The sequence below is a fragment of the Streptomyces sp. NPDC001406 genome, assembly GCF_042895285.1.
Lineage (GTDB): Bacteria > Actinomycetota > Actinomycetes > Streptomycetales > Streptomycetaceae > Streptomyces.
Map to the genome: position 1 here is coordinate 228,531 of NZ_JBIAWG010000009.1, position 55,328 is coordinate 283,858.

At 72.3% G+C, this 55,328-nt stretch carries 51 protein-coding genes and 3 pseudogenes (2 of these 54 cut by a window edge); 27 read left to right on the top strand and 27 right to left on the bottom strand.

What is annotated here, in order from left to right:
- Positions 1-284 carry the beginning of a beta-galactosidase gene (locus tag ACFY1J_RS23125; RefSeq protein ID WP_390710640.1) on the bottom strand. The gene continues 1,738 nt to the left of window position 1, outside the view, so the window shows 284 of its 2,022 coding nt (coding positions 1-284); the start codon lies at positions 282-284; the stop codon falls past the left edge of the window.
- A gap of 237 nt (positions 285-521) precedes the next feature.
- On the opposite strand from ACFY1J_RS23125, the gene ACFY1J_RS23130 reads away from it, so the two are divergent.
- Genes ACFY1J_RS23130 through ACFY1J_RS23145 form a run of 4 tightly spaced genes read left to right on the top strand, consistent with a single transcriptional unit; the run spans position 522 to position 4,694 of the window.
- The gene (locus ACFY1J_RS23130) at positions 522-1,841 is read left to right on the top strand and encodes an ABC transporter substrate-binding protein (protein ID WP_390710639.1); all 1,320 of its coding nucleotides are present in this window, start codon (positions 522-524) and stop codon (positions 1,839-1,841) included.
- Complete coding sequence (locus ACFY1J_RS23135) at positions 1,838-2,764, top strand: carbohydrate ABC transporter permease (RefSeq protein ID WP_390731791.1); 927 nt, start codon at positions 1,838-1,840, stop codon at positions 2,762-2,764. The genes ACFY1J_RS23130 and ACFY1J_RS23135 overlap by 4 nt, the downstream gene beginning before the upstream one ends.
- Positions 2,761-3,666, top strand: coding sequence for a carbohydrate ABC transporter permease (locus ACFY1J_RS23140; RefSeq protein ID WP_390710637.1), 906 nt, complete (start codon positions 2,761-2,763; stop codon positions 3,664-3,666). The genes ACFY1J_RS23135 and ACFY1J_RS23140 overlap by 4 nt, the downstream gene beginning before the upstream one ends.
- Entirely contained in the window at positions 3,663-4,694 is a 1,032-nt protein-coding gene (locus ACFY1J_RS23145) for a LacI family DNA-binding transcriptional regulator (protein ID WP_390710636.1), read from the top strand. Before ACFY1J_RS23140 ends, ACFY1J_RS23145 begins: the two co-directional genes overlap by 4 nt.
- An 18-nt stretch (positions 4,695-4,712) precedes the next feature.
- Here ACFY1J_RS23145 and ACFY1J_RS23150 read toward each other — a convergent pair.
- Positions 4,713-5,431: pseudogene (locus tag ACFY1J_RS23150) on the bottom strand (response regulator).
- 322 nt (positions 5,432-5,753) lie between these two features.
- On the opposite strand from ACFY1J_RS23150, the gene ACFY1J_RS23155 reads away from it, so the two are divergent.
- On the top strand, positions 5,754-6,104 hold the full coding sequence (locus tag ACFY1J_RS23155; RefSeq protein ID WP_316751470.1) for a VOC family protein: 351 nt from the start codon (positions 5,754-5,756) through the stop codon (positions 6,102-6,104).
- A 91-nt stretch (positions 6,105-6,195) separates the two neighbouring features.
- Complete coding sequence (locus ACFY1J_RS23160; protein ID WP_390710635.1) at positions 6,196-6,603, top strand: MarR family winged helix-turn-helix transcriptional regulator; 408 nt, start codon at positions 6,196-6,198, stop codon at positions 6,601-6,603.
- Here ACFY1J_RS23160 and pqqB read toward each other — a convergent pair.
- Both pqqB and ACFY1J_RS23170 read right to left on the bottom strand, forming a co-directional pair.
- Positions 6,600-7,490 (bottom strand): pyrroloquinoline quinone biosynthesis protein PqqB, encoded by an 891-nt coding sequence (gene pqqB / locus ACFY1J_RS23165; RefSeq protein ID WP_390731792.1) that lies wholly within the window; start codon positions 7,488-7,490, stop codon positions 6,600-6,602. The two genes, ACFY1J_RS23160 and pqqB, sit on opposite strands and share 4 nt — an antisense overlap.
- A gap of 64 nt (positions 7,491-7,554) precedes the next feature.
- Positions 7,555-8,667 carry a hypothetical protein gene (locus ACFY1J_RS23170; RefSeq protein ID WP_390710633.1) on the bottom strand — a complete coding sequence of 371 codons (1,113 nt, stop codon included), beginning with the start codon at positions 8,665-8,667 and terminating at the stop codon, positions 7,555-7,557.
- Between the two features lie 529 nt (positions 8,668-9,196).
- Between ACFY1J_RS23170 and ACFY1J_RS23175 the strand changes: the two genes are divergently transcribed.
- Entirely contained in the window at positions 9,197-10,618 is a 1,422-nt protein-coding gene (locus tag ACFY1J_RS23175; protein WP_390710632.1) for a family 2B encapsulin nanocompartment shell protein, read from the top strand.
- A 60-nt stretch (positions 10,619-10,678) separates the two neighbouring features.
- Here ACFY1J_RS23175 and ACFY1J_RS23180 read toward each other — a convergent pair whose 3' ends face one another.
- Positions 10,679-11,314, bottom strand: coding sequence for a MerR family transcriptional regulator (locus ACFY1J_RS23180; protein WP_390710631.1), 636 nt, complete (start codon positions 11,312-11,314; stop codon positions 10,679-10,681).
- Between the two features lie 122 nt (positions 11,315-11,436).
- Here ACFY1J_RS23180 and ACFY1J_RS23185 point away from each other — a divergent pair, with 122 nt between their 5' ends.
- The gene (locus tag ACFY1J_RS23185) at positions 11,437-11,895 is read left to right on the top strand and encodes a DUF3291 domain-containing protein (RefSeq protein WP_390710630.1); all 459 of its coding nucleotides are present in this window, start codon (positions 11,437-11,439) and stop codon (positions 11,893-11,895) included.
- A gap of 3 nt (positions 11,896-11,898) precedes the next feature.
- Here ACFY1J_RS23185 and ACFY1J_RS23190 read toward each other — a convergent pair whose 3' ends face one another.
- Positions 11,899-12,873, bottom strand: coding sequence for a threo-3-hydroxy-L-aspartate ammonia-lyase (locus tag ACFY1J_RS23190; protein WP_390710629.1), 975 nt, complete (start codon positions 12,871-12,873; stop codon positions 11,899-11,901).
- 118 nt (positions 12,874-12,991) lie between these two features.
- On the opposite strand from ACFY1J_RS23190, the gene ACFY1J_RS23195 reads away from it, so the two are divergent.
- Positions 12,992-13,675 (top strand): transcriptional regulator, encoded by a 684-nt coding sequence (locus tag ACFY1J_RS23195; protein ID WP_390710628.1) that lies wholly within the window; start codon positions 12,992-12,994, stop codon positions 13,673-13,675.
- Positions 13,676-13,754: 79 nt separating this feature from the next.
- On the opposite strand, the gene ACFY1J_RS23200 is transcribed toward ACFY1J_RS23195, so the two are convergent.
- The gene (locus tag ACFY1J_RS23200) at positions 13,755-15,392 is read right to left on the bottom strand and encodes a sigma-70 family RNA polymerase sigma factor (protein ID WP_390731793.1); all 1,638 of its coding nucleotides are present in this window, start codon (positions 15,390-15,392) and stop codon (positions 13,755-13,757) included.
- A gap of 236 nt (positions 15,393-15,628) precedes the next feature.
- Positions 15,629-16,309 (bottom strand): hypothetical protein, encoded by a 681-nt coding sequence (locus tag ACFY1J_RS23205; RefSeq protein WP_390710626.1) that lies wholly within the window; start codon positions 16,307-16,309, stop codon positions 15,629-15,631.
- Between the two features lie 895 nt (positions 16,310-17,204).
- Here ACFY1J_RS23205 and ACFY1J_RS23210 point away from each other — a divergent pair.
- Positions 17,205-18,614 carry an MFS transporter gene (locus ACFY1J_RS23210; protein WP_390710625.1) on the top strand — a complete coding sequence of 470 codons (1,410 nt, stop codon included), beginning with the start codon at positions 17,205-17,207 and terminating at the stop codon, positions 18,612-18,614.
- A gap of 45 nt (positions 18,615-18,659) precedes the next feature.
- Here ACFY1J_RS23210 and ACFY1J_RS23215 read toward each other — a convergent pair whose 3' ends face one another.
- The 4 genes from ACFY1J_RS23215 to lnt form a co-directional block, all read right to left on the bottom strand.
- On the bottom strand, positions 18,660-20,627 hold the full coding sequence (locus tag ACFY1J_RS23215) for a helix-turn-helix domain-containing protein (protein ID WP_390731794.1): 1,968 nt from the start codon (positions 20,625-20,627) through the stop codon (positions 18,660-18,662).
- Positions 20,628-20,703: 76 nt separating this feature from the next.
- Positions 20,704-21,504: a 3-hydroxybutyrate dehydrogenase gene (locus ACFY1J_RS23220; RefSeq protein ID WP_390710623.1), complete on the bottom strand. Its 801-nt coding sequence runs from the start codon at positions 21,502-21,504 to the stop codon at positions 20,704-20,706.
- A gap of 54 nt (positions 21,505-21,558) precedes the next feature.
- Complete coding sequence (locus ACFY1J_RS23225) at positions 21,559-22,038, bottom strand: NUDIX domain-containing protein (RefSeq protein WP_390710622.1); 480 nt, start codon at positions 22,036-22,038, stop codon at positions 21,559-21,561.
- An 89-nt stretch (positions 22,039-22,127) separates the two neighbouring features.
- Positions 22,128-23,741: an apolipoprotein N-acyltransferase gene (gene lnt, locus ACFY1J_RS23230; RefSeq protein WP_390731795.1), complete on the bottom strand. Its 1,614-nt coding sequence runs from the start codon at positions 23,739-23,741 to the stop codon at positions 22,128-22,130.
- 231 nt (positions 23,742-23,972) lie between these two features.
- On the opposite strand from lnt, the gene ACFY1J_RS23235 reads away from it, so the two are divergent.
- Positions 23,973-25,004, top strand: a complete 1,032-nt coding sequence (locus tag ACFY1J_RS23235; RefSeq protein ID WP_390710821.1) for an O-antigen ligase family protein — start codon at positions 23,973-23,975, stop codon at positions 25,002-25,004.
- 72 nt (positions 25,005-25,076) lie between these two features.
- Here ACFY1J_RS23235 and ACFY1J_RS23240 read toward each other — a convergent pair whose 3' ends face one another.
- Together ACFY1J_RS23240 and ACFY1J_RS23245 are read right to left on the bottom strand one after the other, a co-directional pair.
- On the bottom strand, positions 25,077-25,622 hold the full coding sequence (locus ACFY1J_RS23240) for a hypothetical protein (protein ID WP_390710620.1): 546 nt from the start codon (positions 25,620-25,622) through the stop codon (positions 25,077-25,079).
- Positions 25,623-25,700: 78 nt separating this feature from the next.
- The gene (locus ACFY1J_RS23245; protein WP_390710619.1) at positions 25,701-26,486 is read right to left on the bottom strand and encodes a glutamate racemase; all 786 of its coding nucleotides are present in this window, start codon (positions 26,484-26,486) and stop codon (positions 25,701-25,703) included.
- A 39-nt stretch (positions 26,487-26,525) separates the two neighbouring features.
- On the opposite strand from ACFY1J_RS23245, the gene ACFY1J_RS23250 reads away from it, so the two are divergent.
- Positions 26,526-27,719, top strand: a complete 1,194-nt coding sequence (locus ACFY1J_RS23250) for a glycosyltransferase (protein ID WP_390710618.1) — start codon at positions 26,526-26,528, stop codon at positions 27,717-27,719.
- Between the two features lie 3 nt (positions 27,720-27,722).
- Here ACFY1J_RS23250 and ACFY1J_RS23255 read toward each other — a convergent pair whose 3' ends face one another.
- Positions 27,723-29,045 carry a TerD family protein gene (locus tag ACFY1J_RS23255; protein ID WP_390710820.1) on the bottom strand — a complete coding sequence of 441 codons (1,323 nt, stop codon included), beginning with the start codon at positions 29,043-29,045 and terminating at the stop codon, positions 27,723-27,725.
- Between the two features lie 301 nt (positions 29,046-29,346).
- Here ACFY1J_RS23255 and ACFY1J_RS23260 point away from each other — a divergent pair, with 301 nt between their 5' ends.
- From ACFY1J_RS23260 to ACFY1J_RS23275, 4 genes are all read left to right on the top strand, one after another.
- Entirely contained in the window at positions 29,347-29,814 is a 468-nt protein-coding gene (locus ACFY1J_RS23260) for a DUF6643 family protein (protein WP_390710617.1), read from the top strand.
- A 42-nt stretch (positions 29,815-29,856) separates the two neighbouring features.
- Entirely contained in the window at positions 29,857-30,681 is an 825-nt protein-coding gene (locus ACFY1J_RS23265) for an MOSC domain-containing protein (RefSeq protein WP_390731796.1), read from the top strand.
- Between the two features lie 232 nt (positions 30,682-30,913).
- Positions 30,914-31,519, top strand: coding sequence for a hypothetical protein (locus tag ACFY1J_RS23270; protein ID WP_390710615.1), 606 nt, complete (start codon positions 30,914-30,916; stop codon positions 31,517-31,519).
- A 156-nt stretch (positions 31,520-31,675) separates the two neighbouring features.
- On the top strand, positions 31,676-34,114 hold the full coding sequence (locus tag ACFY1J_RS23275; protein WP_390710614.1) for a right-handed parallel beta-helix repeat-containing protein: 2,439 nt from the start codon (positions 31,676-31,678) through the stop codon (positions 34,112-34,114).
- Here ACFY1J_RS23275 and ACFY1J_RS23280 read toward each other — a convergent pair.
- Positions 34,084-36,480 carry a hypothetical protein gene (locus ACFY1J_RS23280; protein WP_390731797.1) on the bottom strand — a complete coding sequence of 799 codons (2,397 nt, stop codon included), beginning with the start codon at positions 36,478-36,480 and terminating at the stop codon, positions 34,084-34,086. The genes ACFY1J_RS23275 and ACFY1J_RS23280 overlap by 31 nt on opposite strands.
- A gap of 295 nt (positions 36,481-36,775) precedes the next feature.
- On the opposite strand from ACFY1J_RS23280, the gene ACFY1J_RS23285 reads away from it, so the two are divergent.
- On the top strand, positions 36,776-37,609 hold the full coding sequence (locus ACFY1J_RS23285) for a DeoR/GlpR family DNA-binding transcription regulator (RefSeq protein ID WP_363301534.1): 834 nt from the start codon (positions 36,776-36,778) through the stop codon (positions 37,607-37,609).
- 71 nt (positions 37,610-37,680) lie between these two features.
- Entirely contained in the window at positions 37,681-38,151 is a 471-nt protein-coding gene (locus ACFY1J_RS23290; RefSeq protein WP_390710612.1) for an SRPBCC family protein, read from the top strand.
- Here the strand turns inward: ACFY1J_RS23290 and ACFY1J_RS23295 are convergent.
- The gene (locus tag ACFY1J_RS23295) at positions 38,148-38,543 is read right to left on the bottom strand and encodes an Imm7 family immunity protein (RefSeq protein ID WP_390710611.1); all 396 of its coding nucleotides are present in this window, start codon (positions 38,541-38,543) and stop codon (positions 38,148-38,150) included. The genes ACFY1J_RS23290 and ACFY1J_RS23295 overlap by 4 nt on opposite strands.
- 39 nt (positions 38,544-38,582) lie before the next feature.
- Complete coding sequence (locus ACFY1J_RS23300; RefSeq protein WP_390710610.1) at positions 38,583-39,707, bottom strand: PLP-dependent cysteine synthase family protein; 1,125 nt, start codon at positions 39,705-39,707, stop codon at positions 38,583-38,585.
- 356 nt (positions 39,708-40,063) lie between these two features.
- Between ACFY1J_RS23300 and ACFY1J_RS23305 the strand changes: the two genes are divergently transcribed.
- Positions 40,064-40,387 carry a hypothetical protein gene (locus ACFY1J_RS23305; protein WP_390710609.1) on the top strand — a complete coding sequence of 108 codons (324 nt, stop codon included), beginning with the start codon at positions 40,064-40,066 and terminating at the stop codon, positions 40,385-40,387.
- A gap of 192 nt (positions 40,388-40,579) precedes the next feature.
- Complete coding sequence (locus tag ACFY1J_RS23310; protein ID WP_390710608.1) at positions 40,580-41,122, top strand: ATP-binding protein; 543 nt, start codon at positions 40,580-40,582, stop codon at positions 41,120-41,122.
- An 83-nt stretch (positions 41,123-41,205) separates the two neighbouring features.
- On the opposite strand, the gene ACFY1J_RS23315 is transcribed toward ACFY1J_RS23310, so the two are convergent.
- Genes ACFY1J_RS23315 through ACFY1J_RS23325 form a run of 3 tightly spaced genes read right to left on the bottom strand, consistent with a single transcriptional unit; the run spans position 41,206 to position 44,812 of the window.
- The gene (locus ACFY1J_RS23315) at positions 41,206-43,767 is read right to left on the bottom strand and encodes an ABC transporter permease (protein ID WP_390710607.1); all 2,562 of its coding nucleotides are present in this window, start codon (positions 43,765-43,767) and stop codon (positions 41,206-41,208) included.
- On the bottom strand, positions 43,764-44,525 hold the full coding sequence (locus ACFY1J_RS23320; protein WP_390710606.1) for an ABC transporter ATP-binding protein: 762 nt from the start codon (positions 44,523-44,525) through the stop codon (positions 43,764-43,766). Before ACFY1J_RS23320 ends, ACFY1J_RS23315 begins: the two co-directional genes overlap by 4 nt.
- Entirely contained in the window at positions 44,522-44,812 is a 291-nt protein-coding gene (locus ACFY1J_RS23325) for an SHOCT domain-containing protein (protein WP_390710605.1), read from the bottom strand. The genes ACFY1J_RS23320 and ACFY1J_RS23325 overlap by 4 nt, the downstream gene beginning before the upstream one ends.
- Before the next feature lie 90 nt (positions 44,813-44,902).
- Between ACFY1J_RS23325 and ACFY1J_RS23330 the strand changes: the two are divergent.
- Positions 44,903-45,390: pseudogene (locus ACFY1J_RS23330) on the top strand (TetR/AcrR family transcriptional regulator); the annotation flags it as partial.
- Positions 45,391-45,449: 59 nt separating this feature from the next.
- A pseudogene (locus tag ACFY1J_RS23335) lies at positions 45,450-45,602 on the top strand (DUF4865 family protein); the annotation flags it as partial.
- A gap of 81 nt (positions 45,603-45,683) precedes the next feature.
- Here the strand turns inward: ACFY1J_RS23335 and ACFY1J_RS23340 are convergent.
- Both ACFY1J_RS23340 and ACFY1J_RS23345 read right to left on the bottom strand, forming a co-directional pair.
- Positions 45,684-46,922 carry an ROK family protein gene (locus tag ACFY1J_RS23340; RefSeq protein WP_390710604.1) on the bottom strand — a complete coding sequence of 413 codons (1,239 nt, stop codon included), beginning with the start codon at positions 46,920-46,922 and terminating at the stop codon, positions 45,684-45,686.
- Between the two features lie 48 nt (positions 46,923-46,970).
- Positions 46,971-47,621 (bottom strand): alpha-ketoglutarate-dependent dioxygenase AlkB family protein, encoded by a 651-nt coding sequence (locus tag ACFY1J_RS23345; protein ID WP_390710603.1) that lies wholly within the window; start codon positions 47,619-47,621, stop codon positions 46,971-46,973.
- An 81-nt stretch (positions 47,622-47,702) separates the two neighbouring features.
- On the opposite strand from ACFY1J_RS23345, the gene ACFY1J_RS23350 reads away from it, so the two are divergent.
- Positions 47,703-48,836: a methyltransferase gene (locus ACFY1J_RS23350; RefSeq protein WP_390731798.1), complete on the top strand. Its 1,134-nt coding sequence runs from the start codon at positions 47,703-47,705 to the stop codon at positions 48,834-48,836.
- Positions 48,837-48,885: 49 nt separating this feature from the next.
- On the opposite strand, the gene ACFY1J_RS23355 is transcribed toward ACFY1J_RS23350, so the two are convergent.
- Positions 48,886-49,731, bottom strand: a complete 846-nt coding sequence (locus ACFY1J_RS23355) for a ketose-bisphosphate aldolase (RefSeq protein WP_390731799.1) — start codon at positions 49,729-49,731, stop codon at positions 48,886-48,888.
- 23 nt (positions 49,732-49,754) lie between these two features.
- On the bottom strand, positions 49,755-50,636 hold the full coding sequence (locus tag ACFY1J_RS23360) for an SIS domain-containing protein (RefSeq protein WP_390710600.1): 882 nt from the start codon (positions 50,634-50,636) through the stop codon (positions 49,755-49,757).
- Between the two features lie 122 nt (positions 50,637-50,758).
- Here ACFY1J_RS23360 and ACFY1J_RS23365 point away from each other — a divergent pair, with 122 nt between their 5' ends.
- Positions 50,759-51,538, top strand: a complete 780-nt coding sequence (locus ACFY1J_RS23365) for a DeoR/GlpR family DNA-binding transcription regulator (protein ID WP_390731800.1) — start codon at positions 50,759-50,761, stop codon at positions 51,536-51,538.
- A gap of 17 nt (positions 51,539-51,555) precedes the next feature.
- Here ACFY1J_RS23365 and ACFY1J_RS23370 read toward each other — a convergent pair whose 3' ends face one another.
- Positions 51,556-51,951 (bottom strand): luciferase family protein, encoded by a 396-nt coding sequence (locus ACFY1J_RS23370; protein ID WP_390710598.1) that lies wholly within the window; start codon positions 51,949-51,951, stop codon positions 51,556-51,558.
- Positions 51,952-52,558: 607 nt separating this feature from the next.
- Between ACFY1J_RS23370 and ACFY1J_RS23375 the strand changes: the two genes are divergently transcribed.
- Both ACFY1J_RS23375 and ACFY1J_RS23380 read left to right on the top strand, forming a co-directional pair.
- On the top strand, positions 52,559-52,960 hold the full coding sequence (locus ACFY1J_RS23375) for a hypothetical protein (RefSeq protein WP_390731801.1): 402 nt from the start codon (positions 52,559-52,561) through the stop codon (positions 52,958-52,960).
- Complete coding sequence (locus ACFY1J_RS23380; RefSeq protein ID WP_390731802.1) at positions 52,953-53,429, top strand: hypothetical protein; 477 nt, start codon at positions 52,953-52,955, stop codon at positions 53,427-53,429. Before ACFY1J_RS23375 ends, ACFY1J_RS23380 begins: the two co-directional genes overlap by 8 nt.
- A gap of 177 nt (positions 53,430-53,606) precedes the next feature.
- Here the strand turns inward: ACFY1J_RS23380 and ACFY1J_RS23385 are convergent, their stop codons facing one another.
- Complete coding sequence (locus ACFY1J_RS23385; protein ID WP_390731803.1) at positions 53,607-54,578, bottom strand: hypothetical protein; 972 nt, start codon at positions 54,576-54,578, stop codon at positions 53,607-53,609.
- A gap of 242 nt (positions 54,579-54,820) precedes the next feature.
- Here ACFY1J_RS23385 and ACFY1J_RS23390 point away from each other — a divergent pair, with 242 nt between their 5' ends.
- A protein-coding gene (locus tag ACFY1J_RS23390) for an MFS transporter (protein ID WP_390731804.1) crosses the window boundary here: on the top strand, positions 54,821-55,328 show its 5' portion. The gene runs 692 nt beyond the window's last position; only the first 508 of its 1,200 coding nucleotides appear in the window; the start codon lies at positions 54,821-54,823; the stop codon falls past the right edge of the window.

Genomic DNA, 55,328 nt, shown 5'->3' on the forward strand with positions numbered 1-55,328 from the left:
GCCCGGTAGAACCACGCCGGGGGCACCACGGTGGGTGTGCCGAGGTCGACGCGGATGCCGTTCTCGTGCAGCAGGCCGAGGATCCGGTCCAGCCAGCCGAAGTCGTACGCGCCGGGTGAGGGCTCCAGCAGCGCCCAGGAGAAGATCCCGACGCTGACCATCGTGACGCCGGCCTCCCGCATCAGCCGGACGTCCTCCTGCCAGACGCTCTGAGGCCACTGCTCGGGGTTGTAGTCCCCACCGAAGGCGAGCCTGGTGAGGCCCCTGGGGGTGGTCTCCGGCATGGATCTCTCCCGTTTAATCGATCATTTGGGAACGTGCACACACATCGATAGCGGCGCGAGCCCAACATAACCGCACAGCAACAACCATTGACAAGTGTCTGGGATGTTTCTCTACTGTGAACGCTCACAGAAGCAGGGCAGGGCCTCGCGGCAGGCGAGGACCCGTCTCATGTGAACGCTCACATCTGCATGGCAGGTCTCCGCAGCGGGCGGGGACCCAGGTCAGGGGAGAGATCCATGCCGCACACGAAGCGCCGTCGCCTCGTGACAACCGCCGTCGCCGTCTCGCTCGGCGCCACCGCCCTCGCCGCCTGCGGCTCGTCCGACAGCGACAGCAAGACCGAGTCCGGTCCGGTCTCGCTGACGTACTGGACCTGGACGCCCGGCATGGACAAGGTCGTGGACCTGTGGAACAAGGGGCCGGGCAAGAAGGACCGGATCACGGTCACCGTGAAGAAGCAGGCCTCCGGCGACTCGCTGGTCACCAAGATCCTCACGGCGCACAAGGCGAAGAAGGCGCCCGACCTGGTGCAGGCCGAGTACCAGGCGCTGCCGACCCTGGTGAGCAACGACGCGCTGGCGGACATCTCCAAGGACGTCGGCGACGCGAGGAGCAAGTTCGCCGACGGCGTCTGGCAGCAGACCACGCTGGGCACGGACGCCGTCTACGCGGTGCCGCAGGACATCGGCCCGATGATGTTCTACTACCGCGAGGACCTGTTCAAGAAGTACGGCCTCAAGGTCCCCACCACCTGGGAGCAGTTCGCCGAGACGGCCCGCGCGCTGAAGAAGAAGGCCCCGGACAAGGCGCTGACCACCTTCTCCGCCAACGACTCCGGACTCTTCGCGGGGCTCGCCCAGCAGGCCGGCGCCAAGTGGTGGACCACCTCCGGCGACAAGTGGAAGGTCGCCATCAACGACGCGGCCACCCAGAAGGTCGCCAAGTTCTGGGGCGGGCTGGTCAAGGACGGTGTCATCGACAACCAGCCGATGTACCAGCCGGCCTGGAACAAGGCGCTCAACACGGGCAAGGAGATCGCCTGGGTCAGCGCCGTGTGGGCACCGGGCACGCTCACCACGGCCGCGCCGGACACCAAGGGCAAGTGGGCCATGGCCCCGCTCCCCCAGTGGTCCGGGACCGAGAGCGTCACGGGCAGCTGGGGCGGCTCCTCCACCGCCGTGACCACCGACTCCGAGCACCGGGCCGCCGCCGCCAAGTTCGCCGCCTGGCTGAACACGGACGGCGAGGCGCTCAACGCCCTGGCCAAGGAGGGCGGCATCTACCCGGCCTCCACCTCCGCCCAGCTCAGCGGTGCGTTCTCCAGCCCGCCGGAGTTCTTCTCCAACCAGGCGGACTTCTACGCCAAGGCGGCCGACATCGCGAAGACCACCGCGCCGTCCGCATGGGGCCCGAACGTGAACGTCGCCTACGCGACCTTCAACGACGCGTTCGGCGTCGCCGCCAAGGACAAGTCGGACTTCGTGGCCGCCCTGGACAAGATGCAGGACGCCACGGTCGCCGACATGAAGAAGCAGGGCTTCGGGGTCTCTCAGTGACACGCGCCGCAAGCCGGAAGGCATACGGGGTCAAGGGGGCCCCGTATGCCTTCCTCCTCCCCGCAACGATCCTCTTCGCGCTGTTCTTCGCGCTGCCCATCGGGTACGCGCTCTGGCTCAGCTTCCGCAAGGTGCACGTCTCCGGCCTCGGCCTCGGGGCACATGCCCGAAGCGAGGTCTGGGCCGGCTTCGAGAACTACACCGGGGCGTTCCACGACAGCGAACTGCTGCACGGCGCACTGCGCGTGCTCGGCTACGGCTGCATCGTCGTCCCGGTGATGCTCGGCCTCGCGCTGCTGTTCGCGCTGATGCTGGACTCCGACAGAGTGCGACTCGCCCCGTTCACCCGGCTCGCGATCTTCCTGCCGTACGCCATCCCCGGCGTGGTGGCCGCGCTGATGTGGGGCTTCCTGTACCTGCCGGACGTCAGCCCGTTCTACTACGTGCTCGACAAGCTGAGCCTGCCGCAGCCCGACCTGCTCGACGGCGGTCCGCTCTATCTCGCCCTGTCGAACATCGCGGTCTGGGGCGGCACCGGCTTCAACATGATCGTCATCTACACCTCGCTGCAGGCGATCCCGGCCGAGGTGTACGAGGCGGCGAAGCTGGACGGCGCCACCCCGCTGCAGATCGCGCTGAAGATCAAGATCCCGATGGTGGCGCCCTCGCTGGTGCTGACCTTCTTCTTCTCGATCATCGCGACGCTCCAGGTGTTCAACGAGCCGACCACCCTCAAGCCGCTCACCAACTCCGTCAACACGAGCTGGAGTCCGCTGATGAAGGTGTACCAGGACGCCTTCCACCGCGGCGACATCTACTCCGCCGCGGCCGAGGCGACCCTGATCGCGCTGGCCACGCTGGTGCTGTCCTTCGGGTTCCTGCGGGCCGCGAACCGTCGCCACAAGCAGGAGGCAGCGCGATGAGCTCTCTTGCCGTCCGCAAGGCGGCCCCGGCCGCCGGCACCACCCCCGGCACCGCACAGGGCCCGCCGCTGCGCCGCCGGATCGCACTGGTGCCGACCGTCACCCTGCTGATCGGCGCCGTCTACACGCTGCTGCCGGTCGCCTGGGTGGTGATCGCGTCCACCAAGTCCGGGCGCGAGCTGTTCTCCACCTTCACCTTCCTGCCCGGCACCGGTTTCACCGACAACATCAAGGACCTCGACGCCTACCGCGACGGCATCTACTGGCAGTGGATGGGCAACTCCGCCCTGTACGCCGGGCTCGGCGCCCTGCTGTCCACCGCCGTGTCGGCGTTCAGCGGCTACGCGCTCGCGACCTACCGCTTCCGGGGTGGCGAGACGATGTTCAACGTCCTGCTCGCGGGCGTGCTGATGCCGCCGGTGATCCTCGCCGTTCCGCAGTACCTGCTGCTGGCCAAGGCCGGCCTCACGGACTCCTACCTGTCCGTACTGCTGCCGCAGATCCTCTCGCCGTACGGCGTCTACCTCTCGCGGATCTACACGGCCGCCGCGGTGCCCGCCGATGTGGTCGAGGCGGGGCGGATGGACGGAGCGAGCGAGTGGCGGATCTTCACCCGGGTCGCGCTGCCGATGATGATCCCCGGCATGGTCACGGTGTTCCTGTTCCAGTTCGTGGCCGTGTGGAACAACTTCCTGCTGCCGTACATCATGCTCAGCGACGACGAGCGGTTCCCGCTCACGCTCGGTCTGTACACGCTCCTGGAGCAGGGTTCCAACACCCCGGCCCTGTACACGCTGGTGATCACGGGCGCGTTCCTGGCGGTCCTCCCGCTGATCGCCCTCTTCCTGGTCATTCAGCGGTTCTGGAGTCTGGATCTGCTGTCCGGAGCCGTAAAGTCATGACCATGGGCAATCCGGGGGGCCGGCGGAAACCGCCGACGATCCACGACGTGGCGCGCGAGGCGGGCGTCTCGCGGGGCACCGTCTCGCGTGTGCTCAACGGTGGGCACTACGTCAGCCCCGCCGCGCAGGAGGCGGTGAACGCCGCCATCCGCAGGACGGGGTACGTCGTGAACCGGCACGCCCGCTCCCTGATCACCGGACGCTCGGACTCGGTCGGTTTCCTGCTGACCGAGCCGCAGGAGCGGTTCTTCGAGGACCCCAACTTCAATGTGCTGCTGAGCGGCTGCACCCAGGCGCTGGCCGCGCACGACATCCCGCTGCTGCTGATGCTGGCGGGCACGAAGGACGAACGGCGACGCATCACGCGGTACATCACGGCCGGGCATGTCGACGGTGTGCTGCTGGTCTCCAGCCACTCCGGCGACCCGGTCGCGGAGGAGCTGCGCGAGGCGGGGGTGCCGTTGGTCGCCTGCGGCAAGCCGATCGGGCTGGGCTCCAAGGTGAGTTATGTGGCCGCCGACGACCGGGACGGCGCCCGTGACATGGTGCGCCATCTGCTGTCCCTGGGCCGGCGCAGGATCGGCGTGGTCACCGGCCCGCTGGACACCCCGGGTGGTGTCGAGCGCCTGGCCGGGTACAAGGAGGTGCTCACCGAGGCGGGCATGGAGACCGACGAGCGGCTCATCGTCTCCGGGGACTACAGCCGGGCCAGCGGTGAGGCGGGCGCGGAGCGGCTGCTCGACCGGTCACCGGACATGGACGCCGTGTTCGTCGCGTCCGACCTGATGGCGCAGGGCGTGCTCAGCGTGCTGCAGCGGGCGGGCAGGCGGGTGCCGGACGACATCGCCGTCGGCGGTTTCGACGACTCCCCGGCGGCCACCGCGGTCAGCCCGGCCCTCACCACGATCCGCCAGCCGTGGGACCGGATCAGCAACGAGATGGTCCGGGTGCTGCTCGCCCAGATCGGGGGCGAGGACCCGGCGGCGGTGATCCTGCCGACGCAACTGGTGCGCCGCGAGTCGACCTGACGGCACGGGGCGGTCGGGTCACCGCTCCCCCGGCCTCACGAGCCCCGTCTCGTAGGCGAGGACGACGGCCTGGGCGCGGTCGCGGAGGGCCGGCTTGGCGAAGATCCGCGCCACATGGGACTTCACCGTGGCCTCGCTCAGGGTCAGCTCGCCGGTCGGCTCCGTGTTGGACAGTCCGCGGGGCCCACCAGGGTCAGCACCTCCAGTTCTCTCGGGGTGAGCGCGGCGAGGTCGGTGGGTACGGTGGGCCCGCGGTCGTCCTTCGCGGCACAGCGCTCGACGAGCCGCCGGGTGATCGACGGGGCCAGCAGGGCGTCGCCGGTCGCGACGAGCCGTACGGCCGCCGCCAGACGTTCCGGGGTGACGTCCTTCAGCGGGAAGCCGCTCGCCCCGAGCGACAGTGCCGTGCACACATAGCGGTCCGGGTCGAAGGTCGTGGGCATCAGCACCCGGCGGACCGGGTCCTGTTCGAGGATGCGCCGGGTCGCCTCCGGGCCGTCCATGGCCGGCAAGCGGATGTCCATCAGGACGACGTCCGGCCGCAGCTCGCGCGTCGCGGCCACCGCCTCCGCACCGTCGGCCGCCTCGCCCACCACGTCAATGACCCGGGCCGTCGGAATCAGCCGGAAACCGGTCCTGATCAGCGTCGGGTCGTCGACGATCAGCACACGCGGCACCCGCTCGGGCCCGGCCTCCGGCCGCCTGAGCGGGCCTTCCGTATACGTGGCGGCTGTCATGGGCGGTCCAGAAGTATGTGTGCCCGGACGCGGTGGCCGCCGTCGAGGCGTCGGCGGGCGTCCAGGTCGCCGCCGTACACCGCGCCCCACTCCGGTGGGCCCAACAGGCCGCGCCCCGCGCCCTCGTGGCGTCCGGCGCGGCCGCACGGCGGCGGAGCCGGTCAGCACGCTGGTGCCGGTGTTGAGGACCTCCACGTGCAGCCGGTCAGGGGCGAAGGCGGGAACCGGTCAGGATCGGAGAAGCGGCTCCGTGCTCCCCGGCTCTAGCGTGGGACCACCGACGGATCACGTCGGTCCCGCACCACGAAGGAGTGAGTTCACCATGACCGCCGGCCTCCAGACGATCATCTACCCCGTCAAGGACATCGCCCGGGCCAAGGCCCTGTTCAGCGCCCTTCTCGAAGTCGAGCCCTATGCGGACGAGCCGTACTACGTCGGCTTCAAGGATGCCGGGCAGGACGTCGGCCTCGACCCGAACGGGCACGCCAAGGGCATGACCGGGCCCGTGCCGTACTGGCACGTCTCCGACATCCGGGCGCGGCTCGCGAGCCTGCTGGAGGCGGGCGCCGAGCTGCTGCAGGACGTGCAGGACGTCGGTGGCGGCCGGCTGATCGCCTCGGTGAAGGACGCCGACGGCAACCTCGTGGGGCTCCTGCAGGACGCGGCCGCCTGAGTCCGGACGGCCGCTCGGGCGTCGGACGGCTGCTTGCACCCGCACTAGTTGCACACTCAACGATTGGCCGAATCGGTGTTACCGTGCGGGTATGGCAGTCACAACGGCCGAGTCCCGGCTCGAAGAGCGTTGGCGGGACATCCTGTCGGTGCACGCGCGCACGATGTGCGAGATCGACCGGGCCCTGCACCCGCACGGCCTGGGCGCGAGCGACTTCGAGGTGCTCGACATCCTGGCCTCCGAGGCGCCCCGCGAGGGCGACCAGTGCCGGGTGCAGAACCTCGTCGGACGGGTCCATCTCAGCCAGAGCGCGCTGTCCCGGCTGATAGCCCGCCTGGAGAAGGACGGTCTGGTGGAGCGTTCGGTCTGCGCCGAGGACCGGCGCGGGGTCTGGGTCACGCTCACCCACAAGGGCCGTGACCTGCACACCAAGGTGCTGCCACTGCAACGTGCCGCGCTGGCCCGCACTCTGGAGGGCGCCGAGGAGAGCACCGGCTAGACCACGAACTCGGCCCCGTCCGGCAGCACTTCGACGCCCTTTTCGGCCACCCGCGACCGGGCCCGTGAGGCCGGGTCGAGCAGCGGGTTCGTGTTGTTGAGGTGGGTGTAGATCCGGCGCGGGCGGGGATGGCGGGCCAGGGCGGCGAGGCTGCCGTGCGGACCCGTGACGGAAAGGTGCCCCATGGCCCCCTGCCCGGCACCGGACCGCACCGCCGCACCCATCTCGTCGGCGGCGAAGAACGTGCCGTCGAACAGCACACAGTCCGCCGACGCGCACAGCTCGTCCAGGACGGGCGACCAGGCGGCCACGCAGGGCGCGTAGACCAGGACTCCCCCGGTGGCCAGGTCCTCCACGCGGTACGCCGTCACCCAGCGGTCGTCCGGCTCCCGCACGGGGGCCGGTACATACTTCGGGATCTTGTCCCCCACCGGGTGGGCCGTGACGACCAGGCCGCCGGCCAGCACGAATCCGCCGTCGGCCAGGCTGTCGGCCCATTCCCAGGGGGCATAGCGGTCCAGTGCCGCGCGGGCCGGGGCGAGCACGGCACGCACCGGCGGGGCCGCGTACACCTTCAGGTCCACGGCGCCGCGCAGCACCGTCAGACCGGTGACGTGGTCGGCCTCCGCATCGGTCAGCAGCACGCCCCGCAGTGGGGTGTCGCGGGGGCCGAGGCCCGGCCACAGCGCCGGGGTGGCGGTGAGCTGGGTGCCGATGTCGGGCGAGGCGTTGAGCAGCCACCAGTCGCGCCCGTTGCCCGTGAGGGCCAGGCATTCCTGGGTGCGGGGAGGCAGTTTGCCGTCCCGGGCGGCCGTGCACAGCGCGCAGGCGCAGTTCCACTGCGGGAAGCCACCGCCCGCGGCCGTGCCCAGCAGGACGACCCTCACGACCATCCGCTCCTCTCGCTCTCCCGGTCCCTCCGCTGGGATCTTCCCTCCGGAGGCCGGTGGACTACCCCTCGGCGGGGGGCAGTTCCGGCCGACCTTCGCCAGGACGCCGGTCCACCGGACGCCGGGGCGGGATCGGACCACCGGAGAAGTCGCGCGGGCCGGTCCACAGGGCCGGGACCGCGTCGCAGCGGCGGCACAGCTCGTAGACGATCGCCTCGTAGTTGACCCGCCAGCCCCGGAAGTGCGGCCAGGCGTCCTTGGCCGGCCGCTCGGCCAGGAAACCGGCCGCCTCCACTCTCGCCACCGCCTCCTCGAACTCCCCGAACGTGAGCAGGATCGAGGCGTCCGGTGCCGGGTCGACGTCGAAGGGGATGCGCAGCGCGCGGGCGATGTCGCGCAGGGCCGTGAACCCGGCGCGCAGCACGAGCCGCGCCTCCCGCGGCGCGACTTGCGGGGCCAGGGAGAGCTGCATGGCCGCCGCGTCCATGACGGCGACGAGCCCGACCAGCGCGCTGCGGTGCGGGCGCGGAGAGCGGAAGGTCAGCAGGATCGGGTACGTGGAGTGGCTCTCCCCGATGTCCGAGGCCAGCCGCTCCCAGGCGCGGTACAGCCCGGGCAGCGCGCCCTCGGTGTCGACCAGCCACTGCCGGGCCAGCACCTCGGGGCCCCAGGCGGGCTCGCCGGCCCGGGACTGGAGCAGGGTGACCTCCAGTTCGCGCCGGTTGTAGGCGCTGTAGAGCGTCGGCAGGTAGGCGATCTGCAGGGCGATGACGACGGGTCCGGTGGCCGCGGCGACGAAGTCGAGCGCCGACAGCTTCAGCCGGGCGCCGCTGGCGAAGCCGAGGGTGAACAGGCTGCTGCCCGCCTCCCGGAAGGCCGAGGCCCAGGACAGCGGGGACAGCGCGTACAGCAGGAGCCCGAACGCGAGCAGGGCCCCGCCGAGCCAGGTGGTGAGCATCCCGATCAGCATCAGCGGGGCGAGCCAGGTCTGCGCGCGGTCGACGGCCTCGTATCCGCCCCCTCGCTGGGTGAGCCGCAGCAGTCTGCGCAGCACCCACCACAGGCGGAACACCAGCCCGGAGTACAGCCCGCGGGGCACCACCAGGGTGCGCAGGATGCTGCTGAGGACCAGTGCGAGCACCAGCGCCCCGGCCGCGCCGGAGATCCATGCCATGCGGTCATTCTGAACGGCCCCCGGCTCCGGGGACGCGGGGAGCACCGCAGACGGGTCATGGACGCCGTACGGAGTGCGGACAACGGCCACGCATTGCGGAGTGTCCCCGTCACGCCCGACGCCTACGGTGTGCTCGCGGTGAACGGAGATCGCCGCTGGGATGAGCAGGGTCGGCGCCGCTCATCCTCGTTGGGGTGGAGCGGGAGCGCGGGAGTGCGCGACGGCCGCCCGCACCCTCGGGCCCGGGTCACTCCCCCGTGAAAACGGCGGCCGGGCCCACCATGTGTCCCGTTCCCGGTCCGTGTCCCGTTCCCGGTCCGGCACGTGCCTGTGCCCCGCGGCCGTGGCGGATACCGCCAACCGGGTGCCCGCGGCGGAACCGGGGGTGGTGCGGGGGCAGTTCACGGCGGGCCGTGCCTCGCACGCCCTGCCGGGTCATCACTCGTCGTGGCCGGTACCGGGTAACTGTAGACACGGAGGGTGACGGTAGGCACATGACCGTCACCGGTGCTACATGAGAGAAGGAACCATGTCGGTCGAGACCGGTACGACACCCGCGGCGGGTGCCGAGGAGCGGGAGCGGCAGAGCCTCGGTACCGCCGCGGCACGGAATCTCACGACGACGACCAAGTCCGAGCCCCAGATGCAGGGGATCAGCTCACGGTGGCTGACGCGCATGCTGCCCTGGGTGGACGTGCCGGGCGGCACGTATCGCGTCAACCGGCGGCTGGCGTATGTGCTCGGCGACGGACGGGTGACGTTCGTCAAGACCGGCGCGCAGGTCAGGGTGGTCCCGGCGGAGCTGGGCGAACTGCCCCTGCTGCGCGGGTTCCCGGACGGTGCCGCGCTGCGGGCGCTGGCGGCACGGTTCGAGCAGCGGGAGTACGCGCCCGGCCAGGTGATCGCCACGGCGGGCCGGCCGGCCGACCATGTCTACCTGGTCGCGCACGGCAAGGTGGAGAAGATCGGCGCGGGCCCCTACGGCGACGAGACGGTGGTCGGCCTGCTCGCCGACGGGGACACCTTCGGCGGCCAGGTGCTCGCGAGCCTGGACGGCGCCTGGGAGTTCACCGCCCGCGCGGCGACCGCCACCACCGTGCTGGCGCTGCCGCACTCGGCGTACCAGGAGGTCGCGCAGCGGCACGGTGATCTGCGGGCGCACGTGGATCTGGCCCGGCCGGACGGTCACCGGCCGGTCAACGGCTCCGGAGAGGCCGAGATCGCGCTCAGTTCGGGGCACTCGGGCGAGCCCGACATCCCGGGGACGTTCGTGGACTACGAGGTGGAGCCGCGCGAGTATGGGCTGAGCGTCGCGCAGACCGTGCTGCGGGTGCACACCCGTGTCGCCGATCTCTACAACCAGCCGATGCACCAGACCCAGCAGCAACTCCGGCTGATCGTCGAGGCGTTGCGGGAGCGGCAGGAGCGCGAGCTGGTCAACAACCGGGACTTCGGGCTGCTGCACAACGCCGACTACGACCAGCGGATCTCCACCCGTTCCGGGCCGCCGACGCCAAACGACCTGGACGAACTGCTGAGCATGCGGCGCGAGACGAGTTTCCTGTTCGCGCATCCACGGGCGATCGCCGCCTTCGGCCGCGAGTGCAGCAAGCGGGGCCTGTACTTCGGCGGTGTCGAGGTGAACGGCCACAGACTGCCCGCCTGGCGCGGGGTTCCCCTGCTGCCGTGCGGCAAGATCCCGGTCACCGAGGCCCGTACGTCGTCGATCATCGCGATGCGCACCGGCGAGGACGACCAGGGTGTGATCGGCCTGCACCAGACGGGCCTGCCGGACGAGGTCGAACCGGGCCTGAACATCCGCTTCATGGGCATCAACGAGCAGGCGGTGACCTCCTATCTGGTGAGCACCTACTACGCGGCCGCGGTGCTCGTACCGGACGCGCTCGGCATCCTGGAGAACGTGGAGGTCTCCCGCCGCGACACCGACTGAGGACGCGGCCGGCCGTGCGTCGCGCCGCCGGACACCGGAGTTCCGCGACGGCTGAGCCGGCTAGGCGGGTGAGGGTCCGGGGCCGGCGTGGCGGTGGGCCGACTCGTTCTCCTGGGCCATGCGTCTGAGCGCCATCAGCGCGGGCTCCAGGAGGACGGTCAACAGCAGGGCGCGTTCGGCTGCCTCCAACGGGTCCTCGATTCCGTCGAGTTGGTCGAGGTCGAGGACCGCGGTCCGCTCCGCCAGCCGCGCGTACGGCAGCAACGTACGCCGGTCCAGGGGGACTCCGAGCGAGCGCAGTGAGGTGAGGGTCTCGGCGAGCGTGGCACGGGCGGGTGCCGACCGGTGCACGTCCCAGCCCAGCTCCTCGACCAGCTCGTCGACTTCGGTTGCGCCGGAGGCCTGCTCTCCTGGCTCCCCGGCCGGGCCGATCGAGCCCAGGGCGAGGCCGAGCGTGAGGTGGGTGTCGTCCGCGTTCCGGGACAGGGCGTCCAGCAGCTCCCGGGTGGTGCCCACGGACAGCCCGCGTACCCCGGTCAGCGCGCGGATCAGGCGGAGCCTGCGCAGATGGTGGTCGTCGTACTCGGCCTGGGTCGCCGCGGTCGTCCGGCCGGGCGGGAGCAGGCCCTCGCGGATGTAGTACTTGACGGTCGAGACGGAGACGCCGCCGCGGCGGCTCAGCTCGGACATGCGCATCGAAATCGGCCTCGCTCTGGAAACTGGATACCTCTACTATCTAATCTGGATAGCAGAGGTATCCAATAGGGGTTCCTCTCTCCCGTCCTGCTCCGACCCCTGAACCCGAGAAGGCGGCCGCCATGCCCACTCTGCGTTGGACCACCGTCGACAAGCCCGCACCGGACGCCGAGGCGTTCGTCATGGCGTCACGCCTGGAGGTTCGCAAGCTCTCCGACGTACCGCGCTTCTTCCTGCGCTCGCTCGCCACATGGAAACAGGTGACCGGCGCGCCCGGTGCGTACGGCGCCTCGCTGATAGCCCAGCCCCTCAAGCGCACGTTCTGGACCCTGTCGGCCTGGCAGGACAAGGACGCGCTGTACCGGTACGCGAAGACCGAACCGCATCGGTCGATCATGACCGGACTGCGCTCCTCGATGAAGGCGTCGGTCTTCACCTTCTGGCAGGTACCGGCGTCCGCCCTGCCCATCGACTGGACGGAGGCCCGCCGCCGACTGGCGGAACAGGAACAGGAACAGGAACAGGAGCGGGAGCGGGAGCGCGAGCGGGAACAACAGCAGCAGCGACCGGCCGGTTCGTGATCCTCAGCCGCCGAGGAGTTCCGCGAAGCGCTGGGCGCCGATGTTGCCGCCGGACAGGATGACCCCGATCCTGCGGGGAGCCGGGCCGAGGTCGGTGCGGTGGGCCAGCAGGGCGCCGAGCGCGCTTGCTCCGCTGGGTTCGACGACGATCTTCATGCGCTCGAAGGCGAAGCGCATGGCGTCCCGGATCCGGTCGTCGTCGACCAGGGCGATGCCGTCCAGCAGACGCCGGTTGATGGAGAAGGTGAGCTTTCCGGGGATGTCGGCGGCCTGACCGTCGGCGATGGTGCGCGGCACGGGAATGGAGACGCGGCGCCCGGCTTCGAGAGACCGCTTGGTGTCGTCCCCGGCCTCCGGCTCGACCCCGATGACACGGATGTCCGGAAGGAGCCCCTTGGCGGCGGTGGCGCTGCCGGCGATCAGCCCACCGCCCCCGACCGGCACGACCAGGGCGTCCAAGTCCCCTACTTCCTCGATGAGTTCGAGGGCGGCGGTGCCCTGCCCCGCGATGACGTGCGGATGCTCGTACGGCGGCACGAGCGCCAGGCCCCGCTCGGCCGCGAGGGCTCCCCCGATCGCCTCCCGGTCGCCGGTGTAACGGTCGTAGGTGACGATCTCCGCCCCGTAGCCCGCGGTCGCCTCCAGCTTCGAGCGGGGCGTGTCCTCGGGCATCACGATGACGGCGCGGGCGCCGAGTTCCCGGGCGGCCAGGGCGACGGCCTGCGCGTGGTTGCCGGAGGAGTAGGCGGCGACCCCCTTGGCCAGTTGCTCCGGGGACAGCCTGGACACGGCGTTGTACGCGCCGCGGAACTTGAAGGCGCCGACGCGCTGGAAGTTCTCGCACTTGACGAAGACCTGGGCTCCGACCAGTGCGTCCAGTGTGCGGGAGCGCAGTACGGGCGTGCGGTGGGCCACTCCCTTGATCTGCGCCGCGGCGTCCTGGACGTCCTGCAGCGTGACGGGCTGGGCGTCGGGCATGGTCGTGGTCCCTTCGACGGTCCGGAACATCGGCTCTGGAATTATTGTCCAACACCTATACTGCATGTCCAGACCCGCCACCGGGGCAGGGTGCGTGACGCAGCGCGAGGGGTGTGCCATGCCGGCCGACGAGCAGGACGCGATCATCGCCGCGCTGACTCCGGTGATCGACGGGATCGCCGCGAGCCTCGGATCCTTCTGCGAGGTGGTGATCCATGACTTCCGCCGGCCCGAACACTCCGTCGTCGCTCTCGCGGGATCGGTCACCGGGCGGGGCGTCGGCGGGTCGATGAGCGAGATCGGCATGCAGATCCTGGCCCGCGGTGACGAGGCGCGCGACGAGCTGAACTACATCACCCGCACGCAGGACGGGAAGTTGGTCAAGTCGTCCACCATGGTGCTGCGCGATTCGAGCGGTGCGGTGTTCGGCGCGCTGTGCATCAACCTCGACGTGACCGCCGTGAACCAGGTGCACACCCTGGTCGGCGAGATCGCCGGCGTCACCGCGCCCGCCACCACGCTCCCCACGACGACCTTCGGCGACGACATCGGCACGGTGCTGGACGCGATCGTCGACGCCCGCCAGCTGCGCCAGAACAAGCCGTGGCCGCAACTCGGCCGCGAGGAACGCGTGGAGCTGTTCCGCGACCTCGACCGGCGCGGTGTGTTCGCCGTACGGGGTGCGGTCCAGCAGGTGGCGACCCGGCTCGGCATCTCCCGCGCCTCCGCCTACACCTACCTGGCCGCGGCCCGGAGCACCGACGACGACGGCACTGCCGGCCGCCCGCCGTCGACCGGCTGACGGCAGTGCGCGCAGTCCGTCGGCACGATGTCCGGCAGGCCGAGCGCGGTGGCCAGGTGGTGCCCGGGTGCCGCTCGCCTCAGAGCTTGGCGCCGAAGTCCTGGGTCCACCACGGGCCGCCCGAACCCTTGTGGACGCCCACGCCGATCTCCTTGAACGAGCAGTTGAGGATGTTGGCGCGGTGGCCGGGGCTGTTCATCCACGAGTCCATCACCGACTCGGGGGTCTGCTGGCCCTGAGCGATGTTCTCCCCGTACGTGGACCAGCGGTAGCCCGCGGCGGTGATGCGCTGCCCGGGGTCGACGCCGTCCGGGTTGGTGTGGTCGAAGAAGTTGCGGGCGGCCATGTCGTCGGAGTGGGCCTGCGCGGCCTTCTCCAGTTGCGCGTTCTCCGTGAGGGGACCGCAGCCCGCGTTCGCCCGCTCCTTGTTCACCAGCGCGACCACCTGCGCAACCGTGCCCGTCGGGGCCGACTGGGTCTGCGGGGTACTGGCCGGAGTCGGAGTCGGCCGGGCGGACTGCCGGGTCGGCGGCACGCTCTTCTTGGCGGGCTTCGGGGTCTTGGAGGCGCTCGCCTTCTTCGATTTCGAGGCGGACGGCGACGGGGACGCGGAGGCCGACGGGGAGGTCTCGACGGCGCTCGGTGCCGAGAGGTCCGTCACGGGGGCATCGGCCGTCCGCGCGGTGGTCGAACCGTCGAAACCGGACCCGGAGTCCGTGCCGAAGTACCAGAGGCCGCCGCCCGCCACACAGGCCGCCACCACGGCACCGCCGACGGCCCGGCGCCGTACGCGCCGGCGTCGCCGGGCCTCGCCACGGGTGTTTGACCGGCCGCGCGTGGCACGGTGTCCGGCTCCCGTGCCCGCCGAGGCGTGACTTCCGGAGGCGCCGAGCAGGGATGCCGACCCGACCGGTGCCATGGAGTCGGAGGCGGAGAGCACCTTCTCCAGCAGCGCGGGCGCCGCCGCGACCAGCGCCAGACCGGCCAGCAGCCCCTCGGCCGGCATCAACCCGCTCCACAGACCGGAGCAGCGCGCGCAGCCACGGGCGTGCCGGGCTATTCGTTTGCGCCACAGCGCCGAGGGCCGGCCGTCCCAAGTGCCCAGCATGCCCCGCAGTTCCCCGCACGGCGGCTGCGCGTCGAGTGCCCGGACCACCACGCGGGCGGCCTCCAGTTGCGCCTTCATCCGTTGCACCCGGACCGCCGTGTGCTGCGGCGACAGCTCCAGGGCCGCGGCGACCTCGGTCCGGGTCAGTTCACCGGCGCACTCCAGCCACCACAGCGACAGCAGTCCCCGGTCGTCCGGCTCCAGCCAGCGTGACGCCCGGGCGGTCTCCTGGCGCTGGCCGGACAGTTGCAGCTGCACCATGGTCAGGTCGACGAAGTCGGCGCCCGGGTCGGCGAAGTCCTGGGCGTCCTCCACGGCTCCCGGTTCGACCTGCCGGTCCTGCCAGTGGGCCCGGACCTGATTCATCGCGATCGCCACGAGCCAGGAGCGGAAGCTCTCGGGGTCACGCAGTCCGCCCAGCCCGTCGAGAGCGCGGAGCATCGTCTCCTGCACCACGTCGTCGACGTCGACCGAGCCGTTCAGAGCCCGTCCCACGACGTTGTAGACCAGCGGGAGGTACGCATTGACCAGGGCGTCCTGAGCCTCGGGGTCGCCCCCTCGGGCAGCGGTCACCAGTGCCGCGGTCTCCACCGGGTTCTGTGTGCTCATCAAAAAACTTCCCTGTCCTCGACGCCGAACGATGCTGTCCGATGCATGGGAGATCGTTCGGTGAGCCTCGGATAACAGTTCTTCGGACACATATTCCACGAGAGGTTCACCGCGGGGGCACAGGGAGGAGAGAGGAGTGGAGGACGTCACATCACGGGAGGACGACGCGCGGGTCCTGGGGGAATTCCGCTCAGGGCTGCGGATGGAGCACCTGAACGCCTGGCGGCTGCGGCAATTCACCGCGGGCGGCATCCACAGCGCGGGACTTGACGCCGGTCGCGGCGGGCGTCCGCGACGGGGCGTCTTCTGCGCAGAGCGTCGGCTCGCCCGGCCGGTCGCGCTCGGTGATGCTCCGTCAAAGCGGCGCGCAGTGCCGCGGGAACGGAGGCGGCCAGGGCCGTGTGCAGGGCCTCACCGGCGAACAAGAACATCTCCCCCTCCGCCCGGAGCACATCGGCCCGCAACACCCGTTCCAGGCGACGGGCGACCTCGTGGCGGGGAAGGCCGCTGCTGCGCACCACCGCGTCGAAACCGAACCGCGGGCCGATGAGCGCGGCCTGTCGCAACAGATCGGCGACCGGTTGGCCCAGGCGCTGGACGAGGTCACGGGCCACCCGGGCCAGGCCGTCCGGCAGGCGGTTGGGGAGCGAGGCCCCGCGCACCACGGCGGCGAGCGCTTCGACAAGCAGCGCGGGACGCCCGGCCGTGAGGCGGAGAAGGTCCGGCGCGATGCCGGGAAGGGCGTGGCGGGCGGCCAGTTCCGCGACCGCATGGGCCGGCAGCGGACCCACTGCCAGGTGGTCCGCCTCCCGGATGACCGGGAGCAGGCCGTCGGGTGCGCCCTCCTCCCCCACGGCGACGACGAGCAGGAGCCGGTGGCCGGGGGCAGCGGCGTACAGCTGACGAAGTTCCGCCAAGGTGGCCCGGTCTGCGAGGTGCGCGCTCCTGCCCGGTGTGGGACGGCCCGGAAGCGACCGGCGCCGGTGCCTCCACCTGGGGACGGGCCGTGCCGCGGTACCGGGCCACGGCCCGGGCCGGCGCCGTGTTGCCGGGGAGGTGCGCGGGTTCCGCGCAGTGCACCTGGATCACCGCGGCGCCGTACTGCTCGGCGTGCCGGCCGAACTCCGCGAGCAGAGCAACGTGCTCAGGACGACCAAGACGAACCGGGTGTCACGGTGGGCCTGTGGGCGCCGGGAAACCGTAGCTACGTACGGGCCTTCGGAAGCACGAACCGCGCCTAGCGGCGGGCGCCGGCGGTCGGCCGCCACCGGCCTGCTGCGCGACTGCCCGGCGGCCCCGCCGGCCGACTATGCGCTTGCCCACGATCGCCAGCAGCGCCGGGAGCAGGGTGAGCGCGACGATCACGGGGTGTAGCCGCGGAGGCTCCGAGACCGGCCAGGACGAGGAGTGCGACCCAGGCCACGGCCACGCCGTACCGGTGCCGGAAGGCGAATCTGCCCACTCTGTAGAGAAAAGTAGCCACGCGGCTGTGCTCCGCTCGCAGTCGATGTGCTCCGGAAGGGGGAAATGCCCGCTGGTCAGGGCACTCGTCCAGTCTTGGCCCCCTGGGCACCCCGTCCTTCCGCACTCACGACGAGCTTTGGGCTCAGCCGTGGGAATGAGCTGCGTTCCACGTCATCCACCGGACCGACACGGTCCACGGCGCCACTGGTCAACGGGGCGCCTCCATGGTGGGAACCCGCACTCCCACGCCCAGAACTATGGTGTCCCACCACATACGCCTCTCACCTGCCCGTTCCTACGGTGTGGCGACACGCAAACGTCCCCGTCGAACGCCAGGAAGTGGTGCCGATGTCCTCCCCCGCGACCGCTCCACCAGCTCCGCCCAACCTCCCCCGCATCGTCGCCGCCAGCCTCATCGGCACCACCATCGAGTGGTACGACTTCTTCCTCTACGGCTCGGCCGCCGCTCTGGTGTTCAACAAGTTGTTCTTCCCGGGCTCGGAACCGCTCGTCGGCACGCTGCTGTCGTTTCTGACGTACGCCGTCGGATTCGCGGCGCGGCCGCTCGGCGCGCTGGTCTTCGGGCACTACGGCGACCGGCTGGGGCGCAAGAAGCTGCTGGTGCTGAGCCTGTTGCTGATGGGCGGCGCGACCTTCGCGATCGGGCTGCTGCCCACGCACGCCAGCGTTGGCGCCGCCGCCCCCGTCCTGCTCACCGCGCTGCGTCTCGTCCAGGGCTTCGCGCTCGGCGGTGAGTGGGGCGGGGCCGTGCTGCTGGTGTCCGAGCACGGGGACGCGCGGCGGCGCGGGTTCTGGGCCTCGTGGCCGCAGACCGGGGCCCCGGCGGGACAACTCCTCGCGACCGGTGTGCTGTCGCTGCTCACCGCCGTGCTGTCGGACGACGCCTTCGGCAGCTGGGGCTGGCGGATCCCGTTCCTGCTCTCCGGTGTGCTGGTCGTCGTCGGTTTGTGGATTCGGCTCTCTGTCGATGAATCGCCTGTGTTCCGTGAGGCGTTGGAGCGGGCCGAGGCCCGCAGGGCGGAGCGCGCGGAGGATGCCGAGAAGCTGCCGCTCGTCTCCGTCCTGCGGCACCACTGGCGTGATGTGCTCGTGGCGATGGGCGCTCGCATGGCGGAGAACATCAGCTACTACGTCATCACCGCGTTCATCCTCGTCTACGCCACCACGTCGGCCGGGGTCTCCAAGCAGACGGCGCTGAACGCCGTGCTCATCGGCTCGGCCGTGCACTTCGCGGTCATTCCGGCCTGGGGCGCGCTGTCCGACCGGGTCGGGCGCCGTCCCGTCTATCTGCTGGGCGCGGCCGGTGTGGGCCTGTGGATGTTCCCCTTCTTCTCCCTGGTCGACACGGCCACGTTCGGGAACCTCGTCCTCGCCGTGACCGTGGGGCTCGTGCTGCACGGCGCGATGTACGCGCCGCAGGCCGCCTTCTTCTCCGAGATGTTCGCGACCCGGATGCGCTACTCCGGCGCTTCCATCGGCGCCCAGTTCGCGTCCGTGGCGGCCGGTGCCCCCGCGCCGCTCATCGCCACCGCGCTGCTCGCCGACTACGGCAATTCGACCCCGATCGCCCTGTATGTGATCGCGGCGGCCGTGCTGACGCTGATCGCCGTGGGGGTGGCGCAGGAGACCCGGCACCGGGACCTCGCCGATGTCGGGGCCGGGCACGGAGCCGGGGCCGGGGCCTTGGGCGGTTCCGAGACCGCCGGAGCCTCGGCGTCGGGCGCGTCCACCGGGTGATCGGGTACGCCCGCACCGGCCCCCGTACGGTCGTCCGTACGGGGGTCAGTGCCGTGCCGGTGCCGCCAACCGGTGCAGGTGCAGGGCGAGTTGGATCTCCAGGGCGCGGGCGGGGCCCTGCCAGTCGTCGCCGAGGAGGCGGGAGACGCGCTCCAGCCGCTGGGCGACCGTGTTGACGTGGACGTGGAGTTCGTCCTTGGTGCGGGCCGGACTCATACCGCAGGCGAAGTAGGCGTCGAGGGTGCGCAGCAGGTCCGTACCGCGCCGTTCGTCGTAGGCCACCACCGGGCCGATGGTGCGGTCGACGAAACCGGTGACGTCCCGCTCGCCCGCGAGGAGCAGGCCGAGGAAGCCGAAGTCCTCGGCGGCGGCGCCGTCCCCACAGCGGCCCAGAAGACGCAGCGCGTCGAGGCAGCGGCGGCCCTCGGCGTAGGCGGTGGCCAGGGTGTCGGGGCGTGCGAGGAGGTCGGCGACGGGGGCGGAGGCGCCCGCGGTGACCGGTTCGTGGACGGCGGTGCCGAGGTGGCGCGCGGTGCGCCGGGCCACCTCGGTGGCGGTGTCACCGGGGCCGAGGGGCAGCAGCAGGACGGTGCCTCCGTCACGGGCCGCGGCCAGGCCGTGCCGGGTGGCGGCGAGATGGGAGGCCGCGGCCCACAGCCGGCGTCGGGCGGCGGCCTCCTGTTCGGCGTCGGCCGCCGGGCCGTCGAGGCGGGCGGCCAGGACGACATGGGTGGCGTCGAGGTCGGCGTGCAGCCGGGCCGCGCGGGCGCGCAGCAGACGCGGGTCGCGGTCGCGGGCGTCGAGCAGGTCGTCGAGGAGTTCGCCGCGGACGCGCTGCTCGGCCTCGGCAGCGGAGCGGCGGGCGAGCAGGAGCAGCGAGGTGACCATCGCGGCGCGCTCCAGGGTGAGCTGGTCGACGGGGTCGAGACCCGGGTGGCCGCGCAGCACGAGGGCGCCGAGGAGTTCACCGCCCGCGGCCACCGCGGCGATCCAGTCGCCCCCGTGCCGCACCGCGTGGCCCTCGGCCCGGGACTCCTCCAGCGCCTGCGGCGGTGTGGCGTCCGCCTCGGCGAACTCGACGGTTCCGGGGAGGACCTGGGACACCGCGGCGGCGACGTCGTGGACCCCTCCGCCGCGCAGCACGAGTTCGGCGAGCCGGTCGTGGACGTCCGAGGCGCGTTCGATGACCGCGCTGCGGTCCCGGATGATCTCGTTGGCGCGCTCCAGCCCGGCGAGCGCCGAGCGGGTCTCGGTGAGCAGGTTCGCGGTGTCGATGGCGGCCGCGGCGAGAGCGGCGAAGGAGCCGAGGAGCGCGATCTGCTCCCGCTCGAAGACCCGGGCGCGCCGGTCCGCGGCGAACAGCACGCCGATGACATGGGGCCCGAGCATCAGGGGCACGCCGAGAATGGCGACCAGGCCCTCGTCCCGCACGCCCGCGTCGATGGCGAGGGTGTGCTGGAAGCGGGCGTCCTTGAAGTAGTCGTCGGTGACGTAGGGCCGGGCCGTCTGGGCGACGAGTCCGCCGAGCCCCTCCCCCATGCCCAGGCGCAGCTGCTGGAAGCGGGCCGCGACCGAGCCCTCGGTCACCCGCATATAGGTGTCGCCCCGGTCGGGGTCGTTGAGGCTGAGGTAGGCGACGTCCGTGCCGAGCAGGGAGCGGGCGCGCTGCACGATCGCCTGCAGCACCGCGTCCAGGTCCCTGAGGCCCGCCAGGTCGTGCGCGGTTTCGAAGAGGGCGGACAGCTCCGCCTCGCGGCGGCGGCGACCCTCCAGGTCCGAGCGGACCCGCAGGGCCAGGAGCCTGGCCCGCTCCAGCGCGGCGATCCGGTCGGCCGGGCGGCCCTCGGCGCGGGCGAGCAGCACCGGCTGCTCGTACGCCTCCGCCGGCGCGCCGCGTGCGAGCAGTTCGAGAAACGGCGTCTCGGCGCCGGGGTCGGGTGTGACGGCGGCGCCGGCCGGCGCCCCGGCACCGGTGGCGGGGCGTCCGGCGGAGTGCAGGTGATCGCGGGACATGCTCACAGGATTCCGCATCGTCCGTCGGTCCGTCGGGGCCTGTGGAAAACCTCCGGCCGCGTGGGCGGCGGGCGGCTCAGTGCGCCGTCCAGCCGCCGTCGAGGACCAGCGAGGTGCCGGTGACGAAGGACGCCCGAGGACTGCACAGGTATGCCACGGCCTCGGCAACCTCCTCGGGTTCGATGAGCCGCTTGACGGCGCTGTCCTGCAGGAGCACCTCGGTCAGCACGCGCTCCTCGGGGATGCCGTGCGCCCGTGCCTGGTCCGTGAGCTGCTTCTCGACCAGTGGGGTGCGCACATAGGCGGGGTTCACACAGTTCGAGGTGACTCCATGGGGCGCGCCTTCGAGGGCGGCCGTCTTGGACAGGCCCTCAAGACCGTGTTTGGCGGCCACATAGGCGGACTTGAAGGCCGAGGCGCGTAGACCATGGACGGAGGACACATTGACGATGCGGCCCCAGCCCTGTCCGTACATGTGCGGCAGGGCACCGCGGACGAGCCGGAACGGCGCCTCCAGCATCACGGTCAGCACGGTGTGGAAGACGTCGGGCGGGAACTCCTCGATGGGGCGCACCAGTTGCAGTCCGGCGTTGTTGACCAGGACGTCGGTGCCGGCGGCGGCGAGTTCGGCGGCGTCCAGGTCGGTGAGGTCCAGGACGTGCGGTTCGATGCCGCCCGCGAGGCCGCGGGCCGCCTCGGCCAGCTCTTCCAGGCCCGCTGCGTCCCGGTCGACGGCTCTCACCTTGGCCCCGGCGGCCGCGAGACGCAGCGCGCAGGCGCGGCCGATGCCGCCGGCGGCGCCGGTGACGAGGGCCGTACGGCCACCGAGGTCGAGCGTGGAGGCGTAGGGGCCGGGCAGGGCGCTGGGCGAGGTCATGTGCCGACCCTAGGCAGCCCTCCCACCCGGCCACATATGGTCAGGCCCCATACTTCACTCGAAGCTCATAGGCTCGAACCACGTGGGTTCATCGGACATGGCCTGCTTGATCCGAATGAGGTGGCGTTCGTCCATCTCCGGCAGCGCGTCCACCTCGAACCAGCCGACCTGCAGGGACTCGTCGTCGTTGACCCGCGCCTCGCCGCCGACGGCCCGGCAGCGGAAGGTGATGTCCATGAACTGGCAGATGTCGCCGTTGCCGAAGGTGACCGGCTCTGCCGACTTCACCATCACGATCCGTTCGGCCACGCACCGCACGGCGGTCTCCTCGTACACCTCGCGCACGGCGCAGGCGGCGGGCTGCTCTCCGGGATCCGGGATGCCGGAGAGCACCGCCCACTTGTGGTTGTCCGCACGCTGCCCCAGCAGGACTCTGCCCTGGTCGTCGAAGACCACGGCGCTGACTCCGGGGAGCCACAGCAGCTGGTGTCCGGCGGAGGCGCGGAGCGTACGGATGAAGTCAGGAGTAGCCATGGAACCGACCCTAACCGGCCGGTTCCCTTCCTTCAGTGCGACGCCGCGTCCTTCAGTGCGACGCCGCGGGCGCACGGTGGGGCGTGCGGCTACGCCTCGTCGGCGCGCCGGCCGCGCACACCGGCGCCGATCGCCCAGCCGAGCCCGCCCGCGGCGATCAGCAGCAGGGCGATCTCGGGCAGGATGCCCAGCTCGGTGGCGGGCGTCTTCGAGGAGCGCAGCGGCACCTTCTGGACCAGGTAGTCGGGCACGAACATGCCGGTCTTCTTGGTGATCGTCCCGTCCGGCATGATGACGGCGCTGACACCGCTGGTCACCGGCACGGTCACGGTACGGCTGTGCTCGACGGCACGGACGCGGGACATGGCGAGCTGCTGGTAGGTCATCTCGCTGCGGTCGAAGGTCGCGTTGTTGCTCGGCACGGAGATCAGCTGAGCGCCGTCGGTGACCTCGGACCGCACGGCCCAGTCGAAGGCGGCCTCGTAGCAGGTGACCAGGCCGACCTTGGTGCCGTCGAAGTCGAACACACCCGGCTTCGTGCCCCGGCTGAAGTCCTGGCGGACCATGCTGGTCCAGTTCTTGTTGATCGCCCCGACCAGCGAGCGCAGCGGAAGGTACTCGCCGAACGGCTGGATCTGCCGCTTGTCGTAGGTCTGTGTGGGCCCCTTGACCGGGTCCCACAGGATCTGCTCGTTGAGCAGCTTCCCGTCCTTCTCGACGACACCGCCCACCGAGATGGGCGCGCCGACGGCCTCGGCCGCGTCGTCGAGGATCTGGGCCGCGTCGGCGTTGGTGAAGGGGTCGATGTCCGAGGAGTTCTCCGGCCACAGGACGAAGTCGGGCTTGGCGACCTTGCCCGCCTTGATGTCCGCGGCGAGCTTGCGGGTCTCACGCGCGTGGTAGTCGAGCACCGCGCGTCGCTGGGCGCTGAACTCCAGACCGGCGCGCGGCACATTGCCCTGGATGACCGCGACGGTCGCGGTGCCGTTCTCCGCCTTGTCGCTGACCAGCCCCCGGGCGGCCACCGCTCCCACCACCGGGACGGCCACGCTCAGCAGGGCCGTGGCCGCGGCCGCCTTGCGCAGGGTCCGGGTGCGGCGCCCCTCGACGACCAGCCGCCCGGCCTCGTACAGACCGAAGCCGCACAGGACGACCGCGAAGCCGAGCACCGGCGTCCCGCCCACCGCGGCGAGCGGCAGGAAGACGCCGTCCGCCTGACCGAACGCGATCTTGCCCCAGGGGAAGCCGCGGAAGGGCACGCGCGCGCGTAGCGCCTCGCCCGCGATCCATACGGCCGCCGCCCACAGCGGCCAGGCGGGCAGCTTGGACACCGCGGCGACGCCCACGCCGACGAGGGCGACGAAGACCGCCTCGATGGCCACCAGCGCCAGCCACGGCCCGGGGCCGACCTCCACACCCGTCCACACCAGCAGCGGCAGCAGGAAGCCGAGGCCGAAGAGGTAGCCGAGGCCGAGGGCCGCCTTCCAGCCGCGGCCGCGCAGCACCCACGCGAAGCCGGCGAAGGCCGGCACGGCGAGCCACCACAGGGTGCGTGGCGGGAAGCTGACGTACAGGAGCACGCCGCAGAGCGCGGCGGCTGCGGCCGGGGCCAGACGCCGGAGCAGCCGGAGGCCGCGCGCGGTGCGCGCGGGCTGCGGCTGGAGCTGGTCCGACTGGTCCACGGAGGTTGCGGTGACGGTCACTCGGGGAGTGTACGGCGGGTGACCTTGCTGCGGACAGGACGGTCCGGATGGCGGGGAGCACGGCGGCCGCCGTCGGGGAGCCACATCCTTCCTGCGTAACTCGTCCACAAAACGGTGATCAGCCGTTACGGTGTGCCGGAGCCTGTGTCGTGCGGTCGTCCCGGTCGCGCGGACGGGTCGGCCACACGTCGGGGGACGGGTACGAGGGGCGACTGGGTGGGTTCCACGGGGATGGCGTCCGCGGCGGGGGCGGACGCGGAGAGCGACAGACGAAACGTTTCTGACGCCACGGGTGTCGTGGTGCTCGGGGCCTGCGCCGCGTGGGCGCTGATCACCGCGGCGGCGCACGGCGGCCGGCCCGAGGGCGTCCTGCTCGCGGTGCTGGCCGTGGCCGCCGGCTATGCCTCGGGCCGGATCTCCGGAGCCCTGCTGCCGGTCGCCGCGCCCTGCGCCGGGGCGCTGGCCGGGCTCGGGCTGGCGGTCGCCATGCCCCACCTCGCCCCCGGCCCCCAGTTCACCACCCCGCTCGGGCCCACCGGCGCCACGGCGGCGCTGCTGACCCTGGCCACCGGAGCCGCCTGCTGTGCCGCGTGGGCCACGCCCGTGCCGGCCCTGCGGCTCGCCCTGCACCTACTGGCCCTCGGGATCACGCTGACCGCGGCCGCCCTGGGCTCGGCCGTCGGATGTGCCCTGGCCGCCGGCGTCCTGCTGTGCTCGCTCGCCGCGGGCCGGATGAGCCGGCGCGGCCCGGGCCTCGTGGGCCTGGCCCTGGGGGCGGCCCTGGCGGCCGGAGTGACCTGGGCACTGGCCGAGCGCACCCTGCCGGAGGGGCTCACCGCCACCCTGGAGGGCCGGCTCACCCAGCACCGCGTGGGGCTGTGGCAGGACGCGCTGCGGCTGGCCCGCCAGAACGCCGCCCTGGGCATCGGCCCCGGCCGCTTCGGCGAACTGAGCACCACCGCACATCAGGCGCTGCTGCCCGACGGCAAGCCGCACTCCGCGCCGCTGCAACAGGCGGCCGAACAGGGGCTCGTCGGTGTGCTGCTGCTGGCGGCGGCGTTCTGCTGGGTGCTGTACGCCCTGTGGCGCAGTCCCCGCAGCACGCCGGTCGCGCTCAGCGCGGGCGCCGCGCTCACGGCCCTGGCCGCGATCGCCGCGGTCGGCAACGCACTGAGTTTCACCACGGTGTCGGTGGGCGCGGGACTGCTGGCCGGCCTGGCCACGGCCCGGCCGCTCGTCGCGCACGAACCCACGCAACAGTGACTCGGGCCGGCGGGCCGGCCGCGCGGGCGGCACCGAGGGGTACCGATGTGACCCCGCACAGCTTCCGCGACGTCAGCGAGCGGTCCCCGGGGCGATCGACCGCAGCCTGTCACGGATGGCCGTCACCGCGGACTCCGCGTTGTCCACGGTGATCGTGAACGTGTGGCCGTCCCACAGGCGCAGGACCACTCCCTCGCCCCGGCGCACGACGACCGCCGTGCCCTTCTCGGGACGCCAGCGGTAGCCCCAGCCACCCCAGTGCCGCGGAGTCACCATAGGGGCGAACTCGGCTCCGGCGACCTGGTCGAGCGGGATACGGCGGCGGGGCACACCCATATGGCCGCAGCGGACCTCGACGCACTCCCGGTCGAGCTTCAGGTCGACGTGCACGAACGCGAGGGTGCCGAAGAGGACCAGCAGTCCGGCCGCGATGCAGCCCACGACGGACATGACCAGCGGGGCGACGCCCGAGGTCCAGGCGGAGTCCACCGCCAGCTCGATGCCGAGCGCCATGCAGGCCGCGCCGGCGAGAGCCGGCAGCCACTGGGCCCGGTTCGTCGCGCGTCCGGTCCACACCTCGGGCTGCACGGCGTCCGTGTCGTGGGGGTGGTCCCTCATGGCTACGAGGTTACTCAGGTTTCGCTGCGCGGGTACCGCGTCGCGGAGGGTGACTGCCGCGGACGAGGACAGCCGGGGTCAGCGGGCGGGGGTGACGGCGGGCAGGAGCCTGCCCTCGGCGTAGTTCAGCGCGGACACGGGCAGCTCGCCCTCGCGGCCGCTCAGCAGCACGGTCAGGGCGCCGTCGGCAGGGGCCCCGGGGGCGGGCTCCTCGCCGATCCGGCGCAGCGCCTGTGCGGCCACCGCCCCGGCGGAGCCGTGCAGGACCAGCGGCGGCGCGTCCGGCCGCTGCACCGCGGCGCGGATACGTTCCGCCACGAGTTCGTAGTGGGTGCAGCCCAGGACGACGGTCGTCACCTCGTCCGGAGTCAGTGCGGCGGCCACGGCGACGGCGGCGTCGATGGCCGCCTCGTCGGCGTGCTCCACGGCCTCGGCGAGGCCCCAGCAGGGCACCTCGGTGACCGGGACGCCGTCGGCGAACTCCTCGATGAGACCGCGCTGGTACGGGCTGCCCGTGGTGGCGGGCGTCGCCCAGATCGCGAGGGGGCCGCCGCCGGCCGCGGCGGGCTTGATCGCCGGGACCGTGCCGATCACCGGGATGGCGGGCTCCAGCCGGGCGCGCAGCGTGGGCAGGGCGTGCACGGTCGCGGTGTTGCAGCCGACGATGAGCGCGTCGGGCCGGTGGGCCGCGGCGGCCTCGGCGACGGCCAGGGCGCGGCCGGTGAGGTCCTCCGGGGTACGCGGCCCCCAGGGCATCCCTTCGGGGTCCAGGGAGAGAACGAGATCGGCGTCGGGGCGCAGGCGCCGTACCGCGGCGGTGGCCGCCAGCAGGCCGATTCCGGAGTCCATGAGCGCGATCTTCACCCGGCCACGATAGACGATGGGCCCCTGTGGACCGGCCGGGTGGTGCAGACTGCGCGGGTGAGCGCGATCGTGTGGATCTCCGCCCTGTCCCTCGCCGCCTGGCTGTGGCTGCTGCTCTGCCAGGGCTTCTTCTGGCGTACGGACGTACGGCTACCGCCGCGCAGGGATCCGGACGACTGGCCGCCCGTGTGTGTCGTCGTACCGGCCCGGGACGAGGCCGCCGTACTGCCCGCGAGTCTGCCGTCGCTGCTGGCGCAGGACTATCCGGGGCGGGCGGAGGTCTTTCTGATCGACGACGGCAGTTCGGACGGCACCGGGGAACTGGCCCGCGAACTGGCCGCGCGCCACGGCGGACTGCCGCTGACGGTGGACTCCCCCGGCGAGCCGCCCGCGGGCTGGACCGGCAAGCTCTGGGCGGTGCGGCACGGCATCGCCCTGGCACGCGCGCGTGGTCCCGAGTACCTGCTGCTGACGGACGCGGACATCGCCCACGCGCCCGACAGCCTGCGCCGGCTGGTGGCGGCGGCGCGCACCGGGAACTTCGACGCCGTGTCGCAGATGGCCCGGCTGCGGGTGGAGAGCCTGTGGGAACAGCTCGTGGTGCCCGCCTTCGTCTACTTCTTCGCTCAGCTGTACCCGTTCCGCCGGATCGGCCGGAGAGGGGCCCGGACGGCGGCCGCGGCGGGCGGCTGTGTGCTCCTGCGCGCGGATACGGCGCAGCGGGCGCGGATCCCGGATGCCATCCGGCACGCCGTCATCGACGACGTGGCCCTCGCCCGTGCCGTGAAGGGCGGCGGGGGCCACATCTGGCTCGGGCTGGCCGAGCGGGTGAACAGTGTGCGCCCCTACCCGCGGCTGCACGACCTGTGGCGCATGGTCTCGCGCAGCGCGTACGCACAGCTGCGGCACAGCCCGCTGCTGCTGCTCGGTACGGTCGCCGGGCTGGCGCTGGTGTACCTCGTGCCGCCCGCGGCCGTGGTGGCGGGTGCCGCGGCGGGAAGTACGGCGGCCGCGGTCACCGGCGCTTCCGCGTGGCTGATGATGACGGCGACATACGTCCCGATGCTCCGCTACTACCGCCTGCCGCTGTGGCTCGCTCCCCTGCTGCCCTTCACCGCGTTCCTCTATCTCCTCATGACGGTCGATTCCGCGGTGCAGCACTACAGGGGGCGCGGGGCGGCCTGGAAGGGCCGCACGTACGCGCGTCCGGACACCGTGCCCGACGAGGGCTGACCCCTACTTCCGGCCGGGGGTCCAGTTCATGCCCCACCCATAGGCGCGGTCGACGGTCCGTTGCGGGCTCACTCCGCGATCCGGCACCAGGTATCGCGCCTCGCGCTGGACGACGAGGTCGGCGCCCGTGTTGGTGATCAGGGCGAGCGCGCACACGGTGGAGGGGACGGTGCACTCGTCGAGGGAGAAGTCGACGGGGGCGCCGTGCTGCGGCTGGAGCGTGACCGTCGCGTGCAGGTCCGCGAAGGAGGAGGCGCCTTCGTAGATGGTCACGAAGACGAGGATGCGCCGGAAGTCGCGCGTGTGGTCGAGGTTGACGGTGAGGTTCTCGCCGCTCGCCACGGCGCCGGTGCGGTCGTCGCCGTCGAGGTGGATGTACGGGGGCCGGTGCAGCGATCCGAAGGCGTTGCCGAGGGCCTGTACGACTCCCTTGCGGCCGTCGGCGAGTTCGTACAGGGCGCACAGGTCGAGGTCGAGGTCTCCCTGCGCCGCGCCTCGCCGACCGCCCCAGCTGGGGAACTGCTTGCGCATCTGCCAGTTGAGGTTGACGCGCATGGTGCCGGACGTGCCGCCCTGCTTGGCCAGCGACACCGAGGGGGCCGCCTTGGTGAGCGTCACCTTGCTGAGGCGGACGGGCTGGGCGGGCGGCGCCGACGGGGGCGGAGGCAGATGGACCGGGGGCCCGGACGGCGGGGGCAGGTGGGCAGTGGAGCCCGGGGGCGGGGGCATCGGGGCGGGCGGCGCAGGCGGGGGCGGCACGGTCACCGGGGGTGCGACGGGCGGGACGGTGGGAGGTGCCGCGTGCTGCGGCTCGTCCACGGTGATCCCGAAGTCCGTGGCCAGGCCCTCGAGCCCGCTGCTGTAGCCCTGGCCCACGGCCCGGAACTTCCAGCCGCCCTGGCGGCGGTAGAACTCGCCGAGCACGAAGGCCGTTTCCACCGTGGCACCGGGGCTGTCGAAGCGGGCGACCACACCGCCCCGGTCGGCCTCCTGGACCTCGACGTACAGGTCCGGCACCTGCCCGAAGGCGCCGCCGTCCGCGGAGGCGGCGAGGACGACCCGCTCGACGGCGCCCTCCACGCGCGCGAGGTCGACGAAGAGGGTGTCGGTGACCCGTCCGCCCGTGTTCCGTTTGCCCTCGTGCCGGACCGCGCCGGAGGGGTGCGCCGGCTGGTTGTAGAAGACGAAGTCGCCGTCGGAGCGCACCTTTCCCGCCACGAGGAGCAGCGCCGAGGCATCCGCGTCCGGGACACCGGGTCCGGAGCGCCAGCCCAATTCGACGCGCAGGGCCTTCGTCGGCACCGGCGCATTCGACCCTTTCGGCATTGACATGTACGCCCCCATCTCCTGTGTCGCCCCGCCGGACCGCACCCCGGCCGTCGGTTTCCGTCCCTACCCGCCCAACCTATTCCCGAGGGGCGGCGAACTCCCATGGACGGTGCAGGAAGATCGCTGGCCAACCCCCGGTAACCCGCCGGGAACTCGGCCTTTACACGATCAGAACGCTGATCGCCGCCCTTTTTTGCCAAGTTCGCTCGGATTAGGGATCCCGCGTCACTGCCGACACGGAAAACAACCCTCTTATCGGTCTCCCCAACCAGCACATCGTGGGCTTAACTTATGTGCCATGACCTCCCCCCGCTCCACTTATGGTGGCGGCTACTACTCCGCCTCCTTCCCGGACACCCCGATCTACGACTCGCTCGTGGCCGAGCGGGGCACCCCGCAGATCGCCCCGATCCGGGTCCCCGCCGCCTATGACATGGGTGGCAACCTGCCGGCGATGGGCAGCAACCTGCCCGCGCTGCCCTCGGCACTGCCCGCGCTCCCCGCGGGTCCGTCGCACCACGTTCCCTCCTACGGCTACCCGCAGGCGGCGCAGCCCGCTCCGCTGCAGCAGGCCCCCGCGGCCTACATCCCGCAGCAGGCCACCGCGCCCCGCGGCTATCCCGGCCCGCAGATGCAGCAGATGCAGCAGCCGCCCCGGCCGATGGCGGCGGGCACCGGCTACGAGGCGATGCGTCCCGCGGCTCCGCGGCCCGCGCCGGCTCCGTACCAGGACCCGTACAACCAGCAGCAGTACCGCGGCTACTGACCGGTCTCCCCGGCTGTCGGTGCCGCCTGGCACCATGGCTTCATGGGGAACGCCGTACTGCAGTCGATTCACGTCCACCCGGTCAAGGCATTCCGGGGCATCTCACTGCGGCAGGCCGTGGTGGAGCCCTGGGGGCTGTCCGGGGACCGGCGCTGGGCTCTGATCGACGACGGGGGAAAGGTCGTCACACAGCGCGAGCAGCCGCGCTTGGCGCTGGCCGCCGCCGAGCTCGTGCCCGGCGGCGGTGTTCGCTTGTCCGCGCCCGGGCGGGAGTCCGTGACGGTGCCCGTTCCTGAACCGTCGGGCACGGTACCGGTGAACATCTTCGGCACCAAGGTGGAGGCGGTCCTGGCGGAGGACGCCGCCTCCGCCTGGTGCGCCGACTACCTTCAGGCCGACGTCCGTCTCGTCCATCTGGACGATCCGGCGACCCGCCGCCCGATCGATCCGGACTTCGCGCTGCCGGGTGAGACCGTGAGCTTCGCGGACGGTTACCCGTTGCTGGTCACCACCGTCTCCTCCCTCGACGCCCTGAACTCCCTGATGGCGCAGGGCGACCACGCCCACGAGGGCCCGCTGCCGATGGACCGTTTCCGGCCGAGCGTGGTCGTGGCGGGCACCGAGGCCTGGGCCGAGGACGACTGGTCGCGCCTCGCCGTCGGCGACGTGGTGTTCCGCGTGGCCAAGACGTGCGGGCGGTGCGTCGTGACCACGACCGACCAGGGCACCGCGGAACGCGGCCGGGAGCCTCTGCGCACCCTGGCACGGCACCGCCGCTTCGGCACCGACCTCGTCTTCGGCCAGAACCTGGTGCCCACATCGCCCGGCACGATACGGGTCGGTGACCCGGTGCGGATCCTCGACTAGGGGGGTGCGGATCCTCGACCAGGGCTCCAGGAACTCGACCGGCACTCCAGGTGGGCGCTGTGTTCTGGAGGAGGGGAACCGGACGCCGGGCCCCGGTCGTTGGGATGTGGTGAGAAGTGCTCAAGGGGTTCCGGTCAGAGGGTCAGAGGTGATTTCGCTCTCTCTTCGACCGGCCCGCGGGTGAACGGCTCCGCCGGGGGTTATCACGGAGCGGGAAGGGGGGTGGGGGACTGTGCGGGCAATCAGCGGTCTGTGGCGCTGGCGGCGCAATCCGCTGCGCCGCAGGAGCGATCTGGCCGAGGCCTGGGTGGCCCTCGTGGCCCTGCTCCTCATCGTGGTGGCCGCACCCCTGATCGGTTCGCTCGTCGGGGCGGTGGCACAGGACGCCCTGCAGCAGTCCGTCGTCGACCAGCACCACTCCCGCCATCCGGTCACCGCCACCGTGGTGCGCAGGCTGGACAGCGCCCGCCTGGAGCCCGACCCCGACTCGACCTCGGCGCACGACAGCCGCAGCCGTGTCCTCGCCGACTGGACCGCGCCCGACGGCACCCGGCACCACGGCCCGGTGATGTCGGACCTCAAGTCCCCGCACAAGGGCGACCACTTCAGACTCTGGACGGACTCGCACGGCCGCGTGGTCGCCCGCCCGCTGGACTCCGCGACGGCGACGACGCACGCCGTGCTCGCCGGGTTCGGCGCGGCGCTCCTGACCGCGGGGGCGGTCGAGAGCGGCAGACGGCTGATCGTGTGGCGCATGGTCCGCCGGAGGTACGCGCGTTGGGACCAGGCCTGGGACCGGGCGGGCCCGGACTGGGGCAGGACCGGCACGGGCAGCTGACCGCCTTCCGTCTCTGGTCAACCCACTGCCTGCGCGCACGCTACGGTGGACCGCCGAACCATTCGGCATCGACCCGCGCGCGAGGGAGTCGTAGGGGCCGTATGCCCCGAAGGCGAACGAGCCATCAGCACGACGAGGTGGGGGCACAGCAACGCCATGGCACAGGGCACGGTCCAGGTGACGCACACCGGCACATCGCGGTGGCGGCGCCGCACGGGTGAGTACTCTTCGCTCGCCGCCGCCCTGGAGGCCGCGGCCGACGGGGACGTCCTCACCGTCGCCCCTGGTACCTACCGGGAGAATCTCGTCGTCGAGCGGGCGGTGACACTGCGCGGGCCCGAGGGCTCGCCCGGTTCGGTGCGCATCGCGCCCACGGACGGGGTGCCGCTGACCCTGCGCGCCTCGGCCGTGGTGCAGGACCTGCACGTGGAGGGGCAGGACGCGGCCGCGCCCGCGCTGCTGGTGGAGGAGGGCACGCCGGAGCTGCTGGACGTCCGGGTCGTCACCCGGTCCGCCGCGGGAATCGAGGTCCGCGGCGGCGCCCGGCCCACCGTGCGCCGCTGCACCGTCGACAACCCCGCCGGCGTCGGCATCGCCGTACTCGACGGTGGCGGTGGGGTGTTCGAGGACTGCGAGGTGGTCGCGGCCGGCCAGTCCGGCGTCGCGGTACGCGGCGGTGCGCACCCCCGGCTGGACCGCTGCCGGGTGCACCACGCCTCCGGCGCGGGCCTGATGGTCACGGGCGAGAACTCCGCGCTGGAAGCGGTCGGTTGCGAGATCTATGAGATCCGGGGCTCCGGAGCCCAGGTGACCTCGCGAGCCACCGCACACCTGACCGACTGCGATGTGCACCGCACCACCGCCGACGGCGTCACGCTCGACACGGAGGCGGTGCTCACCCTGGCCGACTGCCGTATCCACGACATCCCGGAGAACGCGGTCGACCTGCGGTCCCGCTCGGTGCTGACGCTGACTCGGACGACCGTGCGTCAGTTCGGCCGCAACGGCCTGTCGGTGTGGGACCCGGGCACACGCGTGGACGCCAACCAGTGCGAGATCTTCGACAGCACGGGCGACTATCCCGCGGTGTGGGTGAGCGACGGCGCCACCGCGGTGCTCGACTCCTGCCGGGTGCACGACGTGCCGGACGCGCTGTTCGTGCTGGACCGCGGCTCCCGCGCGGACGTCGTCGACAGCGACCTGTCCCAGGTGCGCAACACGGCCGTGTCGGTGAGCGACGGCGCCACCGCGCAGCTGGACGACTGCCGGATCCGGGACGCGGCCACCGGCGCGTGGTTCCGGGACCACGGCAGCGGCGGCACCCTCAACAACTGCACCCTGGACGGCACCCAGACCGGTGTCATCGTCACCAAGGGCGCCGACCCCACCATCGAGCGCTGCACGGTCGACTCCCCGGCGGAGGCGGGCTTTTATGTGTCGGCCGGCGGCCGGGGCAGCTTCACCGGCTGCCGGGTGACGGGCAGCACCGGATACGGCTTCCACGTGATAGACGGATGCCGTACGACGCTGAGGAAGTGCCGCACGGAGCGCTGCGCGCGCGGCGGCTACGAGTTCGCCGACGCGGGCCCGGACGCGGCATCCGGCACGGGCCCGGTCGTGGAGGACTGCATCAGCGACGAGAGCGGGGCCGGGATCGGGCGGCCGGCCGCGGAGCCGGCGGTGCAGACGGCGAACCAGTCCTCCGGTCTGCTGGGCGCGATCCCGGGACAGCGCACGACCGAACAGGAGCCGCTCGTCACCGCCGCGGAGCCGGAGAAGCCGTCGCGGACCTCGAAGGCCGTGCTCGGTGAACTCGACGCGCTGGTCGGCCTGGAGAGCGTCAAGCGCGAGGTCCGCGCCCTCACCGACATGATCGAGGTCGGCCGGCGCCGGCAGCAGGCGGGCCTCAAGGCGGCCTCGGTCAAGCGCCATCTGGTCTTCACCGGTTCCCCCGGCACCGGAAAGACCACGGTGGCCCGGCTCTACGGCGAGATCCTCGCCTCCCTCGGCGTCCTGGACAAGGGCCATCTCGTCGAGGTCTCCCGCGTCGACCTGGTCGGCGAGCACATCGGCTCCACGGCGATCCGCACCCAGGAGGCCTTCGAACGGGCACGCGGCGGTGTGCTGTTCATCGACGAGGCGTATGCGCTGTCGCCCGAGGACGCCGGCCGTGACTTCGGCAAGGAGGCCATCGACACACTGGTGAAGCTGATGGAGGACCACCGGGACGCGGTGGTGGTCATCGTCGCGGGCTACACGGCCGAGATGGAGCGGTTCCTGTCCATCAACCCCGGTGTGGCGTCCCGCTTCTCGCGGACCATCACCTTCACCGACTACGGCCCCGGGGAACTGCTGCGCATCGTGGAACAGCAGGCCGAGGAGCACGAGTACCGGCTGGCGCCGGGCTCCCCGGAGGCCTTGCTGAAGTACTTCACGGAGATTCCGAAGGGCCCCGCCTTCGGCAACGGCCGCACCGCTCGCCAGACGTTCGAGGCCATGGTGGAACGGCACGCGAGCCGGGTCGCCCAGGTCGTCGAGCCGACCACCGACGATCTGACCCTGCTCTACGCCGAGGACCTGCCCGAGCTGCCCTGAGAGCCGGCCTCCCCGTCCGGGTCCGGCCCGGCGGGCGGTTCGCCCCGATGCCGCGGGCCCGGCACATCCGGCCGCAGCCGGGCCAGCAGCCGGGCGCGTTCCTCGGCGAAGGCCGGGTCCGCCTGGTAGTCGGAGTGGCCGAGGATGGGGGCGGGCAGCGGGTGCAGGGCGGTGCGGCCGTAGGCGAGCGGGTCGTGCAGCGGCTCGCGGTCCACCTCGGGCCCGCAGTCGCCGGGCAGTCGGACGGGGCCGCCGATGGGGTCGGTGAGGCGGTAGAGATTGCGCCAGCAGGCGACCTCGCGGTGCAGGGAGCTCAGCGCGGGCGGCCCGAAGTGGGCCGGGAACCAGCGACCGTACAGCCGCTCCAGCGGGGAGCCGTACGTCAGCAGCGCGACCTTCTTGCGTACGGAGGGCTCGAGCTGCCAGGCCGCGGCGGCCGCGAGCACGCTGCCCTGGGAGTGCCCGGAGATGACCACGCGGCCGCCGGTGCGCCGTGTCCAGGTCGCCATCCGCCAGGTCAGGTCCGGCACCGCGCGCTCGGCGTAGCAGGGCGGGGCGAAGGGGTGGGCGGCGCGCGGCCAGAAGGTGCCGACGTCCCAGAGGATGCCGATGGTGCGCCGGGCCGAGGCGTCCTTGTAGGCGCGGCGGCCCCAGGTGACGAACAGTATGAAGCCGAGTCCGACCAGCCAGGAGCCCAGTGCCTGCGCGGTCTCGGCCGCGCCCTGGACCACGGCGTGGGCGCGCCGGGCCGCCTCGCCCGGGGTCCGCTCGCTGACCTGGGCGCCCACCAGCGCTCCGGCGCCCAGCAGGAGCGTGGCCGCGGAGACGACGGCGACCACGAGGGGTGCCCGGTCGGTGAGGGCGGCCATCGCCCGGGCGCGTGCGATACGGCGGGTACGTGCCGTGTCCTCGGGCTCTGGCCGGTGACCGCGTTCCACCGTGCGCCGCTCGGCGCGGCTGCGCTGCCAGGTGCGCCAGGTCAGCACTGCGGCCAGGGCCAGCACGGCCAGCAGCAGGGGCGGGATCACCGAGGCCTGCCAGGTCAGCAGCACGGGCGGTCCGGTGATGGAGCCGCCGGTGCCGTCCAGCCAGTCGGCCACGCGCTGTGCGACACCTCCCGACATCACCCCGCCCAGCGCGCAGGCGAGCAGGGCGACCGCCGGTCCGCCGAGGCCCCGCATGGCGGCGCGCGGGTCGGGGTGCCGGCGGTGCAGGTCGTGGGCGACCACGCCGAGGGCGATGACCAGCACACCCTGTGCGAGGGCGATGCCGCCGAAGGCCGTGTCGCCGGGCAGCCGCCCGGTCGAGTGCCACCCCGGCCGCGGCCAGCCCGCGTACACCAGGGTGAGGGCGAGCAGGGCCAGGGCACCGAGCGGCAGGCGTCGTACGAGATGCTCGTCGAGCTCCTGGTCGAGGCGGTTCTCGCTGCGGCCCCGGCGGCAGACCACCCCCACCGCGACGGCCGCCCAGAGGGCCGTCGCCGCGGCCAGGAGCGGGCCCAGGATCTCCGGTGCCGCGGGTCCGCCCGCCCGGCGGTCGAAGGCGAGCACCGGTGTCATGACCGCCGCGGCGACCGTCAGCAGTCCCGCCGTGGTGTGGGCGGCGCGCAGCCGGGCCACCGGGCGGCGGCCGTACCAGAAGCCGGGGCGGCCCAGCGAGGTGCGGTCGTCCTGGTCGTCGGGTCCGGGATCGCGGGTCATCGGCTTCTCGGACTCGTACGCGGCCCAGGTGCGGTGCGAGAGGTACCAGAGCAGGCCGGTGAGCGCGGTCGGGACCAGCGCCGCCACGGCGAGCCGCCGCCCGGGGCGGCTCCACCAGCCGTCGCCGGAAACTGCGGGCGAGAGGAAGCCCAGCCAGGAGTGGTGCCGGGCACAGGCACCGGTGCCCGCGCACTGCCAGGCGGCGAGGTCGAGTGCCACCTCGCAGGCGGCCGCCACCAGCAGCACCGTCAGGGTGAGTGCCGCGAGCCGCACCAGCAGGCCGTACAGCTGCACCGCCCGTTTCCGGCCGCGTGCGGCGGGGCGCATCCAGTGGGCGAGGTTGACGACCATGAAGGGCAGCAGCAACAACCAGAGGGCGCGGGCTCCGTTGCCGGAGGTGAGGTTGCACCAGACGTACGCCTCGGGCACGGGCCCGTCCCGGTGATCGTCCGGTGCGGACTCCGCGTCGACGTCGTCGGCGCGCCGGAAGACCGCGGCGGTGTCGTCGCCGGTGATCCGTACCGTTCGCGGGTCGCCGAGCATCTCCTCGGGTGTGGTGCCACCGACTCCGTGGACGAGGAGTTCCAGGTCGGTCGGCGGTCCCCCGGGCCGTGCGGCGAGGCCGTCCGGTCCGTCCTTCGCTGCACGTTCCTGCGCACGTTCCACTGTTCTCGCACTTCCCCCGTGACCCGCCGTCGGCTGTGTCCGTGCGGCCCTAAGGATCTCCGCTTCGGATGCGATGTACACCTCTCGTCACGGAATCTCCCCGGTCCGAGTGACATCCGCCGGGACGGGTGGTGACCGAATGGCATGTGCGCGTCGGTACGGGTAGTGGCGCAACCTGCACCCTCCCGTGAAAGGATGAGACGCCCGCGCACCGGAGAGGGGCGGAACGTCCTGGTAGGGGCAGGTGCGCAGGGCGTGTCGGACGGCTTGTCGAGACGAGAGGACCGGAGCGTACGTGAGTGAGAATCAGAACCTCCTCGCGGAGCAGCGGCGCGCCCTGATCCTGGACGAGGTCCGGCGCCGCGGCGGCGTCCGCGTGAACGAACTGACCCGCAAGCTCGGCGTGTCGGACATGACCGTGCGCCGTGACCTCGACGCGCTGGCCCGCCAGGGTGTGCTGGAGAAGGTGCACGGCGGTGCCGTGCCGGTGGTCGAGGCGAGCACGCACGAGCCGGGCTTCGAGGCCAAGTCGGGTCTGGAGCTCAGCGCCAAGGAGGACATCGCGCGGACCGCGGCCCAGCTGGTCACCCCGGGGACCGCGATCGCCCTGTCGGGCGGTACGACGACCTATGCGCTCGCTCACCATCTCGTCGAGGTGCCCGATCTGACCGTGGTGACGAACTCGGTGCGGGTCGCGGACGTCTTCCATGCGGCGCAGCGCACCTCGGGACCCCGGCAGGGCGCGGCCACGGTCGTGCTCACCGGTGGGGTGCGCACCCCGTCGGACTCGCTCGTGGGGCCGGTGGCCGACCAGGCGATCGCGGCGCTCCACTTCGATCTGCTGTTCCTCGGTGTGCACGGGATATCGGTGGAGGCCGGCCTGTCGACGCCGAACCTCGCGGAGGCGGAGACCAACCGGCGGCTGGTGCAGTCGGCGCGGCGCGTCGTGGTGGTCGCCGACCACACCAAGTGGGGCACGGTGGGCCTGAGTTCATTCGCGGCGCTGGAGCAGGTCGACACCCTGGTCACGGACGCGGGCCTGCCGGCCGAGGCGCGGGCGGAGATCTCCGAGCATCTGCGGCGGCTGGTGGTGGCGGGCGAGACCGACGACGAGGATGCAGACTTCTGACGGACCGTCAGCTAGGGTGAACCGGCCAACGGCCTGTTCGCTCGCGTGACTTCACAAGGGGGTTGTCGTCCATGGCTCACCGTCTGCGCCCGGTGGGGATCGACTTCGTCGAGACCGCCCCCGTACGTCTCGTGTTCGCACGGGAGATCACGGCCGCCCCGGACGCGGTCTTCCGTGCGCTCGCCGAGGACGTGCCGGGCTGGCCGCAGTGGTTCTCGGCGGTGGCCTCCGCCCGGCCGACCGAGGGCGGACGCGAGGTCCGGCTCAGGGGCGGCACGCGCTTCGAGGAGACGGTGATCGTCACGAAGGCGCCCGAGGTGTACGCGTACCGGGTCGACCTGACCAACATCCCGGGCCCCCGCGCCTGGGTCGAGGAGTGGCGGCTCTCCCCGGCCGGCACCGGCACACGGGTTCAGATGACCTTCGCCGTCGACGGAACGGCCCCGTTCCGCTTCCTGTTCGGCCTCGCCCGCGCGGGCACGGGCAGGGCGTTCCGAAAGGCGGTCACGGCCCTGGACCGGCGCCTGGCCATGAGGTCCTAGGGCTCGAAGGGATCCTCCAGCACGGGCACGCACGGTGACAGCAGGGGCTCTGTGTGTTCCGTGACTTCGCCCCGGACAAGCCTCAGAACGCGGAACTCGTTCCGGTGGCCGGGGTCCTCGTCGTCGCGGATGTGGACCAGACCGTAGGACCCGGGGGCCACCGCCCCCACATGGGCCAGCAGGCCGAGGACATCGCCGGAGCGGTGGTTCAAGTGGCCTCCCAGGTGAATGAGGGCCTCCCCGTTCATCCACCGCAGGTCGAGCAGGTAGGGAGAGGCGACCGCGGCGAGATGCGCCCGGAGTTCGTCGACGATCTGCCGCCTGAGCCGGGCGTCGTCGTCATCGGCGCCGGCGCTCTCCCTGACGGTGATCCACCCGTGGTACTCGAACACCGGTCGATCCTGAGGGCTGGGCCGAATGCGGCGGGGTGGTCAGTCCGGCCAGACGCCAGTCTCCAGCAGGGACTCGATCGCCGCCGCGTACGGCGTGATGTCCAGGCCCTGTTCCTCCAGCCACGCGTCCGAGTAGTACTTGTCGAGGTAGCGGTCCCCGGGGTCGCACAGCAGGGTCACCACGCTCCCCCGGCGGCCCTCGGCGACCATCTCGGAGACGATCTTCAGGGCGCTCCACAGGCCGGTGCCCGTCGAGCCGCCGGCCTTGCGGCCGATGGCCCGTTCCAGGGCGCGGACGGCGGCGACGCTGGCCGCGTCGGGAACCTTCATCATCCGGTCGATGGCGCCGGGCACGAAGCTCGGCTCCATGCGCGGCCGGCCGATGCCCTCGATGCGCGAGCCGCAGTCGCAGGTGACGTCCGGATCGCCAGTGGTCCAGCCCTCGAAGAAACAGGAGTTCTCCGGATCGGCTACGCAGATGCGGGTGTCGTACTGCATGTAATGGACGTAGCGCGCGATGGTCGCCGACGTGCCGCCGGTGCCCGCCGTGGCAACGATCCACGTGGGCTCCGGGAAGCGCTCCAACTCCAGTTGCCGGAAGACCGATTCGGCGATGTTGTTGTTGCCGCGCCAGTCCGTGGCCCGTTCGGCGTAGGTGAACTGGTCCATGTAGTGGCCGCCGGTCTCCACCGCGAGGCGGGCGGACTCCTCGTACATCTTGCGTGAGTCGTCCACGAAGTGGCACTGCCCGCCGTGGAATTCGATGAGGCGGCACTTCTCGGCGCTCGTCGTGCGCGGCATGACCGCGATGAAGGGCACACCGATGAGCCCCGCGAAGTAGGCCTCGGAGACGGCCGTCGAGCCGCTGGACGCCTCGATCACCGGGCGGCCCGGCCGGATCCAGCCGTTGCACAGGCCGTAGAGGAACAGGGAACGCGCGAGCCGGTGCTTGAGACTTCCGGTGGGGTGGGTCGACTCGTCCTTCAGATACAGGTCGATGCCCCATTTCTCGGGCAACGGGAAACGCAGCAAGTGCGTGTCCGCCGAGCGGTTCGCATCCGCCTGGACCTTCCGGACAGCCTCTTTCAGCCAGTTCCGGTAGTCGGCGTCGCTGTGGTCGACGTCCAGAGTGGCGCCGGTCCGGGTCTGTGGGGTGGTGCTCACGGCGGGGCTCCTTACGCTTCGCGCCGACGGCGCCCGAGGCGGCCGCCACCTCGATCATAGGCAGCTTCCACACCGCTTCTCACCTGCATAAACACACCTTTGGGCAGCCCAAAGAAGTCCCTGGGGCCCATCCGTGCGAACACCGGGGGGCGCATTCGGGCGAGTGCTCCGTCCACTCGCCCCACGCACCTCGTGCGTACTGGTGCTCTCCGCAGGCTGCGGGCACACTGCACCGGACGGGACGAACGTCCCGAACGGGGGCGCACACTGGATCACGACACGAGCCGGATCCCGCCGGGCCGCGACCCACGAGGAATCCGGCACGGCGACCGACGCGCACAAGGGGGCGGGGAAGGATGGCGGAGCCCGAGTTCACGGCCACGGGCGTGCGGATCGGCAAGCGACTGCGGTCGCTCACCCGGGCCGGGCAGGTCCGGATCAGCGACGGCAGGCTGGAGTTGCTCACCAGCTACGGCAGTGAGATCGACAGCGCCCCGGTACAGGCGGTGCGCGCCTCCAGGCCCTGGTTCGCCCCGGACGACCGGGCGTTGGCCGACCTCAACGGCAGTCGCTACTCGCTGACTCTGGGCGAGCACGACCCCGCACCGGGCGAGCCTGGTCCGCCCGCCGCACGCCGGTTCATCGAGGCGGTCCGCAGGGCTGCGGGGCGCGGCGGCTGAGCGGCGCCGGTCCGCGGCGAGTTGCGGGAGCGTGACCACTGCGTCACGCTGGTCTCACGTCACTCTGGGTTTACCGGCGATAACGCTGCGAACCAGCCCGCCGGCCACGACAGCAGGCGGCCGCTTGACGCATGCACCCTGCTGGATCCGTTCTCCGTGTTCTTCCGGACCTCACGTCGGGGAGTCGCAGCCGTGATCAGTCATCCGAGCAGGCACTGCACGGTGGAGCTTCAAGCCCTGCCGTCGCGGATCGGCCAGGTCCGCAGAATCGTATCTGCGCAGTTGCGCTACTGGCATCTCGACCCATTGATAGACCGGGCCGCGCTCGGTGTGACGGAGCTGCTGAGCAACGTCCACCGGCATGCCCAGCCCGACAAGTCGTGCACCGTGGAGATGGAGCTGCTGCTCGACCGGCTCACGGTCTCCGTGCGTGACCACGATCCCCGCCTCCCCGAGGTCGCCGAGGCGGCCGACATCGCACCGCTGGCCACCTGTGGCCGGGGGCTGGCGATGGTGGCCGCGGTGAGCGAGAGCTGGGGGGTGCGCCCCGACGGCGACAACGGCAAGGTCGTGTGGTTCACCCTGCCCGCGCCCCCGGCGGCGAAGCCCAAGCCGGCCCGGCCGCTGCGCCGTGCTGCCATGGAGCCGCTCGCGCATCCGTTCGCGGAGGCCGGACCGGCGGCATGCGACCCGTCTCCCGCGCACGCTCCCGCCCGGTCGGCCGTTGTCGGCTGACCGGGCGGTGACGTTCTTCTTCGCTCTTTGGCGCTTCGTCGCTCTTTCGTGCGGCGCCCGGGGGCGACCGCGGTAGGTCGTCGTCACTCGGTGGCGATGGCCCGCAGCACGTCCAGCCGGGCCGCGCGCCGTGCCGGGCGCAGGCCCGCCAGGGCTCCGGCGGCGAGGCCGACCAGGGCAACCACCGCGAGCCGTACGGGCGGGATCGCGAAGGCGAAGGCGCTGTCGCTCGCGCCGTCCGAGGCCCGCACCAGCACCCAGCCGAGGAACGCGCCGAGGCCGAGCCCGCCCGCCGTGCCGAAGGCGGCGACCAGCACCGACTCCCAGCGGACCATGGCCCGCAACTGGGACCGGGTCTGGCCGACGGCCCTGAGCAGGCCGAGCTCCCGGGTGCGCTCGTGCACGGCCAGCGTCAGTGTGTTGGCGATGCCGAGCAGGGCGATGAACACCGCGAGGGCGAGCAGCGCGTAGACGAGGGTGAGCATCATGTCGATGCCGCCGGCCGACGACTGTGCGTACTCGTCGCGGGTCTGCACCTGCGGATCGCCGTACCGGGCGGCCACCTTCTGCACCGCGGCCTTGCCCGCCGCCGTGCTCACACCGTCCTTGAACGTCACGGCGACCAGCCGGTCGGAGTCCTGGGTGCGGTGCGGCGCCCAGGCCGCGCGCGTGATGACGTAGTCACCGGCGAGTTCGGACTGACCGTAGACCGCGCGGACGGTGAACTTCTCCGTCGTGCCGTCGGTGAAGGTGAGCCGGGCGGTGTCGCCGGTGCGCAGTCCCTGCCGGTCGGCCTCCTTCCGGGTGACGGCGATGCCGTCGCCGCCGAGGCCGCGCAGGTCGCCTTGGACCGTGCCGAGGTCGAAGGAACGGGCGAGCGCCGCCGGGTCGGTGACGGTCAGCGCCCGTCCCTTGCCGTCGACCTGCGCGACCCCGCGGCCGAGTCCGACGGCGGTGTCCACCTCGGGCAGCCGCTGGACGGCCGGGGCCAGTTCGGGGCTGAGCCCGCTGCCGCCCGCGCCGAAGGACGGGGTGCTGACGGCCACGTCACCCGCGAAGGAGCGGGACACGGTCTGGTCCATCGTCGCCTTGAGCGAGGCCCCGAACACCGTGAACAGGGAGACGACGGCGACACCGATCATCAGGGCGCTCGCGGTGGCGGCCGTCCGCCGGGGACTGCGCAGGGCGTTGCGCCGGGCCAGGGCACCGGTGACACCGCGCAGCCGGTCGAGCGGGCTGCCGAGGAGCCGTACGGCCGTGGCGGAGGCGACCGGGCCGAGGACCACGAACGCGACCAGGGCCAGGACGGCGCCGAGTCCCGCCAGCCACACGGACGGTGAGACCAGGACACCGGTGAGCGCCACCGCGACCGCCAGGGCGGCGAGGACCGTGCCGGTGACCGCACGGAGCCGGGAGGCGCCGGAGGAGTCGACGGCCGTCTCGCGCAGCGCGGCCAGCGGGGCGGTGCGTCCGGCCCGTACGGCGGGCATCAGCGCCGAGCCCAGACACACCACGACGCCCACGGCGAGCGGCAGCACCATCGACAGCGTCTTGACGACCAGGTCGCCCCCGGGAAAGGGGAATCCGATCGCCGGGAACAGTGCCTGCAGCCCGGCGGCGATCCCGATGCCGCCGGCGATCCCGGCGGCCGACGCGGTCACCGCGACCACGCTCGCCTCCACCAGCGTCGACGCCGTCACCTGACGCCGGGAGGCGCCGAGGGCACGCAACAGGGCGTTCTCACGGGCTCGTTGGGCCACGACGATCGCGAACGTGTTGTGGATGGAGAAGGTCGCGACCAGCAGGGCGACGCCGGAGAAGACGAGGAGGAAGGTGGTGAAGACGGTCAGGAACTGGCTGGAGATCATGTCGGTGTTCTCCTGCGCCGACGCCTGGCCGGTGATGGCCTCGACTCCCTTGGGCAGTACGGGAGTCAGCCGGTCGACGAGTTGCTGCTGGCTCACCCCGGGTCCGGCTCGCACCTCGATGCTCGCCGCCTGTCCGGGCCGCGCGGTGAGGTACTTCTCGGCGTCGGCCTGGGTCATGCCGGTGAAGGTCACCTGTGCCATGCCGTCCTCACCGCCGAAGGTCGCGAGGCCGACGATCGTCACCTTGACGGGATCGGGAGTGCGGAGCGTCGTCGTGTCGCCGATCTTCAGGTGCCCCTTCTTCGCGGTGCCGCGATTGACCACGACCTCGCCGGACTTCAGGGGGGCGTGGCCCTCGGCGAGCCGGTACGGGTTGAGCTCCGGGTCGGTGATCCAGTTCCCGGCGAGGGTGGGCGGACCCTGGCCGCCGATGGGCTTGCCGTCGGCGCCGACCAGTTGGCCCGCGCCCTGGATGTCCGGGGCGGCGGCCGCGACGCCGGGAACCTTCTCGACCATCTTCACCAGCGAGGCGTCGACCGGCCGCCGCGCCCCCTGCGCCTCGCCCGGCGTGGTGATGGCGTCGGCGCCGCGCACGACGGCGTCCGTGCCGCTCGTCGCCTCGCCGAACATGGAGCCGAAGCCGGCGCGCAGGGTGTCGCCCATGACCAGGGTCCCGGCCAGGAAGGCGACGCCGAGGAACACCGCGAGGAACGTGCCGGCGAAGCGGCGCCGGTGGGCGCGCAGCGAGGACAGACTCAGCCGTACCGAGGCGTTCATGCCCTCACCTCGAAAGCCTTCATACGGTCCAGGACCTTGTCGGCGTTCGGCGACTCCATACGGTCCACCAGGCGCCCGTCCGCGAGGAAGACGACCTCGTCGGCGTGGGCGGCGGCGACCGGGTCATGGGTCACCATGACGACGGTGCGGCCGGTCCGGCGTACGGCCGAGCCGAGGAGCCCGAGGACCTCCTCGCCGGAGCGGGAGTCGAGGTTGCCGGTGGGCTCGTCGGCGAAGACGACGTCCGGCCGTCCGGCGAACGCCCGTGCCACGGCGACGCGTTGCTGCTGGCCGCCGGAGAGCTCGGAGGGGCGATGGTGCCGCCGGTCGCGCAGGCCGACGACGTCGATCAGCGCGTCGATCCACTCCGGGTCGCCCCGGTCCCCGGCCAGGTCCAGCGGCAGGGTGATGTTCTCCGCGACCGTCAGCGTCGGCACCAGGTTGAACGCCTGGAAGACGAAGCCGACCCGGTCGCGGCGCAGCAGGGTCAGGCGCCGGTCGTCGAGCGAGCCGAGGTCGGTGTCGCCGATGTAGGCGGTGCCCGAGGTGAGCGTGTCGAGCCCGGCCGCGCAGTGCATCAAGGTGGACTTGCCGGAGCCCGAGGGCCCCATGATCGCGGTGAAGCGTCCGACGGGAAAGTCCACGTCGATCCCGTCGAGCGCCCGTACGGCGGTGTCGCCGCGGCCGTACACCTTCACGGCGCCCTCGACCCGGGCGGCCGTACGGGCGGAGGTCATGGTGGTGGTCGTGGCGGTCATGCCGCACCGCCCTTGCCGACACGGCCGAACTGCTCGTCCAGGACGGACAGCCGCCGCCAGTACTCGTCCTCGTCGATCTCGCCGGTGGCGAAGCGCCGGCCGACGATCGCGATCGGCGAGTCGCCCTCCGGGCGCCGGCCGTCCATCGGGCGCCACGGTCCACGGCGGCCGCGCCACACCGTGCGGCGAAGGACGGTGACGGCGCCGATCACGACGGCCGCCCAGATCAGCGGGAAGAACAGGATCCACGGGCCGGGGCCGCCGTCCCAGTGCGCCAGGGTCTGCATCTCGGTTCATCTCCTGTGCCGAAGAGTGTGGTGGTGATGCATCGAGACTGGCTCGGGGGAGGGGTCCGGGTCGTCGTACGGCCAGCGGCAGTGGGCGTACCTCCGCGGGAGTACGTGGGTGTGCGGCGGCTCCTCCCCCGGGGCGGCGTCCGATTGGGTGGCACCAGCCCGAGGGCCGTCCTGGAACGCGCGGGTGCCGGCCAGGGCAGCCTGTACCACCACTTCAAGGGCAAGCCGGACCTGGCGCTTGCGGCGATCCGGCGTACGGCCGAGGAGCTGCGGGCTACCGCCGAGGGAGTACTCGGCGGGCCGGGATCGCCGTACGAGCGTGATGTGCTGCACGGCTGCCGGTCGGCCGGCTGACGATGGACCCGGACGTGATCGCCGGCGACGAGCTGCGCGCACCGGTCGACGAGACCATCGCCTGGATCCGCGGGCGGATCGCCGGGATCGTCGAAGAGGGCAAGGAACCGGGGCAGTTCGCTCCCGGCCTCGACGGCGAGGAGATCGCCACGACCGTCCTCACGACCGTACAGGGCGGCTACGTCCTCGCCCGCGCCTGCACATCACCAGAAGCAGTCCCGACACCCTGCGGGGCCCGGCGGAACACTTCACCGGCCCGGTCTGGCCCGGCGAGGTGGCCGCGCACCTTCATGACACACCTCGTCGTCGAGGCCGCGTCGGGCATCTGCTCGACGACTGGGACGGCCGCGACCTCAAGGCGTACCTGCGACGCGAGCGCGGAGTGCACGGCTCGCCGGTGAACCAGTACGCGCCGTTCCACCTCTGGAACACCATGGAGGGCATGAACCGCTTCCTGTGGGGCGGCGCCGTGGACGCGTCGCTCACGGACCGGGCCGCTGTCCGTGTGTCACTGGAGCGCGGCCAGCGGGTCGTCCAGTACCGGCTGCCAGGCCAACTCCGCCGCGCCGACCAGGCTGTTGTGGTCGAGGGTGCACGCGAGGATGGGGACACCGCCGCTCTGGCCCCACAGACTGCGGTCGGCGACGACCGCGCGGAGCCGGTCCGGGTCGGCGTCGAGCAGGGTGCGGTGCAGGCCGCCGAGGATGATGCGGTCGGGGTTGAGGATGTTCACCAGCCCGGCGAGGCCCAGGCCCAGACGGTCGATCAGGGCCTCGGCGGCGGTGCGCACGGTGGGGTCGTGGTAGTGGTTGCGGAGCAGGTCGTTGGCCTGCTGGAGCAGCGACACCTCCGGGCCGGGTTCGCGGCCGGCCTCGATCAGCAGGGCCAGTGGATCCGCCTCGACGTCCAGGCAGCCGCGGCTGCCGCAGTGACAGGGGCGGCCCTCGGGGTTCACCGTGAGATGGCCGACCTCCAGGGCCAGGCCCGAACTGCCCGTGTGCAGGCGGCCGTCGAGGACCAGTGCGCCGCCGACTCCCCGGTGTCCGGTAGCCACGCAGAGCAGGTCCCGGGCGCCGCGGCCCGCGCCGTGCCGGTGCTCGGCGAGCGCGGCGAGGTTGACGTCGTTGCCCGCGAACGCCGGGCCGCTGATCCCGGCCGCGGCCACGCACTCGGCGAAGATGCGGCGGACCGGCGCGCCCACGGGCCAGGCCAGGTGCAGGGGGTTGAGGGCCAGGCCGTCCGGTTCGGCGACGGCGGACGGCACGGCGAGCCCGGCGCCCACGCAGCGGCGGCCCGTCGTACGGAGCAGTTCGGCGCCCGCCTCGACCACCGAGCCCAGCACCTTCGCCGGGTCCGCGTCCACGGTCTCGCAGCCCGGTGCCGTCGCCACGATCCGGCCGCCCAGGCCTACCAGCGCGGCCCGGAAACCGTCGGCGTGCACCTGCGCGGCGAGCGCGACGGGCCCGTCGTCGGCCACCTCCAGCCGGTGCGAGGGGCGCCCCTGGGAACCGGCCGCCGCGCCCGGCCGGGCGTCCACCCGGATCAGCCCGAGCGCCTCCAGCTCGGCGGCCACCGCACCGGCCGTCGCCCGGGTCACCCCCAGCTCGGCGGTGAGCACGGCCCGGGTCGGCGCGCGCCCGGTGTGCACGAGCTCCAGCGCGGGCCCCAGCGCACCGCGCCCCCGGTCCAGTCGCGTCCTGGAGGTGGTTCCTTCCCCCGCCGCCCGGGGGTCCGCCTTGCCGCTCATGAGGGCGAGTGTCCCATGATCCGCAGACCGGCCGGCCTGCGCCGCAACCTAGAGTCCACTCACCCTCAGGGTGATGTTCAACCGCCCGGTGAGCCCGAGCCCGGGCGGCGCCGTGCCGGGGTGCACCCGCGGCACCCCGTGGTGGGCCAGGCGCGACACGCCGCCGAAGACGAACAGGTCCCCGCTGCGCAGCTCCACGTCCGTATAGGGCCTGGTCCGGGTCTCGGTGTTGCCGAAGCGGAAGACGCAGGTGTCGCCGAGGCTCAGCGACACCACCGGCGCGTCGGACTTCTCGTCGCTGTCGCGGTGCATTCCCATGCGGGCGTCGCCGTCGTAGAAGTTGATCAGTGCGATGTCGTACGGCGCCGATGCCACCGCCCGCGGGCCCAGCGCGTCGGCCACCGCCCGACGGCCCAGCTCGCCCAGCCAGGAGGGGAACGGTTTCACCCGGGCCCCGTCGCCGTCGACGGCCGTGCGGGCGTAGGCGTACGGATACCAGTGCCAGCCCAGGCAGACCTGGCGGGCGGTCATGGTGCCGCCGCCGGGGGTGCGGACCGTGCGCAGGCCCGCCGGCGGGCGCGCCCACTCCCGGCAGGCCGCCAGCAGCTCCCGCTGGGCGCGGGCGTCGAGCCAGTCCGGCATGTGCACGGCGCCGGGCGCGACCTCGGTGCGCTCCCTGGGGAACAGCTCCACGTCCATGCGTTCCATCCTGCCCCAGGGACCCGCCCGACCGGGCCTGAGCTGCGGCTCCGCTAGCCTGGACACACAATGAGCGATCGCATGACGACTGTGTGGGGCGAGTTCGAGCTGTCCCGCTTCCCCGAGGATCCACGTGACCGGCTGCGTGCCTGGGACGCCTCCGACGCGTATTTGCTGCGGCATCTGGCCCAGGAGCGGATCCCGTTGTCCGGGACGGTCGTGGTCCTGGGGGACCGCTGGGGCGCGCTGGTCACGGCGCTCGCGGAGCACGGGCCGGTGCAGATCACCGACTCCTTCCTCAGTCAGGAGGCGACCCGGGCGAACCTCGCGCGGGCCGGCGTCGAGCCCGGTACCGTACGGCTCCTCACCACCCAGGATCCCCCGCCGGACCGCGTCGACGTCCTGCTGGTGCGTGTGCCGAAGAGCCTGGCGCTCCTGGAGGACCAGTTGCAGCGGCTGGCGCCCGCCGTGCACGAGGGCACAGTCGTCGTGGGCACCGGGATGGTGAAGGAGATCCACACCTCGACGCTGGAGCTGTTCGAGCGGATTCTCGGGCCGACGCGGACCTCCCTCGCAGAGCAGAAGGCCCGGCTGATCCTCTGCACCCCGGACCCGGCGCTGGAGCGCGGCGCCAATCCGTGGCCGTACAGCTACGCCCTCCCCGAGGGCATCGGCGCGGTCTCCGGGCGCACCGTCGTCAACCACGCGGGCGTGTTCTGCGCCGACCGGCTGGACATCGGCACGCGGTTCTTCCTCCAGCACCTGCCGGCCGGCCGCGGCCCGCGCCGAGTCGTGGACCTGGGGTGCGGAAACGGGGTCGTGGGTACGGCGGTGGCGCTGGCCGATCCCGCGGCCGAGGTGCTGTTCGTGGACGAGTCGTTCCAGGCCGTGGCGTCGGCGGAGGCCACGTACAAGGCCAACGGGGTGCCGGGGCACGCGGAGTTCCGGGTCGGGGACGGGCTGGCGGGGGTGGCGGCCGGCAGCGTGGACGTCGTCCTCAACAACCCTCCGTTCCACTCCCATCAGGCGACGACGGACGCGACGGCGTGGCGGATGTTCACCGGGGCGCGGCGCGCACTGCGGCCGGGCGGCGAACTGTGGGTGATCGGCAACCGCCACCTGGGCTACCACGTGAAGCTGCGCCGCCTGTTCGGCAACAGCCAACTGGTGGCCTCCGACCCGAAGTTCGTGGTGCTCAAGGCCGTCAAACGGTAGCGGTCGAACCCGGTCGGCCGAGCCCCGTCGGTCGAACTCTGTCGGCGGGCTAGCCGAGCACCCCGATGATCCGTGTCACCTCCCGTGCCATCGCCTCCCGCCCCACGCTGAGGTACTTGCGCGAGTCGACCGCCTCGGGATGGGCGGCGAGGAAGTCCCGAATGGCGCCGGTCATCGCCATGTTGAGGGCGGTGCCGACGTTGACCTTGGCGATGCCGCCCGCGACGGCCGCGACGAGCCCCTCGTCCGGCACGCCCGAGGAACCGTGCAGCACGAGCGGAACGGGCACGGTGACGGACAGCCGTTTGAGGAGTTCGTGGTCGAGGGCTGCCGTACGGGTCGTCATGGCGTGGACGCTGCCGATGGCGACGGCCAGGGCGTCGACGCCGGTGTCCGCGACGAAGGCGGCCGCCTGGGCGGGGTCGGTACGGGCTCCGGGCGCGTGGGCGTCCAGCGGTGGTCGGCCCTTACCGCCGATCTCCCCCAACTCCGCCTCGATCCACAGCCCTTGGCCGTGCGCCCAGTCGACCGCGGCGCGGGTCGCGGCCAGGTTCTCGGCGTACGGAAGGCGGGCCGCGTCGTACATCACGGAGCCGAAGCCGGCGTCGGCCGCCTGGCGCAGCAGGTCGTCGCTCTGTACGTGGTCGAGGTGCAACGCGACGGGCACACCGGAGCGTTCGGCGGCGGCCGCGGCCGCACGGGCCAGCGGGAGCAGGCGTCCGTAGCGGAACTTGACGGCGTTCTCGCTGACTTGGAGGACGACCGGCGCGTCCGCCGCTTCGGCTCCGGCGATGACGGCCTCGACGTGTTCGAGCGTGATGATGTTGAAGGCGGCGACGGCTGAGCGTGCCTCGGCGGCGCGGGTGACGAGCTCGCCGGTGCGTGCGAGGGGCACGGATTCTCCTCCCGGGTCGTGGGTCAGGGGGCGAGGATCACCGAGCGGGTGAGGTGGCGGGGCCGGTCGGGGTCGAGGCCCCGGCGGGCGGCGACGGCCACCGCGAGGCGCTGGGCGCGGACGAGTTCGGCGAGCGGGTCGAGCGAGCCGTCGACCCACAATCCGCCCGTGGTACGCACCTGTTCGGCCAGCCCGTCCGGCGCCTGGCCGAACATCCAGGCCGCCGTCCCGCGCGTGGTGATGCTGATGGGGCCGTGCCGGTACTCCATCGCCGGGTAGGCCTCGGTCCAGGACAGCGAGGCCTCGCGCATCTTCAGCCCGGCCTCGCTCGCCAGTCCGACGGTCCAGCCGCGGCCCAGGAAGGTGAACTGGGTGCAGTCGACGAGTCCTTCGGGCAGGGGGGTGGACAGCGCGGTGCGGGCGTCGGCGACGACCGTGTCGGTGTGCAGGCCGAGGTGGGCGCGGAGCAGGGTGAGCGCGCTGGTGGCGAACCGGGTCTGCACGACGGACCGTTCGTCCGCGAAGTCCAGTACGACGACGTCGTCGGCGGCCGTCATCACGGGGGTGTCCGGGTCCGCGGTGACCGCGGTGGTGCGGGTGCGTCCCTTCAACTGCCCCAGCAGTTCCAGCACTTCGGTGGTGGTGCCGGAGCGGGTGAGGGCGATGACACGGTCGTACGGGCGCCCGTACGGGAACTCGGACGCGGCGAAGGCGTCGGTCTCGCCCCGGCCTGCCCGTTCCCGCAGGGCCGCGGCCGCCTGCGCCATGAAGTACGAGGTGCCGCAGCCGACGATCGCGACCCGCTCCCCTTCTCCCGGCAGCGCCCCACCGCTGTGGGCCGCCTGTTCGGCCGCCCGTATCCAGCACTCGGGCTGGCTGCTGAGCTCGTCCTCGACATGGGTCATGCCGTGCCCCTCCCCTGGCTGATTTTTCTTGCAAGATATAGCCAGCTTTCAAGCACAATCAAGCATTCCAGCTGAGACGGGTTGCGCTAGGGTCGCGGAAGATCGAGGAACGGAGGCTCCGGATGTCGCGTGACGCCCGCTGGAAGGCGCTGCTGGAACTGCTCGTGGAACGCGGCCGCCTGGACGTCGAGGAGGCGGCGGCGGAACTGTCGGTGTCGGCCGCGACCATCCGCCGGGACTTCGACCAGCTGGCCGAGCAGCAGATGCTGGTGCGCACCCGGGGCGGGGCGGTCGTGCACGGGGTGTCGTACGAACTGCCGCTGCGCTACAAGACGGCCCGGCACGCCTCCGAGAAGCAGCGCATCGCCAAGGCGGTGGCGGACCTGGTCGCGCCGGGCGAGGCGGTGGGCCTGACCGGCGGTACGACCACGACCGAGGTGGCCCGCGCGCTGGCCGTGCGCGCGGACCTCGCCTCGGGCTCACCGGCGCTGACCGTCGTCACCAATGCGCTCAACATCGCCAACGAACTCGCCGTACGGCCCCAGTTCAAGATCGTGGTGACGGGCGGGGTCGCGCGGCCGCAGTCGTACGAGCTGATCGGGCCGCTGGCGGACGGTGTGCTCGGCCAGATCACGCTCGACGTGGCGGTGCTCGGGGTGGTGGCCTTCGACGTCACGCATGGCGCGGCGGCACACGACGAGGCGGAGGCCGCGATCAACCGGCTGCTGTGTGAACAAGCCGAACGAGTGATCGTCGCGGCCGACTCGAGCAAGCTCGGCCGGCGGGCGTTCGCCCGGATCTGCGCGGCCGAGATGGTGGACACACTCGTCACGGACACGGCGGTGGAGCGGGACACCGTGCGCCGGTTCGAGGAGGCGGGGATGCGGGTCGTCGCCGTGTGACGACCCGGCGCGCCGCGTCAGATGCCGCCGGGATCGGCCCGGACGAACCCCGCGCCCCGCTGGTCGTTGCAGCCGACTTCGAACCGGCCGACGGGGTCCGGCCAGACCTGCTGGGCCTGGAGCGCAACGCTGACCAGGGTCATCAGCAGATCGACGTCGCTCGTGGCGTCGAGGCGTATGGTCACCCACTGCGAACCCGGGACGATCCGGATCGCCCCCGAACCCATGAGGTCCTTGGCGAAACGCCGGATGGCACGGTCCGTCAGATGCAGGTCGACGTCCCGGTCGGAATGGAAGTGGGCGATCTCGCCCCGGTCCGAGCTGAGCGCCTGCCCCAGGCCGCAGCTCGGTACGGCCTGTCTCAGGTCCGGCCAGGTCGCCAGTTGCGTGAGAGCACGCGAGGCCAACGTCATGGGCCCATCATGGCCCGCTCACTCTTCCGCAACCAGCACGTGAGCAAGCATTAACCGACCCGTATCCATGGTCTGTCCGAAGACACACCACCGGAGAATCGCCCCCATGTCCTCCCGGACCAGGCACTTCCGCATGTTTCACCCGCCCCGACGAGGCGACCGAGTGGCCGGAAGGCGACGGAAGTCACCACCGGGCAGCAGGTGTTCGATGCCGACGACGGTCCGGCGGCCGCGCGCGGCCAACCGGATGACAACTCCGTACGGCTCGGACAGTATCGATCGGCTGTGCCCATGCCGCTTCGACGGAGGTACGTCACGTCCACCGACCCCGCGCTCCAGCCGCGCAATCTCCCCTGGTCCGCCGTCGATCCGGGGCGCAACCCCTTCCCCTGGGACGAGGAGGAGAGGGCCCGGCTCACCGCGCTGATCGCCTCGCTGCCGACCGCCGCCGAGTCCGGGGCCGACGACAGCGCGGGCTGGCGCTTCTTCCACGCGGTCACCGAGCTCCTGGCCGAGCGCTACGGCCGCTGGGCCTGCGGCCGGCACTGGGCGATCGGCGAGGGCGGGGGCGGCGGTGCGGTCCGGCTGGTGCTGTGTCGCCCACTCCGTGCAGGAGCCCGGACCGACCGCGGCGCGGGTCGTGGCCTCCCTCCTGGAGTGGCGCGACCGGCTGGAGGAACTGGCCGAGAAGTTCGCCCGGTTCGCTCCGCCACCGGGCGCGGACGCCGAAGACCGCAGCTGGCACCTGAACCGGGCGGCGACCCGGCTGGTGACCCTGGTCGTGGACCGTACGGACGCGGAGGACGACTGGTACAAGCTGTGCGAGCGGGTACTCCTCTGGTTCCTGACCTCCGCCGGACTGGGGCCGGAGGAGGCCGCAAAGGCGGTCGAAACGGCGATCGGTGGCCGGTTCGCCAGCTGGACGCGCCCGAAACAGGCCCTCGTGGAATCCGTGGGCGAGGGCCTGGCGATCCATCTCACCGGCGAGCAGCCCTACCGCGATGTCTGAGAGTCCCGACGCGCTTGCGGTCTGGTGCCGGGTCAGGCAGCAGGTGGACTGGTCGACCGTGGTCCCGGCGGATCCCGTGCCCCCGGTCCGGGGCGCCGTCGACGGCCTCGCAGTCTGGTACGACGGCCCGGTACGACGCCGCGACCCGGCCCGTGCCGAGAGACTGCTCACCGCACTGGCCCGCTCCCGCGCGGATGCCGCCCGGGGCGAGCCCCTCGGTCCACAGCTGCCGGCCTCCTGGCAGCGCCTCGTCCTCGGCGTTCCGGAGGCCCCGTTCCGCGACGGCGACGCCTTCGCCAAGGGCGGCCGGGAGCGCTACGGCCTGACACCGCACACATGGCGGGACTTCACGGGCTGCCTACGGGAGAGCACCGACGCCGCCGTCCCGCTCCCCGCCCGCGCCGCCGGGCGTACCTGGACGTGTCCTTCTTCCACCCTTTCACGGACGGCAACGCCCGCCTGTCCCTGATGGCGCTGGCGCATGTGCTCGATCTGGAGGACGTACGGCTGGACGAGGTCGGGCCCCTACCCGTCGCCCGTTACCCGGACGACCCCGACGGCGCGGCCGACTTGGCGGTCCTGGTGACCGTCCTGATCCGGGCAACGCGCCGCCGGGCGGCCCGTGACACTCACCGGCCCCCGCCCGTCAGCCCGCGCGCCAAGGCAGGCGGGCCACGACCAGGTTCGGGTCCCGCATGGTGAAGTACGCCGCGCTGGGCACGTAGACGCTGCGGTCGCGCACGGCCACCGAGGTCGGGTCGGCCAGGCCGTCCTTTCGTGCGAGCACGATCGTGCGGGTGCCGTCCGGTCGTACCAGGGCGACCTGGCCGCTGGCGGTCAGGGCCGCCAGGACGGTGTGCCCGCGGCCGGTGAAGGCGAAGTCGTCGATCCCGTCCAGCCCGGTCGCCCTGGTCTCGATCGTGTCCGCGGAGTCGTCCGGCCGTACCGGGATGCGCAGCAGCGTCCCCCGGTCGCTGTTGGACACCCATACGGCATGGCCGTGGACCTTGATGCCGTTGGCGCCGAAGCCGCCCGAGGGGGCGCGGGACGGGGCGAGCGCGGGGGCCTTTGCCCATTTCGTGGCGGTTCCTCCCGCCTGCGGGACGCGCCAGACGGTGCCCAGCACCGAGTCGGCGGCGTAGAGCACGCCGCGGTGCTCGTCGAGGGCGAGCCCGTTGGGCAGTCCGTCGGCCGGGAGCTTCGCGATCTGCTCGGGTGTGCCGCCGTCGCGCGTGATGCGCCAGATGCCGGTCTTGCGGGTCCCGGTCGCGTAGGTGACGTAGAGCGTACCGTCGTGGGCCCGGGCGATGCCGAGGACCACCGCGCTGTGGACGATGGGGGTGTTCGGGTTCCTGACCTCGGGCAGCGTCGCGAGGATGCGGGTGCGGCCGCGCGGGGTCACGTTGGCGACCTGCCGGGAGAACGCGAAGGCCAGATCGGCGGAGCCGTCGCGTTCGAGCGCGATGTTCTCCGGTGTCTGCCCGGCGGCAAAGTCGAAGCGGGCGACGACACGCGCGTCCGAGCGCTCCGGCTCACCGCCCGACGCGGTGGCCGACGCGAGCACGCTGACGGTGACGGCTGCCACGGCGGCGCCGGCCAGGCGTGGAAGACGGGGCATGGAAACCTCTCTTCGAACAGGACATGAGCACCGCCACACGGGCCCGGACCACGATGAGGGTGCGCAGGTGAGCGGCGTCGGCAGCCGGGGCCGGAGGGTCGCCCGCGCGGGCCATGCCATGGGGCTGCTTGCCGCACACACGGAGGACGGAGCGTGCGTCCGGCCGTGCCCTTGTCCGGCCCCCGGCACCCCTCTAGGCTGACTTTGTGCCGCTAATAAACAAAACCCGATCGCACAATGTCGTGCCGGGCAGCGACCTCACCCGTCTCCGTGTCGCCCTCACCGTGTTCTTCGCACTGGACGGCTTCGTCTTCGCCGGCTGGGTCGTCCGCATCCCGGCCATCAAGGAGCAGACCCACGCCTCGGCCACCGAGCTGGGCTTCGCGCTGCTCGGCGTCTCGGCCGGCGCGGTGATCACGATGATGCTCACGGGGCGGCTGTGCCGCCGCTACGGAAACCACCCGGTGACCGTCGCGTGCGCCGTCCTCCTCTCCCTCAGCGTCGCGCTGCCACCGCTCACCCACTCGGCGCCCGCGCTCGGCGCCGTGCTGCTGGTGTTCGGGGCGGCCTACGGCAGCATCAACGTCGCCTTCAACAGCGCGGCCGTCGACCTGGTGACCGCGCTGGGACGACCGGTCATGCCCAGCTTCCACGCCGCGTTCAGCCTGGGCGGCATGACCGGGGCGGGCCTCGGCGGGCTGGTCGCGGGGTCCCTCTCCCCCACCCGCCATCTGTTCGGCCTCACCCTGG

What these genes read in the sequence shown, in the direction of transcription:
- ACFY1J_RS23275 (WP_390710614.1), top strand. Translation starts at nt 31,676, where the DNA reads ATGGCACAGGGCACGGTCCAGGTGACGCACACCGGCACATCGCGGTGG.
- ACFY1J_RS23315 (WP_390710607.1), bottom strand. Translation starts at nt 43,767, where the DNA reads ATGAACGCCTCGGTACGGCTGAGTCTGTCCTCGCTGCGCGCCCACCGG.
- ACFY1J_RS23175 (WP_390710632.1), top strand. Translation starts at nt 9,197, where the DNA reads ATGTCGGTCGAGACCGGTACGACACCCGCGGCGGGTGCCGAGGAGCGG.
- ACFY1J_RS23210 (WP_390710625.1), top strand. Translation starts at nt 17,205, where the DNA reads ATGTCCTCCCCCGCGACCGCTCCACCAGCTCCGCCCAACCTCCCCCGC.
- ACFY1J_RS23130 (WP_390710639.1), top strand. Translation starts at nt 522, where the DNA reads ATGCCGCACACGAAGCGCCGTCGCCTCGTGACAACCGCCGTCGCCGTC.
- ACFY1J_RS23350 (WP_390731798.1), top strand. Translation starts at nt 47,703, where the DNA reads ATGACGACTGTGTGGGGCGAGTTCGAGCTGTCCCGCTTCCCCGAGGAT.
- ACFY1J_RS23365 (WP_390731800.1), top strand. Translation starts at nt 50,759, where the DNA reads ATGTCGCGTGACGCCCGCTGGAAGGCGCTGCTGGAACTGCTCGTGGAA.
- ACFY1J_RS23360 (WP_390710600.1), bottom strand. Translation starts at nt 50,636, where the DNA reads ATGACCCATGTCGAGGACGAGCTCAGCAGCCAGCCCGAGTGCTGGATA.
- ACFY1J_RS23155 (WP_316751470.1), top strand. Translation starts at nt 5,754, where the DNA reads ATGACCGCCGGCCTCCAGACGATCATCTACCCCGTCAAGGACATCGCC.
- ACFY1J_RS23260 (WP_390710617.1), top strand. Translation starts at nt 29,347, where the DNA reads ATGACCTCCCCCCGCTCCACTTATGGTGGCGGCTACTACTCCGCCTCC.
- ACFY1J_RS23225 (WP_390710622.1), bottom strand. Translation starts at nt 22,038, where the DNA reads ATGGCTACTCCTGACTTCATCCGTACGCTCCGCGCCTCCGCCGGACAC.
- ACFY1J_RS23200 (WP_390731793.1), bottom strand. Translation starts at nt 15,392, where the DNA reads ATGAGCACACAGAACCCGGTGGAGACCGCGGCACTGGTGACCGCTGCC.
- ACFY1J_RS23325 (WP_390710605.1), bottom strand. Translation starts at nt 44,812, where the DNA reads ATGCAGACCCTGGCGCACTGGGACGGCGGCCCCGGCCCGTGGATCCTG.
- ACFY1J_RS23320 (WP_390710606.1), bottom strand. Translation starts at nt 44,525, where the DNA reads ATGACCGCCACGACCACCACCATGACCTCCGCCCGTACGGCCGCCCGG.
- ACFY1J_RS23345 (WP_390710603.1), bottom strand. Translation starts at nt 47,621, where the DNA reads ATGGACGTGGAGCTGTTCCCCAGGGAGCGCACCGAGGTCGCGCCCGGC.
- ACFY1J_RS23370 (WP_390710598.1), bottom strand. Translation starts at nt 51,951, where the DNA reads ATGACGTTGGCCTCGCGTGCTCTCACGCAACTGGCGACCTGGCCGGAC.
- ACFY1J_RS23195 (WP_390710628.1), top strand. Translation starts at nt 12,992, where the DNA reads ATGCCGGCCGACGAGCAGGACGCGATCATCGCCGCGCTGACTCCGGTG.
- ACFY1J_RS23255 (WP_390710820.1), bottom strand. Translation starts at nt 29,045, where the DNA reads ATGCCGAAAGGGTCGAATGCGCCGGTGCCGACGAAGGCCCTGCGCGTC.
- ACFY1J_RS23290 (WP_390710612.1), top strand. Translation starts at nt 37,681, where the DNA reads ATGGCTCACCGTCTGCGCCCGGTGGGGATCGACTTCGTCGAGACCGCC.
- ACFY1J_RS23170 (WP_390710633.1), bottom strand. Translation starts at nt 8,667, where the DNA reads ATGGCATGGATCTCCGGCGCGGCCGGGGCGCTGGTGCTCGCACTGGTC.
- ACFY1J_RS23140 (WP_390710637.1), top strand. Translation starts at nt 2,761, where the DNA reads ATGAGCTCTCTTGCCGTCCGCAAGGCGGCCCCGGCCGCCGGCACCACC.
- ACFY1J_RS23340 (WP_390710604.1), bottom strand. Translation starts at nt 46,922, where the DNA reads ATGAGCGGCAAGGCGGACCCCCGGGCGGCGGGGGAAGGAACCACCTCC.
- ACFY1J_RS23385 (WP_390731803.1), bottom strand. Translation starts at nt 54,578, where the DNA reads ATGCCCCGTCTTCCACGCCTGGCCGGCGCCGCCGTGGCAGCCGTCACC.
- ACFY1J_RS23235 (WP_390710821.1), top strand. Translation starts at nt 23,973, where the DNA reads ATGGCGTCCGCGGCGGGGGCGGACGCGGAGAGCGACAGACGAAACGTT.
- ACFY1J_RS23220 (WP_390710623.1), bottom strand. Translation starts at nt 21,504, where the DNA reads ATGACCTCGCCCAGCGCCCTGCCCGGCCCCTACGCCTCCACGCTCGAC.
- ACFY1J_RS23185 (WP_390710630.1), top strand. Translation starts at nt 11,437, where the DNA reads ATGCCCACTCTGCGTTGGACCACCGTCGACAAGCCCGCACCGGACGCC.
- ACFY1J_RS23145 (WP_390710636.1), top strand. Translation starts at nt 3,663, where the DNA reads ATGACCATGGGCAATCCGGGGGGCCGGCGGAAACCGCCGACGATCCAC.
- ACFY1J_RS23160 (WP_390710635.1), top strand. Translation starts at nt 6,196, where the DNA reads ATGGCAGTCACAACGGCCGAGTCCCGGCTCGAAGAGCGTTGGCGGGAC.
- ACFY1J_RS23265 (WP_390731796.1), top strand. Translation starts at nt 29,857, where the DNA reads ATGGGGAACGCCGTACTGCAGTCGATTCACGTCCACCCGGTCAAGGCA.
- ACFY1J_RS23190 (WP_390710629.1), bottom strand. Translation starts at nt 12,873, where the DNA reads ATGCCCGACGCCCAGCCCGTCACGCTGCAGGACGTCCAGGACGCCGCG.
- ACFY1J_RS23215 (WP_390731794.1), bottom strand. Translation starts at nt 20,627, where the DNA reads ATGTCCCGCGATCACCTGCACTCCGCCGGACGCCCCGCCACCGGTGCC.
- ACFY1J_RS23240 (WP_390710620.1), bottom strand. Translation starts at nt 25,622, where the DNA reads ATGAGGGACCACCCCCACGACACGGACGCCGTGCAGCCCGAGGTGTGG.
- ACFY1J_RS23380 (WP_390731802.1), top strand. Translation starts at nt 52,953, where the DNA reads ATGTCTGAGAGTCCCGACGCGCTTGCGGTCTGGTGCCGGGTCAGGCAG.
- ACFY1J_RS23180 (WP_390710631.1), bottom strand. Translation starts at nt 11,314, where the DNA reads ATGCGCATGTCCGAGCTGAGCCGCCGCGGCGGCGTCTCCGTCTCGACC.
- ACFY1J_RS23305 (WP_390710609.1), top strand. Translation starts at nt 40,064, where the DNA reads ATGGCGGAGCCCGAGTTCACGGCCACGGGCGTGCGGATCGGCAAGCGA.